69 protein-coding genes, 1 pseudogene and 1 other annotated feature (1 of these 71 running past the window's edge) are annotated in these 57,671 nt (G+C 39.0%); of the genes and pseudogenes, 9 read left to right on the plus strand and 61 right to left on the minus strand.

Annotated features, from left to right (window positions below):
- Positions 1-639: 639 nt before the first annotated feature.
- Positions 640-1,653, minus strand: coding sequence for an NADP-dependent oxidoreductase (locus RVS70_RS08815; RefSeq protein WP_026680297.1), 1,014 nt, complete (start codon positions 1,651-1,653; stop codon positions 640-642).
- 440 nt (positions 1,654-2,093) lie between these two features.
- Between RVS70_RS08815 and RVS70_RS08820 the strand changes: the two genes are divergently transcribed.
- The gene (locus tag RVS70_RS08820) at positions 2,094-7,250 is read left to right on the plus strand and encodes a SpaA isopeptide-forming pilin-related protein (RefSeq protein ID WP_321132904.1); all 5,157 of its coding nucleotides are present in this window, start codon (positions 2,094-2,096) and stop codon (positions 7,248-7,250) included.
- A gap of 305 nt (positions 7,251-7,555) precedes the next feature.
- Complete coding sequence (locus RVS70_RS08825) at positions 7,556-8,137, plus strand: class D sortase (protein ID WP_205389413.1); 582 nt, start codon at positions 7,556-7,558, stop codon at positions 8,135-8,137.
- Between the two features lie 209 nt (positions 8,138-8,346).
- On the opposite strand, the gene RVS70_RS08830 is transcribed toward RVS70_RS08825, so the two are convergent.
- Positions 8,347-8,904, minus strand: coding sequence for a TetR/AcrR family transcriptional regulator (locus RVS70_RS08830; RefSeq protein ID WP_026680294.1), 558 nt, complete (start codon positions 8,902-8,904; stop codon positions 8,347-8,349).
- 11 nt (positions 8,905-8,915) lie between these two features.
- Positions 8,916-9,782: an SDR family oxidoreductase gene (locus RVS70_RS08835; RefSeq protein ID WP_321132908.1), complete on the minus strand. Its 867-nt coding sequence runs from the start codon at positions 9,780-9,782 to the stop codon at positions 8,916-8,918.
- Between the two features lie 572 nt (positions 9,783-10,354).
- Here RVS70_RS08835 and RVS70_RS08840 point away from each other — a divergent pair.
- The 7 genes and pseudogenes from RVS70_RS08840 to RVS70_RS08870 all read left to right on the plus strand — a co-directional run bounded on the left by RVS70_RS08840 (position 10,355) and on the right by RVS70_RS08870 (position 16,172).
- On the plus strand, positions 10,355-11,695 hold the full coding sequence (locus RVS70_RS08840; RefSeq protein ID WP_414617171.1) for an alpha/beta hydrolase family protein: 1,341 nt from the start codon (positions 10,355-10,357) through the stop codon (positions 11,693-11,695).
- Positions 11,696-11,765: 70 nt separating this feature from the next.
- Positions 11,766-12,470: a response regulator transcription factor gene (locus RVS70_RS08845; protein ID WP_034678593.1), complete on the plus strand. Its 705-nt coding sequence runs from the start codon at positions 11,766-11,768 to the stop codon at positions 12,468-12,470.
- Positions 12,471-13,411: pseudogene (locus tag RVS70_RS08850) on the plus strand (sensor histidine kinase). It abuts the gene before it with no gap.
- A 2-nt stretch (positions 13,412-13,413) separates the two neighbouring features.
- Complete coding sequence (locus tag RVS70_RS08855) at positions 13,414-14,334, plus strand: ATP-binding cassette domain-containing protein (RefSeq protein WP_026680289.1); 921 nt, start codon at positions 13,414-13,416, stop codon at positions 14,332-14,334.
- Positions 14,331-15,023 (plus strand): ABC transporter permease, encoded by a 693-nt coding sequence (locus tag RVS70_RS08860; protein WP_121604306.1) that lies wholly within the window; start codon positions 14,331-14,333, stop codon positions 15,021-15,023. Before RVS70_RS08855 ends, RVS70_RS08860 begins: the two co-directional genes overlap by 4 nt.
- A gap of 518 nt (positions 15,024-15,541) precedes the next feature.
- Positions 15,542-15,814 carry a hypothetical protein gene (locus RVS70_RS08865; RefSeq protein ID WP_026680287.1) on the plus strand — a complete coding sequence of 91 codons (273 nt, stop codon included), beginning with the start codon at positions 15,542-15,544 and terminating at the stop codon, positions 15,812-15,814.
- 61 nt (positions 15,815-15,875) lie between these two features.
- On the plus strand, positions 15,876-16,172 hold the full coding sequence (locus RVS70_RS08870; RefSeq protein ID WP_321132910.1) for a hypothetical protein: 297 nt from the start codon (positions 15,876-15,878) through the stop codon (positions 16,170-16,172).
- Positions 16,173-16,354: 182 nt separating this feature from the next.
- Here the strand turns inward: RVS70_RS08870 and RVS70_RS08875 are convergent, their stop codons facing one another.
- The 58 genes from RVS70_RS08875 to cysE all read right to left on the minus strand — a co-directional run.
- On the minus strand, positions 16,355-16,783 hold the full coding sequence (locus RVS70_RS08875) for a hypothetical protein (RefSeq protein WP_321132912.1): 429 nt from the start codon (positions 16,781-16,783) through the stop codon (positions 16,355-16,357).
- Between the two features lie 235 nt (positions 16,784-17,018).
- The gene (gene rpsI / locus RVS70_RS08880; protein WP_026680264.1) at positions 17,019-17,411 is read right to left on the minus strand and encodes a 30S ribosomal protein S9; all 393 of its coding nucleotides are present in this window, start codon (positions 17,409-17,411) and stop codon (positions 17,019-17,021) included.
- 19 nt (positions 17,412-17,430) lie between these two features.
- Positions 17,431-17,868, minus strand: a complete 438-nt coding sequence (gene rplM, locus RVS70_RS08885; protein WP_026680263.1) for a 50S ribosomal protein L13 — start codon at positions 17,866-17,868, stop codon at positions 17,431-17,433.
- Positions 17,869-18,048: 180 nt separating this feature from the next.
- Positions 18,049-18,801 carry a tRNA pseudouridine(38-40) synthase TruA gene (gene truA, locus RVS70_RS08890; RefSeq protein ID WP_026680262.1) on the minus strand — a complete coding sequence of 251 codons (753 nt, stop codon included), beginning with the start codon at positions 18,799-18,801 and terminating at the stop codon, positions 18,049-18,051.
- Between the two features lie 72 nt (positions 18,802-18,873).
- Positions 18,874-19,671 carry an energy-coupling factor transporter transmembrane component T family protein gene (locus RVS70_RS08895; protein ID WP_026680261.1) on the minus strand — a complete coding sequence of 266 codons (798 nt, stop codon included), beginning with the start codon at positions 19,669-19,671 and terminating at the stop codon, positions 18,874-18,876.
- On the minus strand, positions 19,664-20,536 hold the full coding sequence (locus RVS70_RS08900) for an energy-coupling factor ABC transporter ATP-binding protein (RefSeq protein ID WP_026680260.1): 873 nt from the start codon (positions 20,534-20,536) through the stop codon (positions 19,664-19,666). Before RVS70_RS08900 ends, RVS70_RS08895 begins: the two co-directional genes overlap by 8 nt.
- Entirely contained in the window at positions 20,512-21,351 is an 840-nt protein-coding gene (locus tag RVS70_RS08905) for an energy-coupling factor ABC transporter ATP-binding protein (protein WP_026680259.1), read from the minus strand. Before RVS70_RS08905 ends, RVS70_RS08900 begins: the two co-directional genes overlap by 25 nt.
- A 211-nt stretch (positions 21,352-21,562) precedes the next feature.
- Positions 21,563-21,916, minus strand: coding sequence for a 50S ribosomal protein L17 (gene rplQ / locus RVS70_RS08910; RefSeq protein ID WP_026680258.1), 354 nt, complete (start codon positions 21,914-21,916; stop codon positions 21,563-21,565).
- Positions 21,917-22,011: 95 nt separating this feature from the next.
- Positions 22,012-22,956 (minus strand): DNA-directed RNA polymerase subunit alpha, encoded by a 945-nt coding sequence (locus RVS70_RS08915; RefSeq protein WP_026680257.1) that lies wholly within the window; start codon positions 22,954-22,956, stop codon positions 22,012-22,014.
- A 213-nt stretch (positions 22,957-23,169) separates the two neighbouring features.
- Positions 23,170-23,559 carry a 30S ribosomal protein S11 gene (rpsK, locus tag RVS70_RS08920; RefSeq protein WP_026680256.1) on the minus strand — a complete coding sequence of 130 codons (390 nt, stop codon included), beginning with the start codon at positions 23,557-23,559 and terminating at the stop codon, positions 23,170-23,172.
- A 19-nt stretch (positions 23,560-23,578) separates the two neighbouring features.
- On the minus strand, positions 23,579-23,944 hold the full coding sequence (gene rpsM / locus RVS70_RS08925) for a 30S ribosomal protein S13 (RefSeq protein ID WP_026680255.1): 366 nt from the start codon (positions 23,942-23,944) through the stop codon (positions 23,579-23,581).
- Between the two features lie 23 nt (positions 23,945-23,967).
- A complete protein-coding gene (gene rpmJ / locus RVS70_RS08930) occupies positions 23,968-24,081 on the minus strand; it encodes a 50S ribosomal protein L36 (protein WP_005999442.1) in 114 nt (37 codons plus the stop codon).
- Between the two features lie 29 nt (positions 24,082-24,110).
- Positions 24,111-24,329: a translation initiation factor IF-1 gene (infA, locus tag RVS70_RS08935; RefSeq protein ID WP_010095735.1), complete on the minus strand. Its 219-nt coding sequence runs from the start codon at positions 24,327-24,329 to the stop codon at positions 24,111-24,113.
- Positions 24,307-24,642 carry a KOW domain-containing RNA-binding protein gene (locus tag RVS70_RS08940; RefSeq protein WP_026680254.1) on the minus strand — a complete coding sequence of 112 codons (336 nt, stop codon included), beginning with the start codon at positions 24,640-24,642 and terminating at the stop codon, positions 24,307-24,309. The genes infA and RVS70_RS08940 overlap by 23 nt, the downstream gene beginning before the upstream one ends.
- 267 nt (positions 24,643-24,909) lie before the next feature.
- Positions 24,910-25,554 (minus strand): adenylate kinase, encoded by a 645-nt coding sequence (locus RVS70_RS08945; protein ID WP_026680253.1) that lies wholly within the window; start codon positions 25,552-25,554, stop codon positions 24,910-24,912.
- Between the two features lie 33 nt (positions 25,555-25,587).
- The gene (gene secY, locus RVS70_RS08950; RefSeq protein ID WP_026680252.1) at positions 25,588-26,883 is read right to left on the minus strand and encodes a preprotein translocase subunit SecY; all 1,296 of its coding nucleotides are present in this window, start codon (positions 26,881-26,883) and stop codon (positions 25,588-25,590) included.
- Positions 26,883-27,323 carry a 50S ribosomal protein L15 gene (gene rplO / locus RVS70_RS08955; RefSeq protein WP_026680251.1) on the minus strand — a complete coding sequence of 147 codons (441 nt, stop codon included), beginning with the start codon at positions 27,321-27,323 and terminating at the stop codon, positions 26,883-26,885. Before rplO ends, secY begins: the two co-directional genes overlap by 1 nt.
- 32 nt (positions 27,324-27,355) lie before the next feature.
- Positions 27,356-27,538, minus strand: coding sequence for a 50S ribosomal protein L30 (gene rpmD / locus RVS70_RS08960; protein WP_026680250.1), 183 nt, complete (start codon positions 27,536-27,538; stop codon positions 27,356-27,358).
- Between the two features lie 13 nt (positions 27,539-27,551).
- The gene (gene rpsE / locus RVS70_RS08965; RefSeq protein WP_026680249.1) at positions 27,552-28,055 is read right to left on the minus strand and encodes a 30S ribosomal protein S5; all 504 of its coding nucleotides are present in this window, start codon (positions 28,053-28,055) and stop codon (positions 27,552-27,554) included.
- Between the two features lie 20 nt (positions 28,056-28,075).
- Positions 28,076-28,438 (minus strand): 50S ribosomal protein L18, encoded by a 363-nt coding sequence (gene rplR / locus RVS70_RS08970; protein WP_026680248.1) that lies wholly within the window; start codon positions 28,436-28,438, stop codon positions 28,076-28,078.
- Positions 28,439-28,470: 32 nt separating this feature from the next.
- Positions 28,471-29,007, minus strand: a complete 537-nt coding sequence (gene rplF / locus RVS70_RS08975) for a 50S ribosomal protein L6 (RefSeq protein ID WP_321132927.1) — start codon at positions 29,005-29,007, stop codon at positions 28,471-28,473.
- A 31-nt stretch (positions 29,008-29,038) separates the two neighbouring features.
- Positions 29,039-29,437, minus strand: coding sequence for a 30S ribosomal protein S8 (rpsH, locus tag RVS70_RS08980; protein ID WP_026680246.1), 399 nt, complete (start codon positions 29,435-29,437; stop codon positions 29,039-29,041).
- A gap of 29 nt (positions 29,438-29,466) precedes the next feature.
- Positions 29,467-29,652 (minus strand): type Z 30S ribosomal protein S14, encoded by a 186-nt coding sequence (locus tag RVS70_RS08985; RefSeq protein ID WP_019375521.1) that lies wholly within the window; start codon positions 29,650-29,652, stop codon positions 29,467-29,469.
- Between the two features lie 30 nt (positions 29,653-29,682).
- Positions 29,683-30,222 carry a 50S ribosomal protein L5 gene (gene rplE, locus RVS70_RS08990; protein ID WP_026680245.1) on the minus strand — a complete coding sequence of 180 codons (540 nt, stop codon included), beginning with the start codon at positions 30,220-30,222 and terminating at the stop codon, positions 29,683-29,685.
- 24 nt (positions 30,223-30,246) lie between these two features.
- Complete coding sequence (rplX, locus tag RVS70_RS08995) at positions 30,247-30,558, minus strand: 50S ribosomal protein L24 (protein WP_026680244.1); 312 nt, start codon at positions 30,556-30,558, stop codon at positions 30,247-30,249.
- A gap of 35 nt (positions 30,559-30,593) precedes the next feature.
- Complete coding sequence (gene rplN, locus RVS70_RS09000) at positions 30,594-30,962, minus strand: 50S ribosomal protein L14 (RefSeq protein WP_026680243.1); 369 nt, start codon at positions 30,960-30,962, stop codon at positions 30,594-30,596.
- A 41-nt stretch (positions 30,963-31,003) separates the two neighbouring features.
- Positions 31,004-31,267, minus strand: coding sequence for a 30S ribosomal protein S17 (rpsQ, locus tag RVS70_RS09005; RefSeq protein ID WP_121604289.1), 264 nt, complete (start codon positions 31,265-31,267; stop codon positions 31,004-31,006).
- Between the two features lie 27 nt (positions 31,268-31,294).
- On the minus strand, positions 31,295-31,495 hold the full coding sequence (gene rpmC / locus RVS70_RS09010; RefSeq protein WP_026680241.1) for a 50S ribosomal protein L29: 201 nt from the start codon (positions 31,493-31,495) through the stop codon (positions 31,295-31,297).
- Positions 31,485-31,919: a 50S ribosomal protein L16 gene (gene rplP / locus RVS70_RS09015; protein ID WP_026680240.1), complete on the minus strand. Its 435-nt coding sequence runs from the start codon at positions 31,917-31,919 to the stop codon at positions 31,485-31,487. Before rplP ends, rpmC begins: the two co-directional genes overlap by 11 nt.
- 18 nt (positions 31,920-31,937) lie before the next feature.
- Positions 31,938-32,579: a 30S ribosomal protein S3 gene (rpsC, locus tag RVS70_RS09020; RefSeq protein WP_026680239.1), complete on the minus strand. Its 642-nt coding sequence runs from the start codon at positions 32,577-32,579 to the stop codon at positions 31,938-31,940.
- 3 nt (positions 32,580-32,582) lie between these two features.
- Positions 32,583-32,924 carry a 50S ribosomal protein L22 gene (rplV, locus tag RVS70_RS09025; RefSeq protein WP_321132933.1) on the minus strand — a complete coding sequence of 114 codons (342 nt, stop codon included), beginning with the start codon at positions 32,922-32,924 and terminating at the stop codon, positions 32,583-32,585.
- Between the two features lie 18 nt (positions 32,925-32,942).
- Positions 32,943-33,221 carry a 30S ribosomal protein S19 gene (gene rpsS, locus RVS70_RS09030; protein ID WP_026680237.1) on the minus strand — a complete coding sequence of 93 codons (279 nt, stop codon included), beginning with the start codon at positions 33,219-33,221 and terminating at the stop codon, positions 32,943-32,945.
- Positions 33,222-33,278: 57 nt separating this feature from the next.
- Positions 33,279-34,109: a 50S ribosomal protein L2 gene (gene rplB / locus RVS70_RS09035; protein ID WP_026680236.1), complete on the minus strand. Its 831-nt coding sequence runs from the start codon at positions 34,107-34,109 to the stop codon at positions 33,279-33,281.
- A 31-nt stretch (positions 34,110-34,140) separates the two neighbouring features.
- A complete protein-coding gene (gene rplW, locus RVS70_RS09040; RefSeq protein ID WP_026680235.1) occupies positions 34,141-34,428 on the minus strand; it encodes a 50S ribosomal protein L23 in 288 nt (95 codons plus the stop codon).
- Positions 34,428-35,051: a 50S ribosomal protein L4 gene (gene rplD, locus RVS70_RS09045; protein ID WP_026680234.1), complete on the minus strand. Its 624-nt coding sequence runs from the start codon at positions 35,049-35,051 to the stop codon at positions 34,428-34,430. Before rplD ends, rplW begins: the two co-directional genes overlap by 1 nt.
- 26 nt (positions 35,052-35,077) lie before the next feature.
- The gene (gene rplC, locus RVS70_RS09050) at positions 35,078-35,707 is read right to left on the minus strand and encodes a 50S ribosomal protein L3 (protein WP_026680233.1); all 630 of its coding nucleotides are present in this window, start codon (positions 35,705-35,707) and stop codon (positions 35,078-35,080) included.
- A 28-nt stretch (positions 35,708-35,735) separates the two neighbouring features.
- Positions 35,736-36,044 (minus strand): 30S ribosomal protein S10, encoded by a 309-nt coding sequence (rpsJ, locus tag RVS70_RS09055; protein ID WP_021292712.1) that lies wholly within the window; start codon positions 36,042-36,044, stop codon positions 35,736-35,738.
- A gap of 405 nt (positions 36,045-36,449) precedes the next feature.
- Positions 36,450-37,640, minus strand: a complete 1,191-nt coding sequence (tuf, locus tag RVS70_RS09060) for an elongation factor Tu (protein ID WP_026680232.1) — start codon at positions 37,638-37,640, stop codon at positions 36,450-36,452.
- Between the two features lie 125 nt (positions 37,641-37,765).
- Positions 37,766-39,844 carry an elongation factor G gene (gene fusA, locus RVS70_RS09065; protein WP_026680231.1) on the minus strand — a complete coding sequence of 693 codons (2,079 nt, stop codon included), beginning with the start codon at positions 39,842-39,844 and terminating at the stop codon, positions 37,766-37,768.
- Between the two features lie 36 nt (positions 39,845-39,880).
- Positions 39,881-40,351, minus strand: coding sequence for a 30S ribosomal protein S7 (rpsG, locus tag RVS70_RS09070; protein ID WP_026680230.1), 471 nt, complete (start codon positions 40,349-40,351; stop codon positions 39,881-39,883).
- 44 nt (positions 40,352-40,395) lie between these two features.
- The gene (gene rpsL, locus RVS70_RS09075; RefSeq protein WP_026680229.1) at positions 40,396-40,809 is read right to left on the minus strand and encodes a 30S ribosomal protein S12; all 414 of its coding nucleotides are present in this window, start codon (positions 40,807-40,809) and stop codon (positions 40,396-40,398) included.
- A gap of 129 nt (positions 40,810-40,938) precedes the next feature.
- Positions 40,939-41,193: a 50S ribosomal protein L7ae-like protein gene (locus RVS70_RS09080; protein ID WP_026680228.1), complete on the minus strand. Its 255-nt coding sequence runs from the start codon at positions 41,191-41,193 to the stop codon at positions 40,939-40,941.
- 190 nt (positions 41,194-41,383) lie between these two features.
- A complete protein-coding gene (gene rpoC, locus RVS70_RS09085) occupies positions 41,384-44,992 on the minus strand; it encodes a DNA-directed RNA polymerase subunit beta' (RefSeq protein WP_026680227.1) in 3,609 nt (1,202 codons plus the stop codon).
- Positions 44,993-45,097: 105 nt separating this feature from the next.
- Positions 45,098-48,634 (minus strand): DNA-directed RNA polymerase subunit beta, encoded by a 3,537-nt coding sequence (gene rpoB, locus RVS70_RS09090; RefSeq protein WP_026680226.1) that lies wholly within the window; start codon positions 48,632-48,634, stop codon positions 45,098-45,100.
- A 402-nt stretch (positions 48,635-49,036) separates the two neighbouring features.
- On the minus strand, positions 49,037-49,639 hold the full coding sequence (locus tag RVS70_RS09095; RefSeq protein ID WP_026680225.1) for a class I SAM-dependent methyltransferase: 603 nt from the start codon (positions 49,637-49,639) through the stop codon (positions 49,037-49,039).
- Between the two features lie 144 nt (positions 49,640-49,783).
- Positions 49,784-50,149 carry a 50S ribosomal protein L7/L12 gene (gene rplL / locus RVS70_RS09100; RefSeq protein ID WP_026680224.1) on the minus strand — a complete coding sequence of 122 codons (366 nt, stop codon included), beginning with the start codon at positions 50,147-50,149 and terminating at the stop codon, positions 49,784-49,786.
- Positions 50,150-50,205: 56 nt separating this feature from the next.
- Entirely contained in the window at positions 50,206-50,706 is a 501-nt protein-coding gene (gene rplJ, locus RVS70_RS09105; RefSeq protein WP_026680223.1) for a 50S ribosomal protein L10, read from the minus strand.
- Between the two features lie 50 nt (positions 50,707-50,756).
- Positions 50,757-50,905: a sequence feature (ribosomal protein L10 leader region), on the minus strand.
- A gap of 47 nt (positions 50,906-50,952) precedes the next feature.
- Positions 50,953-51,651, minus strand: a complete 699-nt coding sequence (rplA, locus tag RVS70_RS09110) for a 50S ribosomal protein L1 (protein ID WP_026680222.1) — start codon at positions 51,649-51,651, stop codon at positions 50,953-50,955.
- 267 nt (positions 51,652-51,918) lie between these two features.
- On the minus strand, positions 51,919-52,344 hold the full coding sequence (gene rplK / locus RVS70_RS09115) for a 50S ribosomal protein L11 (protein WP_026680221.1): 426 nt from the start codon (positions 52,342-52,344) through the stop codon (positions 51,919-51,921).
- 163 nt (positions 52,345-52,507) lie between these two features.
- On the minus strand, positions 52,508-53,044 hold the full coding sequence (gene nusG / locus RVS70_RS09120) for a transcription termination/antitermination protein NusG (protein ID WP_026680220.1): 537 nt from the start codon (positions 53,042-53,044) through the stop codon (positions 52,508-52,510).
- Between the two features lie 227 nt (positions 53,045-53,271).
- Entirely contained in the window at positions 53,272-53,439 is a 168-nt protein-coding gene (gene secE / locus RVS70_RS09125; RefSeq protein WP_026680219.1) for a preprotein translocase subunit SecE, read from the minus strand.
- A gap of 104 nt (positions 53,440-53,543) precedes the next feature.
- Positions 53,544-53,693 (minus strand): 50S ribosomal protein L33, encoded by a 150-nt coding sequence (gene rpmG / locus RVS70_RS09130; protein ID WP_321132938.1) that lies wholly within the window; start codon positions 53,691-53,693, stop codon positions 53,544-53,546.
- A gap of 69 nt (positions 53,694-53,762) precedes the next feature.
- Positions 53,763-54,413, minus strand: coding sequence for an RNA polymerase sporulation sigma factor SigH (gene sigH, locus RVS70_RS09135; RefSeq protein WP_318279744.1), 651 nt, complete (start codon positions 54,411-54,413; stop codon positions 53,763-53,765).
- A 111-nt stretch (positions 54,414-54,524) separates the two neighbouring features.
- Positions 54,525-55,034, minus strand: coding sequence for an NYN domain-containing protein (locus tag RVS70_RS09140; protein WP_321132940.1), 510 nt, complete (start codon positions 55,032-55,034; stop codon positions 54,525-54,527).
- A 2-nt stretch (positions 55,035-55,036) separates the two neighbouring features.
- Complete coding sequence (gene rlmB / locus RVS70_RS09145; RefSeq protein WP_166530053.1) at positions 55,037-55,780, minus strand: 23S rRNA (guanosine(2251)-2'-O)-methyltransferase RlmB; 744 nt, start codon at positions 55,778-55,780, stop codon at positions 55,037-55,039.
- On the minus strand, positions 55,765-56,178 hold the full coding sequence (locus tag RVS70_RS09150) for a Mini-ribonuclease 3 (protein WP_321132942.1): 414 nt from the start codon (positions 56,176-56,178) through the stop codon (positions 55,765-55,767). The genes rlmB and RVS70_RS09150 overlap by 16 nt, the downstream gene beginning before the upstream one ends.
- Before the next feature lie 2 nt (positions 56,179-56,180).
- Positions 56,181-57,581, minus strand: coding sequence for a cysteine--tRNA ligase (gene cysS, locus RVS70_RS09155; protein WP_321132944.1), 1,401 nt, complete (start codon positions 57,579-57,581; stop codon positions 56,181-56,183).
- 1 nt (position 57,582) lies between these two features.
- Positions 57,583-57,671, minus strand: the end of a protein-coding gene (gene cysE, locus RVS70_RS09160) for a serine O-acetyltransferase (protein WP_034678611.1). Its footprint extends 553 nt past the window's final position; the window shows 89 of its 642 coding nt (coding positions 554-642); its start codon lies off the right edge, out of view — the gene reads right to left on this strand; its stop codon occupies positions 57,583-57,585.

Consider the following 57,671-nt stretch of genomic DNA (forward strand, 5'->3'; position numbering starts at 1 on the left):
TAGTTGAGGCCGTGCCCGCGGAAAGCGAAGTAATTAGTCGGAGCATTGCCAATATACATCAAACATTTCAAAATAACTACTTGGCTTAACGCAGTCATTGCACTGATTTTATACTTTCTTAACTTATAAAAAAGGCATTCACCAATCAACTAGTGAGTGCCTTCTCTATCTCTGTACGCAAAATGGATACCTTCTAAACAAGGTAAAGTAACCACAGCAAAACAAAATCGACATGAACCAAATGATTCTGTCACTATATGTAGAAATCAAAAACTTTATTAAGATGAAAATACAGCTTTCACTATTCATAAAGCTTAGAGCGTATTCCAGATGAATGAAGTGTTGAAGTGTTTACTTGATGCTTACGAGAAACAGGTTGTTCTACTTATCATCCACGATGAAAGTGGTTTTAATGTAGGCCCACCTTCGAATTTTTTAGCGATAATTTAAGCTTCACTTGTATGTCTGTGAGAGCTAGGAAAATGAGCTAAGGTTTGCATTTATGGCGGTGAACTTAAGAAAGTACACCGCCAATTCAATTAATAGACAAGGGAATAAGCTAATCACATTGGCTTAATATTTTTAGATTGTCTATTTAACAGAAGGAAAACCACAAACAGTCCTCTTTTATATGCTTCTCTACTCACTATCTGCAACCTTTACAAGCTGCTTGCCAATGTTTTCTCCAGAAAACAAGCCTAGAAAAGCATCTGGAATAGCATAAAATCCATCAACAATTGTTTCCTCAAATTTTAATTCACCATTAGCAATAGCTTTACCGAGTACCTCATATGCCTCTTTATAATCCGCTTGAAAATCACCAACAATAAACCCTTGTAGCTTCGCTCTTGATTTTATAAGGTACTGCTGTACACGTAAACCTATATCATACTCTCCTTCTTCCAAGTTATAAGAAGAAATTGCACCACATACCGGTACACGCGCAAATGTATTTAGTAATGGCCAAACAGCATCAGAAATCTCTCCTCCAACATTTTCATAATACACATCAATGCCATCGGGGCAAGCTTCTGCTAATTGCTTAGCCACATTTCCTTCTTTGTATTCAACCACATCGTCAAAGCCAAGTATTTCAGTAATATACCTCGCTTTTTCCTTAGAACCAACAATACCGACGACTTTAGCACCCGCTCTTTTAGCAAGTTGCCCGGCAATTTGCCCAACAGCCCCTGCTGCACCAGAAACTACTACGGTCTCACCTGCTTTTGGCTCACCAATATGCATCATACCAAAATAGGCTGTTAATCCAGGCATTCCCAGTGGCCCTAGAGCAACACTTGGACGCAGACCAAACGTTTGAACCTTCCGTACATGGTTATCACTAACTACATGGTATTCTTGAAATGCCAAATGTCCAGTTACAATATCTCCTTTGTCAAACTGATCGCTTTTTGATTCAATTACTTGAGAAACGACGCCACCATTTAATGGCTTACCTACCTCAAATGGTTCAATATATGACGGACCATCTGACATTCTCCCCCTCATATACGGATCAACAGAAACAAATAATGTTTTTAATAAAAGCTCACCCGCTTCTGGGTTGCCTACTTCTACGTCTTCAAATTGGAAAGTGCGTTCATCTGGTAGCCCATTTGGTCTTTCATTTAAAATAAGCTGTTTCTGCTTCATATAAAAAACCTCCTACAGTATTATATTGCGTAATTTACTTAGTGCATCTGCCATCTATTAATGGATGGCATCTATAAAATATGTAGGTTCATTGTATCAATGGAAATCAACGATGAAAAGCTGAGTGCTTAAGCGGCTAGAGCTCAAAGACAAATATCTTGAAGAATACCTAACGGAAAACGAACAACATTTGGTATCTATGAACTGCTACTACACAAAACAAAGAGACCATTTCACAAATTCAAAAACTCATCCGTATTCATGCCATAAGATTACATTTTTCATACTCTTTATCATAACAAATAGTTACAAAGTATTAGTAAATTCGACACTAATTTTTATAACATTGTAAAATGATTGAAATATTAAACAAATATCTGTAAAACTGTGTTACGCTTGGTGAAATATTTGTAATAAAATTTATGATTGGAGGATTCAGGATGAAAAAAATGTTTTCCATAGTGGTTATTCTTTCTATGATATTCACACAATTTAGTCAATCAATTGCTATGGCTGCTGGTAGTGTTGGGGCTGGAGAGGATATAGCAGTATCTCTTGAAAAAGAGGGGACAACCGAAAACTCCATTTTCAAAGTAGTAATAAGTGAAGAAATAGATGAATTAAACGTTACGTATCCGAAGAACTCGAATTATAGTGATTATTTTGTCGGAAACGACCAAGCTACAATCACCAACAATAAAGAATCACATAGCTTAAACATAAATTCTTTAGAAAACACCAAAGAAATACGGTTTGCACTTAAAGATTTAACAGAGGGCGAAAACCTTATTAAAATTGAAGGATTTAAGGAAAAAAAATTAATAGCAACGAAGGATTTTACGTTCCAATTACCTTCAAACGATAAAGAACAGAAAAATGCAAGTCCAAGTGATGAAGAAAAGGTCGAGCCGATAGAAGAGGAGAAAACGCAGAATACTGAAAGCGGGAATACTGAAAAAGAAAAAGCAGAAAAAGAGAATACTGCTGAGGAACAGAATCTAGTTCAAAAGGAAGCAAAAACTGACTCCTCTGATAAGAGCAAATCAGAATCAAAGGTTAATAGTGAGCAACCAGCCATTTCCCCCTTTTCAGGCAATCTAAATGTAGATATCGATATTTCTCCACGAAATGCTAATGTACTTTCGGGAAATGATGCGGCATATAAACTTGTCTTTAAAACTACGGGATCAATAACTGAATACACAAATGCTACTATTTTTATTGACTTGCCAACTTTAGAAACAATTACATTTAACCAAGAACTATCAGAATTAGAAATTGCCGGTGTCCAACCAATCTATGATTCTGAAAACAATCGATTGGTCTACGAATTTGATACGCTAAAAACAGGCCAGACTTATGAAAAGATTATTAAATTACAAACTAGCAATGGTTTTACTCCCGATGGGACTGAACTGGAGATAAGTGCTTCTTTTGAAGCGGACGAACAAAAGAAAGTTGATGATAATGCCTTAGTTGTAGTAGATGCGTCCAATCCTATAAATATCACGAAGCGATTTACGGACGTTCAAGGTAATGAAAGAAACTTACCTACCCCGAACTCCCAAACTGTATGGGAAATAAATGTAGACATTCCTAAAAACAGTACTGGACAGCTTTATATTGACGAAAATTCTCAAATAACGGTTGTAGATACATTACCTGATGGGTTATCTTATGACTCAACAATCAACGGCCCTGAACCTGAGCAAAATGGAAATCAACTGATTTGGACTTTCGATGCTCCTTCATTTGATGACCAGGAAACTGCTAAAGATTCATTATTTAATGCCGATATGGAGATGGTTCTCTCTGTAGGAAATAACACTGTAAATCAAACGCTTACTAATAATGTAGCTCTTAATACTTTATTTATTGGTGATAACGAGAGCAACGTTAATACGAATGATAGTATAACTATTGTTGATTCTGATACCGCAAATGGCGATATTGAAGGAAATTGGTATGTTCCGGTACATGTTGGTCCATTAGACGGTGAAGGAAACATAGCTCCAAATAGCAACAGGAACCCTAACCCAATTGTTTATGATGATGCTCTTCTTGGCTTTTCTCACGGAATTGCTCCTTTACCAGAAAGTGCCCAAGGTGATTTTGAAGAATATACTACTAGTTATCATATAGATTCAAATCTAATTTTTAAAGAAATAGAAACACCTAGGGGATTTATTTATAGACCGAATGCAGACTATCCAAATGGAGTGCCTTTAAAGAATGATCCTATTTTCAATATCGAAGCAATTGTAAACGGTGAACGGGAATTACTAGTTGAAAATGCTGATTTAGATACTGTTTATAATAGAGCGGACTTAGGAATCAGTGAAAATGATGAAGTTAGCGATATTATTCTAGATTTTACTTATGCTCCAAGTGGTATGTTAAATGTAGGCAGACCTAATTACTTTTTTGAAGTCAAACCTGGCTATACAGGACCTGTAACCAACGAATGGGATGTTTATGGAGTAGATGGAGATGGTAATGCATTCAGTAACCAATATAATTCTGATCCTCTAGCAGGTCCGAGATCTGCACAGATTGCTCCAAAACCAACCGATCAGCCTCCGATAGCTACTGTTGGGGTTAAGCTAATAGATCAGCTAGGCTCATATGTGGCTCCTGGAGATAATCGAATGCGGGTAAATTTAAACACTGAAGACAGTTCAACTTTAGCTATGAATGAACCATTAGAAACTGTAGTACTATTGCCACCAGGAATAAACATTGCTAATAATCCTGAAGTGGAATTTACAGATGCTGACGGCAGGTCATCCATAGATACTACTTCTGCAGCAGGTGGTGACTATACCGTAATAAGCAACAACTATAATGATAGTGGTAGACAACTTGTAAAATTTAATTGGAATGACCGCCTGCTTCGACCAGGTAGTTCGTTATACGCAGAAATTAATGTTCAAATAGATGAAAGCGCACCAAATACACTCTCTTTTAGTGTTTACGGCTTTTCTGGAGATCAGGAACTAACCGTACCGTCAGTTGAAAGCCCTGGGTTAACGGATACGGTTTTACAAACGGATGTAGAGGACCTTAATGAGAATGGTAATTCAGATCAACCTCGTTTAAAGTCTGGCAATGAATATTATATTAGTGGACAGTATAATATCCAAACAGAGAAATTGGTTAAGGGGCAACTAGATGAAGATTTTACTCACTTTGGAAGCACTGTCCCAGGTGGTTCTATTGATTACCAATTAACATTAACCAATACTTCAGGAAAAGACATCTCAAGTATGACACTCATAGATGTTATGCCATCTATTAATGATTTAGGGATAACTGATAACATTGATCGCGGGAGCCAATTTACTCCAGAATTAACGGAAGCAATTCAACTTCCTGCTTCGTGGGTCGATAAAGTAGATGTTTATTATAGTTCTGCTATGACACCAGAGCGTGATGATTTAATCAGAAATACGAACTACCCAGAATCTACAGAGAAATTATCGAACCCAGATTCGGCTGAAGAGCCTAATTGGACTTTGGCAACGGAGGTTGAAGATTGGTCCTCTATTCATTCCTTTAAGTTAGAACTGAAAGATGGGGTTGAATGGATTGAGGGTGAAAATATCACTATTAACTTTTCAATGGAAGCTCCTAACGCTTCGGAAGTAGATCAAGGTGTATTAGACAAAACCATTAACCCAACAGAACGGGCTGCTTGGAACTCATTCGCAATTGCTACTGATCAAGGTCAGCCGGTAGAACCAGCGCGTGTTGGTGTATACATGGATCTAGATAATTCTGTTCAATTAACAAAGCTTGGAGAAGGAGGAGAACATTTACAAGGGGCAGAATTCTCTTTATTCAATGAGGATGGACAAGAAATTGAAACAGGTTTAACCACAAATGAAGATGGAATTATTGTTGTTGAAGACTTATTGCCAGGAAGCTATAAATTTGTAGAAACTCTAGCTCCAGAAGGATATCAATTAGATGATACACCTATTCCGTTTGATATCGAATTAGCACAGCAAGCCCAAATTGAAGTAAGTAAAGAAAATGCATATGCTCTCGGTTCAGTCGAACTAACTAAAGAAGGAGAAGATGGCGAACTACTAGAAGGCGTAGAATTTGAACTACAGGATGCCGATGGGAGGACTTTACAAGAGAAGCTCCTTACTGATGAGAATGGCAAATTAGTGATTGACCATTTGAAACCAGGTAACTATCAGCTAGTAGAAACAGCAACCATTCCAGGATACGACATAGATGCTACACCAATTCCATTTGAAATTGAAATTGGTCAATCAGAAGCAAAGCAGGTAAGCTTTGAAAACCCATTAAGTACAGGGACTGTAGAGTTAACAAAAATTGGTGAAGAGGGCGATACTCTAGAAGGTGCTGTCTTCACGTTAGTGAATGAAAAGGACGAAGAGCTTAAAACAGGATTGACTACGAATGAAGAGGGTATCTTAACGGTTGAGAACCTAAAACCAGGAAATTATGCATTTATTGAAACAGAAGCTCCATTTGGCTATCAGTTAGATGACACCCCAATCGAATTTGAAATTGCATTCAATCAACTAGAAACGCTGGAACTAGAGGCGGAAAACAGTTATATTCCAAGTACATTAGAGTTAACCAAAGAAGGAGAAGATGGAAAACTGTTAGAAGGTGTCGTGTTTGAATTGCAGGATGCCGACGGAACAACACTACAAGAAAACCTTGTTACAGATGAAAAAGGTAAACTTATCATTGACAATTTAATTCCAGGCTCTTATCAGCTTGTAGAAACAGAAACACTCCCAGGGTATGAATTAGATACCACACCGATTCCATTTGATATTGGATTGGGACAAGGAATAGCAAAAGTCAATTTTGAGAATCCCCTACGTACTGGTTCAGTCGAACTTACGAAAGTCGGTGAAACGGGAGATACGCTCGAAGGAGCTGTATTCTCGTTGGTGGATGCAAAAGGCGAAGTGCTAAAAACGGAACTTACTACGGATAAAAACGGCGTCTTAGTTGTAGATGATCTGAAGCCAGGAAATTATGCGTTTATTGAAACAAAAGCTCCTTTTGGTTATCAGTTGGATAAAACTCCTATTGAATTTGAAATCGTCTTTGACCAACAAGAGCCTCTATACTTGGAATTTAGCAACAATTTATTAAAAACGGACATACAAATCACCAAAGTTGATGCGATCACAGACACAACTTTAGAAGGTGCAGTCTTTGACGTGTTAGACGGTGAGGGTGAACGAATTACAACGATAACAACAAATGAAAATGGCATCGTGATCGTAAAGGGATTAACACCAGGAGACTATCAATTAGTGGAAATCAAAGCTCCTACTGGTTATGTGCAATTAGATAAGCCAATTCATATCACCATTGAATTAGGAGATAAAAACAAAGAAGTGATTGTAGAAAACACCCCTATGGAAAAAGGAGATACACCACCGACGCCACCTAGCCAAGATTTCGGAGATAAGCTACCACAAACTGGGGAAGAATGGTTACGATATCTAGCTATAATCGGTATGATATTTCTTGGATCAGGTAGTTTCCTTTTGTATACGCATATCAGACGAATGAGAAGCGGAACTTTAATAGAATAGTAAATAAGTAAATTACAAAGAGGCTGAGATACACGAACATTCTAGAGTGGAACAATGTACGACTCTATCTCCTCCTTGAAAAAGAAGAGCGATTTTTTTCTACGTGCGATGTATTGCTGCCGAAGCCTTCCCTATCTAAAAGAAAAGGCATCGGTTAGGTACCTCAGCACGAAGAAGCTCACCAGTCGCCAACGGAAAGTGACGGATGGAGAAGCTTCGTTGCACGAGCCATCCTTTCTAGTTGTTCATTTTTCTCTTAGATGATTCGGCCTCTTTGTAACATTATTCCTTTAGGTTGAAGTGAAATGAGGCGAATCATGATGAAAAAAGGCAGACTATGGATGGGGCTAGGATTACTTGTTTTAGGAGCTATACTCATTGCCGTGCCATTATCTTATGATTGGTATACTTCAAAACAAAATGCAGAACTTGTACAAGCAATGGATTTATTGAAAACAGATGGATTAAATAATGAAACGGCGCCTGACATAAACTTTTCGAAAGAAGAATTAAAAAGTATTTATGAATTAGAAATTCCGTCGATCCATTTAAAGGAGTTTGTATTACCATCAACCACGGAAGAGAACTTAGCAATTAGTTTAACTCAGATTGTTGAAGATCAAGATCCAAATACAGATAATATATCAATAGCTGGCCATCGGGGGTATCGCGGAGACCGACATTTCCGTAACCTTCCAGATGTCAAAAAAGGTGATGAAATCATTTTAACAACAGACAATGATCGTTATTCTTACAAAGTAACAGAAATTAAGACCGTCGAAGAAGATGCAGTGGAAGTATTGGAGAATAACGGAGCTGAGATAACCCTATTGACATGTACATTATCTGGTGATAAAAGGGTTGTGGTAAAAGGTAAATTGAGTTGAAAATCTGCTGGAAATTGGATGAGCGTAAAAATGTAGCCCCACAAATGTGAGGGCTTTTAATTTACTATACTTACACAAAACTCACTACTACTTGCTGACGTATAATAAACGTAAGGCTATGGTTCTCAAAAGTGACTTTAAAAAGACCCCACCTAGACTTGATTAAGGGTCTTTGAGAAGCGTTGTTCGATGATGACAATTGTTCATACTTAAACTCTAGAAGCATAGACGATAGGATTGGTTAGCTGTTTCCAGATGGAAAGTAGTATGTCTTCATCATCATGAAGGAGGCAATGAACAAGAAACCCTATAATAACAACATCAATAAAGTATAACCATTCTACATCCACTTGAAATACCTTCTGAAAATCCTTAGAAACAGAATTTTCTTCGATAATTTGTTTGCGCATCTCCTGAAATTGTCTTCGATAGCTTTCATCTTGATAGGATTTGGAGATCCACAAAAACATAATCGCATGTTCAGGTGATTTTTCCGTAGACATTTTAATTAAATAGCGCCCAAACGAAAGGATATTTTCTTTAAAAGGTTTATCTGGATTGTAAGAAAAATCAATTAGACTATGTTCTAAGGCATATAAAAATGTTTCCTTCATTAAATCGTCTATGTTAGAAAAATAGTAATAAAATGAGCCTTTACTACTTTCCGCCTTTTTTATTACTTTGTTAATCGTAAGCCTTTCCAGTCCATTCTCCATAATCAAATCAATGGTAGCTTGGATAAGACTCTGTTTTGTTTTATGAGACATTGTTGCTCTCCTTATGCGTTCATATTTTCAAAATAAGTTTGTAAATCAGTATTTCCATAGGTATCAGCAATAACATCGTGTGTCATTACATAAAAGAAAAACTGCAATAATTCATATTGTCTTTTATTACTAATTCTTAGAAATGGGAAGATACTTTTAACAAGCCACAGTGGAACGCTTGTAATTTTACTGTTTGGGTTAGCGGCCATTATAGATAGTTCAGCCATTTGACGATATGTATAAACATGAGGACCTCCTACATCGAGTGATATTTCTTCTTTAGAAAAGGATGCTACACAATATTCCGCAAGATCAGCCCCATGTATGGGATTCATTTTACTTTCTCCTTTGCCAAACAAGAATACCCTTCCTTTTTGGGCCATAGTGAAAAGCTCCGTCATATCAGAAAAATAACCCGTTGGATTGATGATGATATGTGGAACATAGCTTCTGTTTAATTTGTCTACAAATAGCTGTTTTGCTTTAATTAATGCAGAAGGACAATTTTCAGTCGCGTGCGCATTTATATACATAAACCGTTGTACCTTACTGTGCTCTGCTTCTTTCAGCAAATGCAGATTCCCCTGATAATCTACATCCATGAACGTTAAATGACCTTTTTGTCTTGTAATACCTACTGAGGAAAAAACGTAATCAATATCTGCGCAAATACCTTGAATGGTTTCTGCCTTGGAAACATCCCCCACAGCAATATCATCAATGAATTCATAGATAACTGGGGAAGAGAAAGCCCCCTCTTGCTTTAACTTTGCTGGTGATCGGACCAATACCTTTACATAATATCCCGCCTGTTTAAGTTCCTTTACAACATATCGCCCTAGGTAACCTGTTGCCCCAGCTACTAATACGCGTTTCATCTTCATCTCACTCCAGTAATATAATTTAGCTTACTTTCATTTTAGACTGATCGGTCTAAAATTACAATAAAAAGGTACCGTCATTTCGAAAATTTTATACGCTTAGCAAATTTCGACATTATGAAAGCCAAATTCTTGTACGTTAAGGAATTTGGCTTGTTATTGGTTTAAGTTTTATTTAAGGGTCTAAGAGAATTAGCTAGTAATCTATTAGCATCAAACCTATATTCTCCAAGAAAATTAATACGCTCCCATCCCAGATGGTGATATATGGCGGTACTCCGCAAAGAAAGCAAGATTTGAGGTTGTTGGTGAGTACCAAATTATCGGGGTAAATTTATCGTATGAAAGAAATATGTAAGAATGAAGAAAGAAAAACGACATGTATTACTTTTACAATAGAAATTGAATCAGTTGCAAGATTTAAATCAGAAAGGAGTAATAATAATATGAGATTTTTAGAGATAATACTTGTCGTTGTTAATTTTGGATTATTGTATTGGGTGTTTATAAGGAGGAAAAAAGCCTCCACAAACATAGTATCTCTTTGGCCTTTGGCCGTGGGATATTTTATGGTAATTGTACAGATGGTTGCAGAGGGCGTAAGCTGGCGAATGATTCCGGCTTATTTAACACCTGTTTTGTTAACGGCGTATCTGTATGTCAAACGAAAGAATATAAAACCCAGAAAGTGGTATGTATTGACTATTCAAACTGTACTACTCACTGTTTATCTAGCAATCACAATCATTCCACCTATTGTCATGCCTGTATTCTCATTTGAGAAACCAACAGGAAATCACTCGGTAGGAACAGTATCCTATCATTGGACGGACGAAAAACGCAAAGAAACGTTTGGGATAGATCCGGAAGCTAAGCGCGAGTTGATGGTACAAGTTTGGTATCCAGCAAACGAAGAGAGCGAGAAGAGGACTAATCAATATATGAGAGATGTGCCGGAAAAAGAGGAGGGAATGGCGCAACTAATGGGGCTACCTGATTTTATGATGAGCCATTTAGGTCTTGTCCGTGTGCATTCGTTTTCTGAGGGTATTTTGTCTGATAGGCAGGAACGTTATCCTGTGCTAATTTTCTCGCACGGTAATGCCGGCAACCGTAATCAGAATACGTTTCAAGTTGAAGAACTAGCAAGTCGTGGATATATTGTCGTTGGCATTGATCATACTTATAATGCGGGAGCAACGGTTTTTCCAGATGGTAGAACAGTGAAATATTCGACTGAAGATGAACCGAACACTCTTGCTGAGTTCGATGAGAGGATGTCCATTTGGTCAGAAGATGTTACTTTCGTACTTGATCAGCTTGAAGAGTTGGATAAGGGCGGAGAGGACGATCAATTCAAGGGAAGGCTTGATCTCGAGAAAATTGGCATGTTCGGGCATTCCTATGGAGGTGCCACGGCGTATCGAATGCTATTGCAAGATGATCGCGTAAAAGCTGCCATAAATATGGACGGATCACTGTTTGGAGGACCAGTTCCTGAGAAGAGTGTTCAAAAGCCACTTTTCTTGATGTACTCCGCGTCCTCACTAGATGTGGATCGATTCGAGGCAGATCTGGATGAAATTACTCCGGAAGAGATTTTAAAACAGACAGGAAGAAATCGTGAAGCGCTTGAGAAAGACTTTTACGACCTTATGTCAAGATATGAAAAAGTTGTCGCAAGTGGTGCATTATCTTTGGTCATTCCGAATTCAAACCATACTAGCTTTACTGATCTTAACTTGTACAGCCCACTGATGCGTGCAAAAGGTGAAGATACTGTGCAAATTCATCTTCTAGTTAATGAATTCACGCTTGCATTCTTCGATCAGTATTTGAGAGGAACAGATGATAATGTGTTAAAACAATTAGGGGCTAAATATCCGGAGGTTCATTTTCAAAGTAAATAAGTGATTTAATGACCGATACGGAGAATTCCCTTTCATTTACTATTTTTTTGACTTTTGATACAATTCGGGTATGAAAACACAAATATTGTTAGTAGAAGATGATTACTCTATCAGTGACATGGTTGCAAATTATCTACGTAAGGAAGGATTCGATGTTGTCTGTACATACGATGGTGAGCAAGGGATACAGGCTGTCATGAGTCAACAATATGATTTGGTTCTGCTCGATCTAATGCTCCCAAAGCTAGACGGGTTGGAGTTTTTGAAGCTAGTCAGAGTATATAACACCACCCCGGTTCTAATTATATCGGCCAAAGATGATGATGTGGACAAAGTAGTAGGTCTCGAATTCGGAGCAGACGATTATATCGTTAAACCTTTCTCGTTAATCGAGCTTACGGCCAGAGTAAAGGCGATGATCCGTCGTACGACAAAATATTCACCCACTGTTGTCGAAAAAAAATCTGTGTCACGAGTATTGAAGGTTGGAGAATTAACAATTAATGTAGACGACTTCACTGTCACTAAGAATGGCCAGGACATTATGTTAACATCCAAAGAATTTCAAATTTTATATTTACTCGCCAGCAATCCGAATAAAGTATTCACAAAAGAACATATTTATCGTGCAGTATGGAACGAAGAATACTACAGCGACGAGAATAGTATTAACGTACAAATCAGCCGTCTACGAGACAAAATCGAGGATCGTTCCTCGAAACCTCAATATATTAAGACGCTGTGGGGTATCGGATATAAGCTAGGGGAGTTTTGAATGACTGGTATTCTAATTGGCATTATCTTAGCTCTAATTATGTTCAACATTTCACAATACCGGTTAGCTAGGGGGCGAGACGCCCATCTCTTTTACATCCGTGACAAGCTTCGGACAATTATAGAGAAAAATCAAACCGAAAAAGTACTTCTGTTCACGAATGATCCAGCATTAAAAAACCTTCTAGTCGAACTGAACCGACTGCTTGAGAAGAAAAACGAGGAGTTCCTCAAACATGCAAAGAAGGAAGTTGGAATCCGTAAAATGCTGGCCAATATTTCACATGATTTAAAAACGCCACTCACAGTCGTGATTGGTTTAATTGAGACAATCGTGTGCGACAAAGAGATGACGAAGGAAGCAAGGAAACAGACTCTTCTGAAAGTGCAGACCAAAACTTCGGAGATTTTGCAACTGATTAATAAGTTCTTCGACTTGGCCCGCTTGGAATCCGGGGACAAAGCTTTGCCACTAACCTATGTAAATATAAATGAAATTTGCAAAAATAATCTACTTTTTCATTATAATGATATTGAATCTGCTGGATTGGAAGCCATCATTGATATACCAGATCAACCAATGTACGCATTGGGCAACGAGGAAGCTTTGGATCGTATATTGCAAAACCTCATTTCTAATGCTGTTCGGTATGGAAAAGAGGGTCTAACCGTCGGCCTAACATTGCGCGGCGATGATTCCCATGTCTATATAGATGTGTGGGATCGTGGCAAAGGAATTGGTGAATCACACAGCGACAAAGTATTTGAGCGCATGTACACGCTCGAAGATTCCAGAACCGACTCTATCAAGGAAGCGGACTGGGCTTAACAATAACGAAACGTCTTGTCGAACATTCACATGGCGAAATAACGCTCAAGAGTCATCCATTCGTGCGAACGACATTTACAATTCGATTAAAATCGTTAAAAGGAGAGGACTAACCATGACATACGTCGTTAGCACGAGTAGACTTAGCAAGAACCTGAGTGGGAACAACATCTTGTCCGATGTGAACCTTCACATTAAGAAAGGAGAAATCTACGGACTCTTAGGTCTGAATGGAGCTGGCAAAACATCGGTCATGAAGCTGCTTACGGGCTTATGGAAGCCAACTGAAGGAGTGATTGAACTTTTCGGAGAGAGACTTATAACTGGTGACTGCAAATCTAAGAAGCGAATAGGTAGCTTGATTGATTATCCAATATTTTATGAAAAGCTAACTGCTCGGGAAAATCTGGAGCTACACTGTGCATACATGGGTTATCACGATCACCGGTCTATCGATGAAGCACTTGCATTGGTCGGCTTAACCGTTGAAGGAGCCAAAACTGTAAAAAGCTATTCACTTGGCATGAAGCAACGCCTTGGATTAGCCCGGGCAATATCGACCCGACCGGAGCTGTTACTTTTGGATGAGCCAATCAATGGTCTTGATCCGGTTGGATTGAAGAACATGCGAAACCTGATTTCCGCATTGAGTAAAGAATATGGAATGACGGTGTTTCTAACTAGCCACTTACTTCGGGAGTTAGAGCTAATCGCAAATACGATTGGTGTCATTCGTGAAGGCAAGCTTATCCGAGAAGTGGCAATGGAGAACATCCAAAGGGACTGGACGGAGTATATTGAATTGGTGACAAAGGATGTCGTGAAAGCAGTTAGCATATTGTCTAATAAGCTAGAAATGTGCAATTTTAAATTGATAAATGAATCGACAATTCGTATCTATGATTTAAGTTTACCTCAACCTGAAATTGTACGAACGCTAATTCTGAATGGAGTTGACATTGGAGAAATCAGACGCAAGAATCAAACGCTGGAGGACTATTTTTTAAATCTTCTGCAAGGCAGTGGGGATACATGATTTCGCTAATAAAGTTGGAATTAAAAAAATTTAAACTGAATGGATATTTCTTGTGTGTTATAGTGTCAAACTTGGTGATGACGGTTTTGGTCTGGATGATGATGTTACAGTGGTCAGTGGAAAACACCTACATACACCCAACCTACAACGTTGCATTTGATTTAACTCGTTCCATGGTGAATTTTACGTTCGTAATATTTGCTGCAATACTAATGGCTCGAATAATTGTCGGTGAGTACGTGAATAAGACAACCTCAGTGCTATTCACCTATCCAATTAGGAGACAGAAGCTGCTTATATCCAAGCTGGCATTAATCTCGCTTGTTACCTTTGTTATTATTATCATCTCCAATCTGTTCATTAATCTTGTCTTAATCGGGTTAAACGTCAAATATGATTTCGTCAAGGAACCTCTTACTTCCCCAATCATATCCAATCAAATGATGGAAATTCTTATTCATGCCGTTTTAAAGACGATGAGTAGCTGGATTCCACTTGTTTTGGGAATGCTTCGGAAATCACCAACGACGACAATTGTTTCTGTTTTCATTATCGAGTTTACCTCCATTTCCATGAATAACGGGCCTACATATACTGTAACTCCTGCTGTCGAAATGACGCTGGCAGTGATTGGAGCTGTGGGTGCATACTGGATGATCTACAAAGCCGAGAGAGAAGATATATTGTAATGGAGGTAGAATTCTCAGAGGATATTTACTAGTAAATTAAAGGTGAGGTACCCCTAAAAAGTTAGATTTAAAATCTAACTTTTTGAAATAGGAACTAGCTATATAAATGCTGATCCTTAGTTATTGCGCACTATATAATGTAGTTACCCACAGTGTCACACCAACACAACCTAAAAAGCTCCTCTTATGAGGGGCTTTTTTAATCAATCCACACATAAATAGTACTTTCTATTTGTAGCTTGAAATTTATATCTTGATTAATTGCTATCATGATTGATTTAATAAAGTAGCCTACACAAATTACGGCTAATTGAATACTTTATTATAGACCTGTTAAGGGTCTTTCCACATGTTATTTCCTGGCCCTTCATTTCATATGGAGGGCTCAATTTATGATATTGTTAGTGGTTATTTTTATTTAAAAATAAAACAAGCAATTGACTTAAGATAACTGCCAACTCAATTAAGGGTAACATTGAATATATTATATTAAATCGAAAATAAAGGAGGGAAATTGTATGTGGAGGCCAAAGAGAAAATTTGATAAAGATGGTAATCAAGAGTTTTTCTCTACCGCAAAAGCAGATGCAGATGCAAAAGCTAAAGCCGATGTAGATTTCGACAGTGATATTCATGTTGATAACGATAATGATAATGATAACGACAATGACTTAAAAAACAAAAACCGCAATTTCAACATTGCGAAGATCACTAAAAGTGGCAACTCTTATGTTAATGTTATTTCCGATGATGAAGACGACGATGACAGGAAACGTAAGAAATACTATTAATAAGTACTAGTGGGGTAATATAATTTATCCCACTCTTTTTCTATGAAAGTGGGGAATAAATTTGCAAAATTCATTAAAAAATGGTCGCTCAATAGACTTCAATAATGAAAGTCTATCTACAATTGGATACAGCGGTAATTCAGATGTGGATGTAGAGGTTATAGTTGATACAACTCCAATTGCATATGCAATGTTATGTACTCTTTTAACTACAAAACAAATCTCCGACAATGAATTTAGCGCTGCAGTTAGAAAATTAGAGGATTTAACCCATAGAAACAAACATCACTCTACAAGAGAATTGAACGATTTATCACAAGTAAAATTAAATAAAAAACGGTTAAGAAGGTACAATTAGCCTTCTTTCTGTACATAATTCACTCAATAAAATTGGATTGTCATCATTACCTGAACCAAACGTATCACTAACTTTACTAATTCATCCAGTTCACGAACAAATATATTTTCAGGGCTGCATATAAGACGATAGGAGCCGAATACTACCTAACGTCTTATATCAGCTCTAAATCACCTATTTATTTAATATCTTACTTCAATTGTGCTTGTACCAGAGAATACATTCATCGCGTAATCTACATCTACATAATATACACCTGGTAAAACGTCAGTAATTGTTCTGGAAGGTTGAGTACCTACTGAAAGGGGTCCCCATAGTGTACATCTACCAGAGTCCCTATTACATATCCGCACTCGCCCTATCTCCCAATATAAATCCTCCCCCGAGAGTCTAATTGTAACATCGCCTAGCGAAGGAACAGAAAATTGACCGTCCCATTTACCATCTCTTGTTGTAAAAGGAAATGGACCGAAATACTTTACTGCATTAATTTCATTTTTAGGACTTTCATTTCCAGTAGTTTCAGCTGCGATTGGTTCTGAGGGGAAGGTCTGAGAAGCTAAAATAATCATGACGGGAAAAATTATTAGTGCAAGAATCTTTTTCAACATATCTCACCTCCTTTAACTACATTTAACTATTTCTACAAATATTCACATCTTCATTCATTTTTTTGTAAATTTTCCATTAAATTCATTTTATAATCATAATAGTAATTACCTTAATAAAAAATGGAACCATTCATGGAATCTGAATAAATATAGTCAAAATATAGTCACAAGCTGAAAATGATTATAAAAAAGACCCTTATCCAAGTTGGATAAGAGTCTTTGAAACGTTGATATTTTAACGTTTTGAGAACTGAGGTGCACGACGTGCTTTTTTAAGACCGTATTTCTTACGCTCTTTCATACGAGCATCACGAGTTAGGTAGCCTTCTGTTTTAAGAGATCCACGATATTCTGGATCAGCTTCAAGAAGCGCACGTGCGATTCCGTGACGGATAGCACCAGCTTGACCAGTAAAACCTCCACCATGAACGTTAACAATAACGTCATAAGTACCTTGAGTTTCAGTAGCCACTAGCGGCTGATTTAAAATTAAAATTTGTGTTTCGTATGGGAAATAATCTGATGCGTTACGTCCGTTAATTGTAACATTACCTGTACCAGGTACTAAACGTACGCGTGCAGTTGATTTTTTACGACGACCTGTGCCATAGTATTGTACTTGTGCCAAAATGTTTACCTCCTTTTAGTTACCCACGAAGCTCGTAAACTTCCGGTTTTTGTGCTTGATGAGTGTGTTCAGATCCTCTGAATACGTGTAATTTTTTACCCATTTTACGTCCTAGAGAGCCTTTAGGAAGCATTCCTTTAACAGCAAGCTCTAGCATTTGCTCAGGATATTTCGTACGCATTTCGTATGCAGTACGCTCTTTAAGTCCACCAGGGTGGTTTGTATGGCGATAGTAAATTTTATCTGTAATTTTCTTACCACTTAATTCTACTTTTTCTGCGTTAATGATAATCACATGGTCACCAGTGTCTGCATGTGGTGTGTAAGTTGGCTTATGCTTTCCACGAAGGATCGCAGCAACTTCACTCGCTAAGCGTCCTAAACGCTTGCCTTCTGCATCAACAACTAGCCATTTGCGTTCAATATTATTTTCATTTGCCATGAAAGTTGTGCGCATGAGTGTTTCCCTCCATATTTAAAAAAAATCAATTTCAATATTCATTCGTCTATTTCAACATAATTAGTTTCCGGGGCTAATCATGGTTTAGAAATAAAATGCCATAGATCATAATACACCAAATGATAGGATTTTGTCAAGAGCTGATGCATATGATTTGCATTTTCTCCGACAATCCGCTTACCTTTTTTCATCATACCTAACATTCCATAAATAGAGGCCTTCTGAGGGCACGGTTTCTCCAACAAGCCTTCTATCCCTCTTCGCCAATAAATCCATGATATCAGCCGGCTGACGCCTTCCTTGACCTATATCTAAAAGGACACCTACGATAATTCGGACCATATTATATAAAAAACCACTCCCGCGAAAGATAAACTCAATTTCCGAGCCTTTCTTTTCACAACTCACCTGATAAAGCGTCCGCTCTTTTGTTCCTTTGGTAGTAGCTTTAGCAGAGGAAAAAGTTGTAAAATCATGGGTCCCCTCTAGATAATCACAAGCCGCTTGAATGGACCTAATATCTAATTCATAAGGAAAATAATATGCATAATTCCGTTTAAATACATCCGGTTCACTTTCATGCCAAACATAATATCGATATTCTTTTTCAATTACATCATAGCGTGCATGAAATGAATCATCTGCATATTCGACTTCTTTAACATATAGATCATTCGGAAGTAAGGTATTTAAGGCCTGCTTCCAGTTATATAGAGGAATATCATAAGCTGAGTCAAAATGAATGGTTTGACCCTTCGCATGAACACCTGTATCTGTTCTTCCAGAAGCTTGAATACGAATGTACTCCCCTTTATGCATTTTAGTTAAAGCTGTCTCTAACGCCCCTTGTACGGTTCGTTTCTTAGGCTGTATCTGAAAGCCTGAAAACTGTGATCCGTCATAATTAATAATGCACTTAAGTCTTACCATACTGTAGCAGCCTTCCTTTGAAAGATAGATATTATCGTAGTAACGGAAATTCTATCCTTCCAATTATAATAATTAATTTCGTGTAATAAATAATCCGATTATAATACAAAGAAATAAGATATAGATGAACACATCACGTTTCGCAATTTTTAATTCACGAAGCTTTGTGCGCCCCTCTCCACCTTGATATCCTCTTGCTTCCATAGCCATTGCCAGTTCTTCTGCGCGCTTGAAAGCACTGACAAATAATGGAACAAGCAAAGGTACGACAGCTTTTATCCTTTCTTTTACAGGTCCTGTTTTAAAATCAACACCTCTTGAAGCCTGCGCCTTCGATATCTTTTCTGTTTCCTGTAGTAGAGTGGGGATGAATCGTAGTGAAATAGACATCATTAATGCTAATTCATGCACAGGAAACTTCACTTTCTTTAAAGGACGTAGCATATCCTCAATCGCGTCCGTGATCTCAATTGGTGTCGTGGTTAGGGTTAATAGAGAGGTTACTAAAATAAGTAAAAAGAACCTCATCGATATCGCAAATCCTTGAATTAACCCACCAGTATAAATAGTAAGCGTAAATATTTCCAATACAGGCTTGCCCTCTTTCGTGACAATCATATGGAGAATAAACGTAAAGATAATAAGAAACCATACGGGCGTTAACCCTTTTAATATAAACTTAATCGGGACTTTGGATGAAATTAAACTAGCTAAGGCAAAAGCTGTTAATATCCCATAACTCCAAACATTATTGGCAAAAAACACAATGAAAACATAAATAAATATTATCGAAATCTTTGTCCGTGGATCTAACTTATGAATGATAGAATTTCCCGGGACATACTGACCAATAACCAAAGCATTATTCATGTAGGGTTCCCCCTTTTAACGAACGCTTCATTTGCAAACCAAGTTGTTGCACAGTTTGCCTAGTATAGGGGATATGGATACCAAATTTCTTTTCATAGTTATCAAGAAATTGTACCATTTCTGGAACGTCTAACTGTACATTCTGTAATGCCTCTTTTTGGACAAATACTTCCTCAGGCTTCCCTTCCATATATTTGGTTCCCTTATTAAGAATAATGACATGATCAGCGTATTTTACTGCATCCTCCATACTATGTGTTACTAAAATTGTCGTAAGTGCTTGCTCATGATGCCTGGTATAGAACATTTCCATGATTTCCTTCTGTCCACGTGGATCTAATCCAGCAGTAGGCTCGTCCAATACAAGTACTTCAGGCTTTGTTGCTAATACACCAGCTATTGCCACCCGCCTCATTTGGCCACCGCTTAAGTCAAACGGAGAACGGTTCAAGAAATCTTCCGTTAAGCCAACAGCTGATAGAACTTCTGGAATTCTGTCTTGTATTTCTCTATCCCCAACACCAAAATTTCGCGGACCAAAGCCAATATCCTTCGCTACCGTTTCCTCAAATAGTTGATGCTCCGGATATTGAAATACAACACCTACACGACTTCTAAGCTCTTTCATTAATTTAGGTTTTTCTTCTGCGCTTAAATGATAATCTCCTATCCATACGTCACCTTCAGTTGGTCTGATTAGTCCATTTAAATGTTGGATTAATGTTGATTTTCCAGAACCAGTATGTCCGATAATTGCTACAAAAGAACCAGAAGGGATATGAAAATCTAAATGGTCAATTGCTTTATGTGCGAACGGTGTATGCTGTTGATATACGTAGCTTACGTTCTTGAATGTAATATCCATAAGTCCTCCAGCAGTTCTTCATGATTTAGTGGCTCCTGTGTAACGGGAATGGCCTCTGCTTTTAATACATCAGCTAACCTAGATACAAACGGAACATCCAATCCAATCTTACGCAATGCTTCCTTCTTTGAAAAAATTTCTCTCGGCACACCCTCCGCCCAAATCTGTCCATCATTCATTACAATGGCACGATCAGCTTGAATGACTTCTTGTAAGTCATGGGTGATCGTAAGTAATGTGACCTCTTTTACCTTCTGTACGCCAGCTATTGTCTTCATAATTTCGTTTCGCCCTTTTGGATCAAGCATTGCTGTCGCTTCATCTAAAATTATAACCTTTGGGGAAATGGCTAGAACACTTGCAATCGCTACACGCTGTTTTTGTCCACCAGATAATCGATGTGGTTCTGTAATTCGATAATCCTCCATACCTACAGCGCTTAAGACATCATCCAAGCGCTTAAGCATTTCTTCTCGAGGTAATCCTCTATTTTCCATGCCAAAGGCTACATCGTCCTGAACCGTCGTTCCCACAAACTGGTTATCTGGATTTTGAAAAACCATTCCAACATCTTTCCGTACATCCCATACAGATTCCGAATTTACCTGCTTGTCATCTATGAAAATTTCACCCTCTTGCGGAAACAATAAACCATTCATTAATTTAGCGATCGTGGATTTACCTGAACCATTATGACCAATTATGGCAACCCACTCATTTTCATAGATTGTAAACGAACAATTCTTTAGTACCCAAGGCTGCTCATCTCCATATCGAAAAGATACATTTCTAAACTCGATTAACTTCTTACTCATCATTGTTCCTCCATCTAAACTCACCCGGGGTGTATTCTTTCTTCTAATGAACATGTCTCAGCTTCGTTCTTTAGCTGATTGATTAAGGCTTTACGATGCAATTCGTATGTTAGACGAATGATCTTTCCTTTCCTTTTTCCTTCTACAAAAAAAGGGCTTGGATGCACCTCGTAGAAGAGATTCAGTCCTGCCCTTGTCGGATGTGGTTACATTAAACTAGTTCAATAATTGCCATTTCTGCTCCGTCACCTTGACGAGCACCCAATTTAAGAACACGAGTGTATCCACCTTGACGGTCTTCGTAACGTGGAGCCACATCATCGAAAAGTTTTTGAATCACATTTTCGTTTTCGTTAGCTTCCTTGTTATATAGAAATGATGCTGCTTGACGGCGAGCATGAAGATCCCCACGCTTACCTAAAGTAATCATTTTTTCTACGATGGATCTTAGCTCCTTCGCTTTTGCTTCTGTTGTTTCAATCCGTTCATGAATAATTAAGTCAGAAGCAAGGTTACGAAGCAACGCCATACGATGATCGGTTGTACGACCTAATTTTCTAGCCATGGACTATCCCTCCCTTTCATGATGACTAATGACTTATTTAAAATACGATCAACTGAAAAAAGCTATGTCCAGATCATACTGCACTTTTGATTTTATCAGTCATCATCTCGTAAGCCTAGGCCAAGGTCATTAAGTTTTACTTTTACCTCTTCTAATGACTTGCGACCAAGATTACGTACTTTCATCATATCTTCTTCAGATTTATTTGAAAGCTCTTGAACTGTATTGATACCAGCACGTTTTAAGCAGTTATAAGATCGAACAGATAGATCAAGTTCTTCGATGGTCATTTCCATCACTTTTTCTTTTTGATCTTCTTCTTTTTCGACCATAATCTCTGCGTTCTGCGCTTCATCTGTTAAGCCTACAAAAATGTTTAGATGCTCCGTAAAGACTTTCGCGCCTAAAGAAACAGCTTCTTCAGGTCGAATACTTCCGTCAGTCCATACATCCATTGTTAATTTATCAAAATTAGCTACTTGCCCTACACGTGTATTCTCTACTTGATACGTAACACGTGACACTGGAGTAAAAATTGAATCAATTGGTATGATACCAATTGGTTGGTCATCTCTTTTGTTAGCATCAGCGGGACGATAGCCACGTCCACGTTCTGCTGTAATCTTCATATGCAAGCTGCCTTTGCTATTTAACGTTGCAATTGGCAAATCCGGATTTAATACTTCTACATCACTATCGAATGTTAGGTCTGCAGCCGTAACTTTTCCTTCTCCCTGCACATCAATCTCTAATGTTTTCTCTTCATCAGAGTAAATCTTTAGAGCTAGTTTCTTCAGATTCAAAATAATCGTTGTCACATCTTCAACAACACCTTCGATTGTTGAAAATTCATGTAGCGCTCCATCAATTTGAACTGATGTAACAGCAGCACCTGGAAGTGAGGATAGTAGGATACGACGCAAGGAGTTTCCTAGAGTGGTACCATATCCACGTTCGAGCGGTTCGACTACGAATTTTCCAAATGTAGCATCATCGCTGATTTCTACCGTTTCAATTTTTGGTTTTTCAATTTCGATCATTCAATAAAACCCTCCTTTAAAACGTCGAAACCCCGGTTAGACCAGCTGTCTAACCGAAATTCCTCAAATAGGCAGTTGGCGTTTCTGCACTACCTGTAGTTCTTTCGTACGTTCTTGTCTCTCGGATGCTGTTCGCTAAAGGAGATATACTCCTTTACACTTTTAGCTATCATAACCCATTATAGACAGGGTGACAAATTATATACGGTATAATTATACACGACGACGTTTTGGTGGGCGACAACCGTTGTGAGGAACTGGAGTTACGTCCTTAATTGCAGTAACTTCCAATCCTGCTGCTTGAAGTGAACGGATAGCTGCTTCACGGCCAGCTCCAGGTCCTTTAACCGTTACTTCAAGTGTTTTCATGCCATTGTCAATTGCAGACTTAGCAGCAGTTTCAGCTGCCATTTGTGCAGCAAAAGGTGTAGATTTACGTGAGCCTTTAAAGCCAAGTGCACCAGCTGAACTCCATCCAAGAGAGTTACCTTGTGTGTCCGTAATCGTTACAATTGTGTTGTTGAACGTTGAACGGATATGTGCAATACCTGACTCAATATTCTTTTTCACACGACGTTTACGTGTATTAGTTTTACGTGCCATAGATTATACCTCCTTTTCGTTATTTCTTCTTATTAGCGATCGTACGACGTGGTCCTTTACGTGTACGTGAATTATTTTTTGTTTTCTGTCCACGAACAGGAAGCCCACGACGATGACGGATACCGCGATAAGAGCCGATTTCGATTAGGCGTTTAATATTAAGGGATACTTCACGACGAAGGTCACCTTCAATTGTATATTCGTCCGTTGCTTTACGGATTCTTCCTAATTCATCCTCTGTAAGGTCGCGTACGCGTGTGTCTTCGGAAACGCCTGCTTCTTTAAGGATATTTTGTGCAGTGTTTTTTCCAATACCATAAATATAGGTTAGTGAAATAACTACACGTTTATCACGTGGAATATCAATACCTGCAATACGTGCCATAGCTTTCAAACACCTCCAATTTCTTAACCTTGTTTTTGCTTATGCTTCGGATTTTCACAAATTACCATTACTTTACCATTTCGTTTAATAACTTTACATTTTTCACAAATGGGTTTTACTGATGCTCTTACTTTCATCATCTTTACCTCCTTTAATGGAGCAGAGCTTATTTATAACGATACGTAATTCGTCCTCTAGTTAAATCATACGGAGAAAGTTCAACCGTTACTTTATCGCCAGGAAGAATGCGAATAAAATGCATACGAATTTTACCAGATACATGGGCTAATACTGTATGACCATTTTCCAATTCTACATTAAACATCGCATTTGGCAACGTTTCTGTTACGGTTCCTTCCACTTCAATTACATCGTCTTTCGCCATCGTGTTGATCTCCCTTCTTCAAATCAGTCACAACTTCATTGACAAATTTAGCTATGGCAAATCGTAATTTACCATTTGTGACACGACCAGTTTCTAGAAGGCTGTTTTGGACTTCTGGAGAAATATAATCCATTCTTTCAATATGATGCAGATTCTTTTTCTTTGGTCGATCATATTTACGTTTTTCCCCATCTGCAAGCAAGACATACTTTTCATCGATAATTTTAATTACTAATGCGTATTGACCCGCTTCACGTCCTTGCATAATACGAACAACTTGACCTATTAGCGGAATCGAATCATCTTCGTTCAACAACGATCACCTTCACTTAGGCTATAGTTTATATGGCTACCTTTTAGATGATGTCCCAAAGGTCCGGTAAAGACGTATTATCGAACTTCTTCGTACTCTTTATCCACCCTTAGAACAACTAAAAATAGGAAAAAGGTTTACTCACTTTTCATCCTGTGTCACTTTATTATGAAGTAATACACGTTTATGCGTATGTTACTCTCGACTAATTATAACTTTTAACAATTAGAATTGCATCCCTCGTGCGCTTAATTACAGTTAAGATGCTTATTTTTCAATTTTTGACTGAATATCTTGAAATACTTCATCAATATCCTTATCTCCATTGACAGTTACAAGATATCCTCTATCCTCGTAAAAATCCAATAACGGTTTGGTTTGCTCCATATTTACAGATAAACGAGTTTTCACCGTATCGGCTTTATCATCATCACGTTGGATTAATTGTGAACCATCCTTATCACAGACCCCATCTTCCTTAGGCGGGTTATAAACTACATGATAAGTTGCTCCGCATGTCGGACAAATTCTACGACCAGTTAGACGCTCCACTAATTTTTCTTCCGGTACATCTACATGAAGTACGTAATCAATGGATTGATCCATATCTTGCAATAAGTCCTGTAAGGCTTCTGCTTGAGCGATTGTCCTTGGAAAACCATCTAATAGGAAGCCATTCTTACAATCATCCTTACCCAAGCGTTCTCTGACAATCCCAATCGTAACTTCATCTGGAACAAGTTCGCCTTGATCCATATATTCTTTTGCTTTCTTTCCTAGGTCTGTTCCCTCTTTAATAGCTAAACGGAACATATCTCCTGTTGAAATATGAGGGATGTTATATTTTTCATTTATTTTCTCAGCCTGCGTACCTTTACCAGCACCTGGCAGACCCATTAAAATCAAGTTCAACAATTTTCCCCTCGCTCTCATTGTCAGCAAAAATTACTTTATAAACCCTTTGTAGTGACGCTTTACCAACTGACTTTCCAATTGTTTCATCGTTTGCAGGGCAACACCTACAACGATAAGTAAGCTTGTGCCGCCAATTTGTATAGACGCAGGTAGATCGGCTATTCCACCTAGGGCGATTGGTAGTACAGATACAGCTGCTAAAAACAGCGCGCCTACGAATGTTAAACGATATAAGACTCTTGTCAAATACGTTTCCGTATTCTTACCAGGACGAATGCCCGGAATGTAGCCACCTTGTTTTTGTAAATTCTCAGCCATTTGTTCAGGATTCACTTGAACAAATGTATAGAAATAAGTGAAAGCAATAATTAATGCTACATAAATAACCATACCTGTTGGCTGCGTATAATCGAATATACGTTGAATTGTTGCTGCAATCTGATTACCTTCAAAGAAACTGGCAACCGTACTAGGTGCCATGATAAATGCAATCGCGAAAATGACTGGAATTACCCCAGCAGCATTTACTTTTAACGGTAAATGTGTAGAGTGCCCGCCAACTGGAGAGCGATTTACAAGTTTTTTGGCATATTGTATAGGTATTTTTCGCAATGCCTGTTGAATGAAAATTACTCCAACTGTCACTGCTACAACTACCAAAGCAATTAAGGCAACAATAACAATGTTAATAAACAAATCATCACCAGGATTTATAAAATACTGGCTGTATAATTGTTTAATTCCATTCGGTACTGCTGCTACGATACCTGCAAAAATAATGATGGAAATTCCGTTACCTACTCCATTAGCAGTGATTTGTTCACCTAACCACATCAGGAATGCAGTTCCACTTGTTAACACAATAGCAATAACAAGAAACTTCATTATTCCAGGGTCAGCAATTAGCAAACCACCTGCCATCGCATTAAAGCCAATAGACATTGCAATTGCTTGGATAAACGCAAGGACAATCGTACCGTAACGCGTAACCTGCGCTAATTTCTTTCGGCCTGCATCCCCTTGCTTTTTCCATTCAGCAAATTTGGGTACAACATCCATCTGCAATAATTGCATAATAATTGATGCCGTAATATAAGGCATAATTCCCATGGCAAAAATGGAGAAGTTTTGTAAGGCTCCCCCACCAAATGTATTCAGAAATCCAAATACGTTTTGCTGGTTCATCAATTGATCGATTGCTAGCTTATCTGTAAATGGCACAGGAATAAATGTGCCTAGACGGAAGACAACCAACATCAATAATGTGAAAATTATTTTCCGCCTAATGTCACCTACGCGCATAAAATTGGAGATTGTACGGAACATTAAATCACCTCTGTTTTACCGCCCGCTGCCTCTATTGCTTCTTTCGCTGAAGCAGAGAACTTGTGAGCTTTTACTGTTAGTTTCTTTTCGATAGCACCATTGCCAAGTACTTTAATACCGGCTTTAAGTTTGCTTACGACACCTTCTTCCAGTAATAGCTCAGGTGTAATTTCTGTGCCGTCTTCAAAACGATTTAAAGTATCCAGGTTTACAATTGCAAATTCTTTACGGTGAATGTTTGTAAATCCTCGTTTTGGCAGACGTTGAAATAGTGGCATTTGACCACCTTCAAAGCCCGGACGAGTTCCACCGCCAGAACGTGCTTTTTGACCTTTATGTCCACGACCGGATGTTTTACCGTTACCTGATGACATACCACGACCTACACGATTACGATTTTTACGTGTACCTTCTGCAGCCTTCAATTCATGAAGTTTCATGCGAGCACCTCCTCTTTACGCTAATTTCGTATTTAAACTTCTTTAACCGCTATTAAATGAGATACTTTATTAACCATACCACGAAGAGCTGGCGTATCTTCATGAACAACAGATTGACGAATTTTTTTAAGTCCTAGTGCTTGAACAGTTTTCTTTTGACCTTCTGTTCCACCAATAACACTGCGCGTGAGGGTGATTTCTAGTTTTTTAGACATAACAGTTCCCTCCTTATCCTAACAGTTCTTCTACAGACTTCCCGCGTAGTTTTGCTACGTCTTCTGCACGCTTCAAGTTTGTTAGTCCATTCAATGTTGCACGAATCATATTAATTGGTGTATTTGAACCTAGTGATTTAGTTAGTATATCACCTACACCAGCAAGTTCCAAGATGGCACGAACTGGGCCACCAGAGATAACTCCTGTACCTTCTGCAGCTGGTTTTAATAATACATTACCAGAACCAAATTGACCATGAATTTCATGCGGAATTGTGGTTCCAACGATCGGTACTGTAATTAAATTTTTCTTAGCATCGTCAACTGCTTTTTTAATTGCTTCTGGTACCTCTTGCGCTTTTCCTGTACCAAAACCTACATGACCATTCTTATCTCCGACTACAACTAGAGCTGCGAAACGGAAACGACGTCCACCCTTTACAACTTTTGCAACACGGTTGACCGTAACAACGCGTTCTTCTAGATCTAATTTGTTCGGATCAATGTTTTTACTCATGTATGTCCCTCCTTTATCGATTAAAATTCAAGACCTGCTTCTCTTGCAGCGTCTGCTAAAGCCTTCACACGACCATGATAAAGGTAGCCTCCGCGATCAAATACAACCGATTTGTAACCTTTATCCTGAGCGCGTTTAGCGATCATTTCTCCGACCTGCTTTGCTGCTTCTACATTACTTGTAGATTCAACATTAATTTCGTTGTCTTTCGTTGAAGCACTTGCAACAGTAGATCCATTGAGATCATCAATTAATTGTACATAGATGTGTTTATTTGAACGATATACGTTTAAACGAGGACGCTCCTGTGTACCAAAAAGACTCTTACGTACACGTGCATGTCTTCTTTTACGTATAACATTTTTGTCAGGTTTTGTAATCATTTAGGTCACTCCTTTCTGCTCCCTAACTATTCTTACTTAGCAGTTTTACCTTCTTTACGACGTACGTATTCACCTTCGTAACGAATACCTTTACCTTTATACGGTTCTGGCGGACGAATTGCTCTAATATTAGAAGCAACCGCTCCAACCAACTCTTTATCAATACCTTTAACAATAACTTGTGTGTTTTTTGGTACATCAATTTCGATACCGTCAACAGGGTCTAATTCAACAGGATGTGAGTAACCAGCGTTAATCACTACTTTGTTACCTTGTTTTTGCGCACGGTAACCAACCCCGATAATTTCAAGAGACTTCTCAAATCCTTTACTTACTCCTTCAACCATGTTGTTGATAAGGCTTCGAGTAGTACCGTGTAATGCGCGGTGGTCTTTGTGATCACTTGGACGCTCTAGCGTAATCACATTATCCTCCATATTAACTTTAATATCTGGATGTAGATTTCGTGTTAACTCACCTTTAGGTCCTTTAACTGAAACAGCATTACCTTCCAGTTTAACTTCTACACCTTGGGGAATTTCAATCGGTTTAAGTCCTATACGAGACATTCCATGCACCTCCTCATCATTAAATAATCAATTACCAGACATATGCAAGTACTTCGCCACCAACTGCTTGAGAACGCGCTTCTTTGTCTGAAAGCACTCCTTTAGAAGTTGAAACGATAGCAATACCTAATCCGTTAAGTACACGTGGTACCTCATTAGCTTTTGCGTAAACACGTAAACCTGGTTTACTAATTCGTTTTATACCTGTAATAACTCGCTCTTCGTTTGTACCGTATTTAAGGAAAATACGCAGAACGCCTTGCTTGTTATCTTCAACAAGCTCATAGTCAGAAACAAAACCTTCACGTTTCAAGATATCAGCGATCTCTTTTTTGATTGTAGAAGCCGGAAGCTCTAACTTTTCATGTTTTACCATGTTAGCATTACGAATACGAGTTAGCATATCTGCGATTGGATCTGTCATAACCATTAATCATTACCTCCTTCCCGAATCGGGGTTTACCAGCTTGCTTTTTTGACACCAGGAATTTGACCTTTATAGGCAAGTTCACGGAAACAAATACGGCAAAGTTTAAATTTACGGATTACAGAATGTGGACGGCCACAACGTTCACAACGTGTATATTCACGTACTTGGTACTTTTGTGGACGTTTTTGTTTTGCAATCATTGATTTTTTAGCCACTATTTTCCCTCCTTGTATTAGCTCTTTCGTTTACTTTTGGAAAGGCATGCCTAGCTGAGCCAGAAGTTCACGAGCTTCTTCGTCAGTATTGGAGCTTGTTACGATAACAATATCCATACCACGTACTTTGTTAACTTTATCATAGTTAATTTCTGGGAAAATTAGTTGTTCTTTAACACCTAATGTGTAGTTTCCACGACCATCAAAAGCTTTTTTAGAAATACCACGGAAGTCACGTACACGTGGAAGTGATACTGCAATTAGCTTTTGAAGAAATTCGTACATACGCTCACCGCGAAGGGTTACTTTAGCACCGATTGGCATTCCTTCACGGAGACGGAAACCAGCGATAGATTTCTTTGCACGAGTTATCATTGGCTTTTGACCAGAAATTAATGAAAGCTCTTCGACAGCGTTATCCAAAGCTTTTGAGTTCTGTACTGCATCACCAACACCCATGTTGATGACAATCTTCTCGATTGCTGGTACTTGCATCACAGATTCATAGTTAAATTTATTCATCAAAGATGGTACTATTTCATCTTGGTATTTATTTTTAAGTTGATTCATCATGTCGCCCTCCTTTCGCTGAACCTATTTATCTAATGCTTCACCGGATTTTTTAGCGATGCGGACTTTCTTTCCATCACGTACTTCATGCCCAACACGAGTTGGTTCACCGGATTTAGGATCTATCGGCATTACGTTAGAAACATGGATTGGTGCTTCTTGATTAAGAATACCGCCCTGCGGGTTTTCTTGAGAAGGTTTGGCATGTTTTTTAATCATATTAATTCCTTCAACTAGCACACGATCCTTTTTCGGGTATGCTTCTAAGATAGTACCTTCTTTTCCACGGTCTTTGCCGGAAATTACTTTAACTTTATCACCTTTTTTTACATGCATGCTTAACGCACCTCCTAACAAGGCTAATTTTTAGCTTATAATACTTCTGGAGCAAGAGATACGATTTTCATGAATTTTGCATCACGTAATTCACGTGCGACTGGTCCGAAGATACGAGTTCCTCTTGGACTTTTATCATCACGGATGATTACCGCTGCATTTTCATCAAAACGAATATATGACCCATCTTTACGGCGTGCACCAGACTTCGAACGAACAATAACAGCTTTAACAACGTCACCTTTTTTGACAACGCCTCCTGGTGTTGCTTCTTTTACAGTACATACAATAACATCACCGATATTAGCTGTTTTACGTCCTGATCCACCCAATACTTTAATGGTTAGCAATTCACGAGCACCAGAGTTATCTGCGACTTTCAAACGAGTTTCTTGTTGAATCATATCGCTGTGACCTCCCTTCGGATCTTCCTTAGCGAACTATATTATATAATTACCGCTTCTTCAACAACTTCAACTAGACGAAAACGCTTAGTAGCTGATAGCGGACGAGTTTCCATGATACTTACAATGTCACCAGTTTTAGCCTGGTTATTTTCATCATGTGCTTTTAACTTTTTAGAGTATTTTACACGTTTGCCGTATAGCTTGTGGAACTTATACGTTTCAACTAAAACAGTAATTGTTTTATCCATTTTATCGGAAACAACACGGCCTGTGTATACTTTACGATTATTACGTTCAGTCATATCGAGGCTAACCTCCTCTTCAATTTTCTAGTTATTTACGCTTAATTCACGTTGACGTACTACAGTTTTCATACGTGCAATTGACTTTCTAACTTCACGAATGCGTGCAGTGTTTTCCAATTGGCCTGTTGCAAGTTGGAAGCGTAAATTAAATAGTTCTTCTTTTAACGATTTAACTTTTTGTTCAATTTCGGCAGTGGTTAGTTCTCTAATTTCATTAGCCTTCATTGCTTTCACCACCAATTTCTTCACGTTTTACAAACTTAGTTTTGATCGGAAGTTTATGAGAAGCAAGACGCAACGCTTCGCGAGCAACCTCTTCTGATACACCTGCGATTTCAAACATAATTTTCCCTGGCTTAACTACTGCTACCCATCCTTCAGGAGCACCTTTACCGGAACCCATTCGAACCTCTAGGGGTTTTGCAGTGTATGGTTTGTCTGGGAAGATTTTAATCCAAACCTTACCGCCACGTTTCATGTAACGAGTCATTGCAATACGAGCAGCCTCGATTTGACGGCTAGTAATCCATGAAGCTTCTGTTGCTTGCAGACCAAATTCACCGAAAGCTACTGTTGTGCCGCCTTTAGCTTGGCCTCTCATTTTACCACGATGTTGTCTACGATATTTCACACGTTTAGGCATTAACATAATGCATTGCCCCCTTCCTTATTTTTCTGATTTAGTTGGAAGGACTTCTCCACGGTAAATCCACACTTTTACACCTAATTTACCATAGGTTGTATCAGCTTCTGCTGTACCATAGTCTATATCAGCACGTAAAGTGTGTAGTGGTACTGTTCCTTCACTATAATGTTCCGCACGAGCGATATCTGCTCCGCCAAGACGTCCAGATACTTGTGTTTTAATCCCTTTTGCTCCAGCGCGCATTGCACGTTGAATGGTTTGTTTTTGAGCACGACGGAATGAAATACGGTTTTCTAATTGACGAGCAATATTTTCAGCAACTAATGTTGCATCGATATCGACTTTTTTGATTTCTACGATATTGATATGAACTCGTTTGCCTGTAAGGCTGTTCAATGATTTACGTAGTGCTTCTACTTCTGACCCGCCTTTACCAATTACCATACCTGGTTTACCAGTATGAATCGTAATGTTCACGCGGTTTGCTGCACGTTCTATTTCGATCGAAGAAACAGCAGCAATTTTTAAGCGGTTTTCAAGATATTCTCTAATTTTAATATCTTCGTGTAGTAAGTCTGCATAGTCCTTGCCTGCGTACCATTTAGACTCCCAGTCTTTAATAATACCGACGCGAAGACCTGTTGGATTTACTTTTTGACCCACTGACTATCCCTCCTTCTTTTCTGTTACCACAACTGTGATGTGGCTTGTGCGCTTGTTAATTCTGCTTGCACGTCCTTGTGCACGTGGACGGAAACGTTTCAATGTAGCACCTTCGTTTACGAATGCTTCCGAAACTACTAGATTGTCTGTATCCATTTCGTAGTTATGCTCTGCATTAGCGATCGCAGAGTTTAAAACTTTTTCTACGACTGGAGAAGCACCGCGCTGTGTATGGCGTAAAATCGCAATTGCTTCACCAATATTTTTTCCTCGAATAAGATCAACGACTAAACGTACTTTACGAGGAGCAATACGAACCGATTTCGCAACGGCTTTAGCTTGCATGTTGTGTGCCTCCTCTCATTAGCGTTTTGTTTTCTTATCATCGCCGGCATGCCCTTTGTAAGTGCGTGTTGGCGCGAATTCTCCTAATTTGTGTCCGACCATGTCTTCTGTAATATATACTGGAACATGTTTACGTCCGTCATAAACAGCAATCGTATGTCCGACAAAAGTAGGGAATATAGTAGAGCGACGAGACCAAGTCTTTACTACTTGTTTTTTATCGCCTTCATTTAAAACTTCAATCTTTTTCATCAGATGGTCATCTGCAAAAGGTCCTTTTTTCAAACTGCGACCCATGGATAAACCTCCTTTCGCACTTGAGAGACGGGTAATTTTTCCCGCCACAGTTTTCGTTTATTTTTTACGCTTACGAACGATATATTTATCAGACGGCTTGTTGCGTTTACGTGTTTTATATCCAAGGGTTGGTTTACCCCAAGGTGACATTGGTGATTTACGTCCGATTGGCGCACGTCCTTCACCACCACCGTGTGGGTGATCATTCGGGTTCATAACAGATCCACGTACAGTTGGGCGCTTGCCTAACCAACGAGAACGTCCTGCTTTACCAACACGAACAAGCTCATGTTCGATGTTACCAACTTGACCTACAGTAGCACGACAAGTAGATAATACTAAACGAACTTCTCCTGATGCTAAACGAACCAATGTGTACTTCTCTTCACGTCCAAGGATTTGAGCTTCAGCACCAGCTGAACGAGCAAGCTGTCCGCCGCGTCCTGGCTTTAATTCAACATTGTGAATGATCGTACCAACTGGAATATTTGCTAGTGGTAGAGCATTTCCTAATTTAATATCAGCACCTTCGCCAGATTCAATTTCCTGACCTACTTTGATTCCTTTTGGTGCTAGAATATAACGTTTTTCACCATCAGCATAATGAATTAATGCAATATTAGCTGAACGGTTCGGATCATATTCAACAGTAGCAACGCGTCCTGGTATACCATCTTTATCACGTTTGAAATCGATGATACGGTATTGACGCTTATGGCCGCCACCTTGATGACGAACAGTTAATTTCCCTTGATTATTACGACCACCACGTTTGTAAAGCGGGCTTAAAAGGGATTTTTCTGGCGTATCTGTGGTGATTTCTGCAAAATCAGATACGGACATATTACGTCTACCATTTGACGTCGGTTTGAACTTTTTAATCGCCATCTTGTTTTCCCTCCTTCACAAAATTCTTTTGTTATGCTTCAAAGAAGTCTAGTTCTTTACTATCTTCTGAAAGCTGTACGATAGCTTTTTTGCGGTCTGAACGATACCCACCGTAACGTCCCATTCGCTTGAATTTACCTTTTAAGTTCATTGTGTTTACTTTTTCTACTTTCACTCCAAAAACTAGTTCAACAGCGTTTTTAATTTCTGTTTTGTTAGCTTTAGGGCTTACTTCAAACGTGTATTTCTTTTCTGCCATTAAATCAGCTGAGTTCTCAGTGATGACAGGGCGCTTAATAATATCACGTGGATCTTTCATTATGCAAGCACCTCCCCTGCTTTTTCAGCTGCATCCTTCGTTAGGATCAGCTTGTCATGTCCAAGCAAGTCTAGAATATTTAGCTCTTCTACAGTTAGAACATTAACAGATTGCAAGTTGTTTGCTGAGCGGATAACTGACTCATCTTTTTCAGAAACTACAATCAATGCTTTTGTATCAACATTCAATGCATCTAGCATCTTAACTATTTCTTTCGTTTTTGGAGTATCCATTACGATACTTTCCAAAACTACAAGGTTATCTTCGTTTACCTTTGAAGATAGTGCAGATTTTAGCGCTAGACGACGGACTTTCTTTGGTAATTTGTAGCTATAGCTGCGCGGTGTTGGTCCGAATACAGTTCCACCGCCAACCCATTGTGGAGAACGAATAGAACCTTGACGTGCACGACCAGTTCCTTTTTGACGCCATGGTTTACGACCACCACCACGTACTTCAGAACGGTTTTTTACCGCATGCGTACCTTGACGTAAAGACGCACGTTGCATTACTACTGCTTCATGTAAAACATGTGTGTTTGGTTCAATGCCGAATACAGAATCATTTAATTCCATATCACCAGCTTTTGTACCGTCTTGTTTTAATAGTGCTACTTTAGGCATGACATATCCTCCCTTCGTGTGTATGATTAGTTAGCCTTAATTGCACTCGTGATTTTTACGAATGATTTTTTTGCACCTGGAACATTACCTTTGACTAAAAGTAGATTGCGTTCTTCATCTACATTGACAATTTCTAGGTTTTGAATCGTTACTTGATCGCCACCCATACGCCCTGGAAGTGGTCTTCCTTTAAATACACGCATTGGGTCAACAGCACCTAGAGAACCCGGGCTTCTGTGGTAATGAGATCCATGGGACATTGGGCCACGTTGTTGGTTGTGACGCTTAATGGAACCTTGGAATCCTTTCCCTTTTGTTGTACCAGTTACATCGATTTTATCTCCAGCTTCAAAAACATTAACGCTGATTTCTTGACCTACTTCATATTCATCAAGATTTGCGTTACGGATTTCACGAACGTAGCGCTTAGGGGTTGTGTTTGCTTTTTCAGCATGACCTTTTTCCGCTTTGTTAGTACGTGATTCCTTCGCATCAGCAAAACCGAGTTGTAGCGCTTCGTAACCATCATTCTCTAACGTTCTTTTTTGCAATACCACATTTGGCTCAGCTTGAATAACTGTAACAGGGATTAACTCTCCAGTTTCAGAAAATAGCTGAGTCATGCCGATTTTACGACCTAAGATTCCTTTCGTCATCCGTTACACCTCCTATTTAAAACAAAAATTATAGTTTGATTTCGATATCTACACCAGATGGTAAGTCAAGACGCATTAGTGAATCAACTGTTTGTGGTGTAGGATTAACAATGTCGATTAGACGCTTATGTGTACGCATTTCGAATTGTTCACGTGAATCCTTATATTTATGAACCGCACGTAGTACAGTGTAAACTGATTTTTCTGTAGGTAGCGGAATTGGACCAGACACATTTGCACCTGAACGCTTCGCAGTATCTACAATTTTCTCAGCTGATTGATCTAGAATACGGTGATCATAAGCTTTTAAACGGATTCTGATTTTTTCTTTTGCCATTATTTTCCCTCCTTTTTCGCCCATATTTGTATAGACATACTCCACGGAAATTTCTTAACAACCAGCCATGGCAAAGGGGCCGGGTGTGCCAACAACCTTCCGTTTCATCGCCTCTGATGACCAACATTATTATTATATAGAAAAAAACTGGTCAATGCAACCCTTTATACATAAATTCTAGGGAATTGCACATCTATGTATTATACGTGTTCTAGCTAGTGATTTCAAGGGATTATACTAAAATAAAACTGGAAAATCGCAGAAATTCTAGCTATTACAGTTTAAAATATTATAAGATTCATCTATTTCATTATTATTAGATTTACTATTTAACGGTTCATCATATAAAAAAACAAAGCACAGATAGCGTCGTCACGCCAGCTGTGCTTTATATTATAGCATTAATTATTTTTCAATTGAAGTTACAACACCAGATCCAACAGTACGTCCGCCTTCACGGATAGAGAAGCGAGTACCATCTTCAATAGCGATTGGTGAAATAAGCTCAACACTCATTTCGATGTTATCTCCAGGCATAACCATTTCAGTACCCTCTGGAAGTGTAATAACACCTGTTACGTCAGTAGTACGGAAATAGAATTGTGGACGATAGTTTGCGAAGAATGGCGTATGACGTCCACCTTCTTCTTTAGATAGAACATAAACTTCTGATTTAAATTTAGTGTGTGGAGTAATAGAGCCTGGTTTAGCAAGCACCTGTCCACGATTGATTTCTTCACGAGCAACACCACGTAGAAGTGCACCAATGTTGTCTCCAGCTTCAGCATAGTCAAGAAGCTTACGGAACATTTCCACACCAGTTACAGTAGTTTTCTCAGCTTTTTCGTTTAGACCGATGATTTCAACCTCATCACCAACACGTACTTCACCACGTTCAACACGACCAGTGGCAACTGTACCGCGTCCAGTGATAGAGAATACGTCCTCAACAGGCATCATGAATGGTTTGTCTTTGTCACGATCTGGAGTTGGGATATACTCGTCAACAGCATTCATTAGTTCAACGATTTTTTCTTCGTATTCTGCATCTCCTTCAATTGCTTTAAGAGCAGAACCTTTGATTACTGGTACATCATCACCAGGAAAATCGTATTCTGTTAATAGATCACGAACTTCCATTTCTACAAGTTCTAGTAATTCTTCATCGTCTACCATATCTGTTTTGTTAAGGAATACAACGATTGAAGGTACTCCAACGTTTTTAGAAAGTAAGATATGCTCACGAGTTTGTGGCATTGGACCATCTGCAGCAGATACTACTAGGATAGCTCCGTCCATTTGAGCAGCACCAGTGATCATGTTTTTAACATAGTCAGCGTGACCTGGGCAGTCAACGTGTGCGTAGTGACGAGTATCTGTTTCATATTCTACGTGGGAAGTTGCAATTGTGATTCCACGTTCTTTTTCTTCTGGTGCGTTATCGATTTGGTCATAAGCCATTTCCGTACCTTTACCAGATTTTTTATGCATTACAATTGTAATTGCAGCAGTTAATGTAGTTTTACCATGGTCAACGTGTCCAATTGTACCAACGTTTACGTGACTTTTAGAGCGATCGAACTTTTCTTTAGCCATTTATAGTTCCTCCTTTAAATAAGTAAAAGTGTTTTTTGTAATTTTATGATGTGCAAAGAAACAATGATAGACATCATTTCTTTGCCTTCAATACAAGTTATACTTTAGATTTATCAAAAAATCAATTATTCACCAGCATTTTTCTTAATAATTTCTTCAGAAATACTCTTCGGTACTTCTTCATAATGGTCAAAATGCATAGTGAATGTTCCGCGTCCTTGTGTGTTCGAACGTAACGCAGTTGCGTAACCGAACATTTCAGATAGAGGCACAAATCCTCTCACAACTTGAAGAGGTCCACGTGCTTCCATTCCTTCCACACGACCACGACGAGAGGTAACATCTCCCATAATATCTCCCATGTATTCTTCTGGGATAACAATTTCAACCTTAGCAATTGGCTCTAGTAAAACAGGGTTACATTTGTTCTTAGCTGCTTTCAAAGCCATGGATGCCGCAATCTTAAATGCCATTTCGTTAGAGTCAACGTCATGGTAGCTTCCATCATATAATGTAGCTTTTATATCAATTAGTGGGTAACCGGCTAATACACCATTTTCCATTGATTCTTCAATTCCAGCTTCAACAGAAGGGATGTATTCACGTGGTACAACACCACCAACAATTTTGTTTTCAAATTCGAATCCAGCGCCTTCTTCGTTTGGTTCGAATTTAACCCATACGTGACCATATTGACCGCGTCCACCAGACTGACGTACGAATTTACCTTCGACTTCAGCAGATGCACGGAACGTTTCACGGTAAGCAACTTGAGGGGCACCAACATTTGCTTCTACTTTAAACTCACGCTTTAATCGGTCAACAATGATATCTAGGTGAAGCTCACCCATACCTGAAATAATTGTTTGGCCGGTTTCTTCGTTTGTTTCCGTTTTAAACGTTGGATCCTCTTCAGCAAGCTTAGCTAAAGCAATACCCATTTTATCTTGGTCTGCTTTTGTCTTCGGTTCAATAGCTACGCCAATTACTGGTGTTGGGAAGTCCATTGACTCAAGAATGACTAAATCCTTTTCATCACATAGAGTGTCACCAGTAGTTGTGTCTTTCAAACCAACAGCTGCTGCGATCTCACCAGAGTATACGCGAGAAATCTCTTCACGGGAATTTGCGTGCATTTGCAGGATACGTCCTACACGTTCACGCTTATCCTTTACAGAGTTTTTCACATAGGAACCTGAATCTAATGTTCCAGAATATACGCGGAAGAAAGTAAGCTTACCAACATAAGGGTCTGTCATTACTTTAAATGCTAAAGCAGAGAACGGTGCATTATCATCAGAAGGACGAGTTACCTTCTCTTCTGTTCGAGGAACGATACCCTCAATTGCAGCAACGTCTGTTGGAGCAGGTAGATAATCAAGTACACCATCAAGCATTAACTGAACACCTTTGTTTTTGAAAGCTGAACCAGCATATACTGGGTAAAATTCTACATTCAATGTAGCTTGACGAATTGCTGCTTTCAGTTCATCGTTAGAGATTTCTTCTCCTTCTAGATACTTCATCATCAATTCTTCATCAAGCTCAGATACAGCTTCGATCAAGCTGCCGCGTAGCTCTTCTGCTTTTTCTTTATACTCATCAGGAATGTCACGAGCCTCAGCACGAGTTCCCAAATCATCCTCATAAAAGAATGCTTCCATCGTGATTAGGTCAATGATTCCTTCAAAGTTATCTTCAGCACCGATTGGTAACTGAACAGGATGTGCATTTGCACCTAAACGCTCTTTTAGCGTACCTGTTGAGTAAAGGAAATCTGCACCAATTTTATCCATTTTATTAATGAATACGATTCTTGGTACACCATAGGTTGTTGCTTGACGCCATACTGTTTCAGTTTGTGGCTCAACACCAGATTGAGCATCAAGTACTGTTACTGCTCCGTCAAGCACGCGTAGGGAACGTTCAACCTCTACAGTGAAGTCTACGTGACCCGGTGTATCAATAATATTGATACGATGTTCTTTCCATGCAGCAGTTGTTGCAGCGGAAGTAATTGTAATTCCACGCTCTTGCTCCTGCTCCATCCAGTCCATTTGCGAAGCACCTTCGTGTGTTTCACCAATTTTATGAATACGTCCTGTATAGAAAAGAATACGCTCAGTAGTAGTGGTCTTACCTGCATCAATGTGTGCCATAATACCAATATTACGCGTCTTTTCCAAGGAGAACTCTCTAGCCATGTATTCTTCTCCTTCCTAGCTTGGGTTTGTTTTATCTTACCAGCGATAGTGAGCGAATGCTTTGTTCGCTTCTGCCATTTTGTGCATTTCTTCGCGTTTTTTAACGGAAGCACCTGTATTATTAGAAGCATCTAAGATTTCATTTGCTAGTCGTTCTTCCATTGTTTTCTCTCCGCGTAGACGAGAGTAGTTTACAATATAACGAAGTCCTAATGCTTGACGACGTTCTGGGCGTACTTCCATCGGTACTTGGTAGTTTGAACCACCAACACGACGAGCACGTACTTCTAGCACCGGCATTACATTCTTCATTGCCTGTTCAAAAACTTCCATTGCATTTTGTCCGCTTCTTTCAGAAACTAATTCAAATGCATTGTAAAGTATTTTTTGCGCTTTACCTCTTTTTCCGTCAATCATGATCTGGTTGATTAAACGAGTCACTAGTTTGGATTTATAAAGTGGATCTGGCAAGACATCGCGTTTAGGTACTGGTCCTTTACGTGGCATATGTCCTTCCTCCTTTCTTCTATTTGAATGAGTTAATCAGTTACTTATTGCTTCGGTTTTTTGGTACCGTATTTAGAACGACCTTGTTGACGTCCTTCAACACCCGCAGTGTCTAGCGCACCACGAACAATGTGATAGCGAACACCAGGTAAGTCTTTAACACGACCTCCACGTAGAAGTACAACACTGTGCTCCTGAAGGTTGTGACCAATTCCAGGGATATATGCAGTTACTTCCATATTGTTAGATAGACGTACACGAGCATATTTACGAAGTGCTGAATTCGGCTTCTTAGGTGTTAGTGTACCAACACGAGTACATACCCCACGTTTTTGTGGTGAGTTTTGGTCCGTTAGTTTCTTCTTAAAACTATTGTACCCTTTGTTAAGTGCTGGAGAGTCAGACTTCTTTGGTTTGCTTACGCGTCCTTTGCGTACAAGCTGGTTAATAGTAGGCATTGTATTTTCCTCCCTTCATAATCTATATCATCTGTTTAGCTAATGTTTTGCGCGGGGTTTGTAATCCCACACATCCAGGTGGTTCATCTTTTGGCAAAAAACAAAGCTTCAACGAAAGATTCGCTAAAACTATTCATGCTTTACTGCTGCGGTTGATGCACCTACCTCTATGCCACATGCAACTCCAAGTTTTTTCTTGGAATCTACATACTGACAAGGGATGCCAAGCTCCTTAGCCAAACTTACGACTTTTTGTGTCATATGTTGATCAGCATCATCAGCAATAAACACTTCACTTATTTCACCATTTTTCATGGCTTTAAGTGTCTGCTTTGTTCCGATAATTATTCGTGATTGAACTTGCATTACTTTTTCATAAGACATTTCATATCCTCCAAAGTAACAAGTATAATCGGAAGCACCTTGAATATTCTATCACTCACATTTTTTAATGTCAATATCAAATAGATATTTTTGCACTTCCGATTTAAGATCACTTGTCCTATTGAATACTGTATAAGCTTGGCTTTCACATCAAAACAACAGTTCAGTTAAAATGTGAAAGCCTGTTTATTTATTGTACAGTTTCTGTTTCTTCTACTTCTTCCACTTCAATTGGCTCATCTAAGCCAGGCTTTACTCTTCGGTAGCGTTGCATTCCTGTACCAGCAGGAACAAGCTTACCGATAATGACATTCTCTTTCAGACCCAATAACTCATCACGCTTACCTTTGATTGCTGCATCTGTAAGTACCCTAGTGGTTTCTTGGAAAGATGCTGCAGATAAGAACGAATCTGTTTCAAGAGAGGCTTTTGTAATACCAAGTAATACAGGTTTACCAATAGCTGGCTGGTAGCCCTCTTTAAGCACTGTATGGTTGGCGTCTCTGAACTGATGGATTTCTAATAAAGAACCTGGTAACACATCGGTGTCTCCGGAATCCACCACTCGGATTTTGCGAAGCATTTGACGTACCATAACTTCCACGTGCTTGTCACCGATTTCTACCCCTTGCATTCGGTATACTCGTTGAACTTCACGTAGCAAGTAATCTTGTACGCCTTCCACTCCTCGAATGCGCAATAAATCTTTCGGATCAATAGAACCCTCTGTAAGCTCTTGACCAGCGGCAATTTCGTCCCCAACCGTTACCTTCATTCGAGCATTATAAGGAACAGCGTAGGAACGTTGTTCTACATCACCTTGAATAACGATCTCTTGCTTATCTTTCACTTCTTTAACTTCTAGAACGGTTCCGAATATCTCACTGATGACCGCTTGCCCTTTCGGATTACGCGCTTCAAATAATTCTTGAATACGTGGTAAACCTTGTGTAATATCGTCTCCGGCAACCCCACCCGTATGGAATGTACGCATCGTTAACTGGGTTCCTGGCTCACCAATAGACTGGGCAGCAATAATTCCAACAGCTTCTCCGACTTCTACATCGGCACCTGTTGCTAGGTTACGTCCATAACATTTTTGACAGACACCATGTTTCGTGTTACATGTAAACGCACTGCGAATCGTTACTTCTTCGATTCCAGCTTCCGTTATTTGTTTTGCTTGATCCTCTGAAATTAAATGATCAGCTTCAACAATTACTTCGTTGGTTTCAGGATGTTTTACTGAATAGAAAGCTGTACGTCCGATTAATCGATCAATTAATGGCTCGATCATTTCGGTTCCATCTGTTAAAGCAGCTACTTTTAAGCCGCGATCTGTACCACAGTCTGCCTCACGTACAATAACATCCTGCGCCACATCCACAAGACGACGAGTTAGGTAACCAGAGTCAGCTGTTTTCAGCGCTGTATCCGCTAGACCTTTACGTGCACCGTGTGTAGAAATAAAGTATTCTAGAACGGTTAAGCCTTCACGGAAGCTTGACTTGATCGGTAATTCAATAATCTTACCAGCTGGGTTGGCCATTAGTCCACGCATACCCGCCAGCTGCGTAAAGTTAGAAGCATTACCCCTTGCACCAGAATCACTCATCATAAAGATAGGGTTTCTGTTACTTAGTGAGTGCATCAGCTTATCCTGAATGGTGTCTTTTGCTTGTGACCAAACGGCAATGACGCGATCATATCTTTCATCTTCCGTAATAAGACCTCTGCGGAATTGTTTCAAGACATTATCAACTTTTTTCTGTGCCTCATCTAAGATTTCCTCTTTTTCTGGAAGTACAACAATATCTGAAATACCAACTGTCATACCAGCTTTCGTTGAATAACTAAAACCAAGATCCTTCATTCGATCTAACATCTTTGAAGTTTCACTAATCTTAAACCGTTTAAAGACTTCTGCGATAATATCGCCAAGGAAGCCTTTCTTAAATGGCTTAATGATATCTCGAGATTGAATTACTTCCTTTACATTAGTTCCACGTTCTACAAAGTACATTTCCGGGGTGCGATCCTCTAGATTCACCTTTGTAGGTTCATTAATATACGGGAACGAATCAGGTAAAATTTCATTAAAGATTAATTTACCAACGGTTGTAATTAATAACTGTGACTTCTGTTCTTCAGAGAATGTTACGTTATTTAAATTGGATGCGTGTACCGCAACTCTTGTATGCAAATGTACATACCCGTTTTGGTAAGATAATAAAGCTTCATTCAGATCATTAAATATCGTACCTTCTCCGACTGCATTTTCACGTTCCAGCGTAAGATAATAGTTTCCTAATACCATATCTTGTGATGGTGTAACTACCGGTTTTCCATCTTTAGGGTTTAAAATATTTTGCGCTGCAAGCATCAAAATACGAGCCTCTGCTTGCGCTTCAGCAGATAATGGTACGTGAACAGCCATTTGGTCCCCATCAAAGTCGGCGTTATAAGCTGTACATACTAATGGATGTAATCGGATCGCACGACCTTCAACCAGTGTTGGTTCAAATGCTTGAATACCTAATCTGTGGAGCGTAGGTGCACGGTTTAGAAGTACAGGGTGTTCCTTGATTACTTCTTCTAAGACATCCCAAACTTCAGGGTGTACACGCTCAATTTTGCGTTTTGCAGATTTAATATTATGCGCAATTCCTTTTGCTACAAGCTCTTTCATAATAAATGGCTTGAACAATTCCAATGCCATTTCTTTCGGAAGTCCACATTGATACATTTTCAAATGTGGTCCAACAACGATTACAGAACGTCCGGAATAGTCCACACGTTTTCCTAATAGATTTTGACGGAAACGACCTTGCTTCCCTTTCAACATATGAGAAAGAGATTTTAGTGGTCTGTTACCTGGTCCTGTAACAGGACGACCGCGTCGACCATTATCGATCAATGCATCAACTGCTTCCTGCAACATGCGCTTTTCATTTTGCACAATGATACTTGGAGCGCCAAGATCCAGCAAGCGTTTAAGACGATTGTTTCGATTAATAACGCGTCGATAAAGATCGTTTAAATCTGATGTCGCAAAACGTCCACCATCTAACTGAACCATCGGGCGAATTTCCGGTGGAATGACTGGTAAAACATCTAAAATCATCCAAGATGCTTCATTGCCAGAATGACGGAAAGACTCTAGTACCTCTAATCGTTTAATAGCACGAGTTCTACGTTGTCCCTGTGCTGTCTTAAGCTCTTCTTTTAACGCATCTACTTCTTTCTCTAAATCAATATCCTGCAATAATTTACGGATTGCTTCGGCGCCCATCTGAGCTTTGAATGACTTTCCGTATTTATCGTAATAAGCCCGGTATTCTTTCTCAGACAGTAATTGTTTCTTTTCTAAAGGTGTATTACCTGTTTCTGTCACAATATATGCAGCAAAGTAAATAACTTCTTCTAACGCACGTGGTGACATATCTAAAACAAGACCCATTCTACTTGGAATTCCTTTAAAATACCAAATATGGGATACAGGTGCTGCGAGTTCGATGTGACCCATGCGCTCACGACGAACCTTAGCTTTTGTAACTTCTACGCCACAGCGGTCACAAACTACGCCCTTATAGCGAACACGTTTATACTTTCCGCAATGACATTCCCAATCTTTTTGTGGCCCGAAAATACGTTCACAAAACAATCCATCTTTTTCAGGCTTTAGTGTACGGTAATTAATCGTTTCCGGCTTCTTCACTTCACCATATGACCATGAACGAATTTTTTCTGGTGAAGCTAAACCAATTTTCATATACTCAAAATTATTTACATCTAGCAAGGGGCCAACCTCCCTTTTAGTGTCCGATTTTACCAAGCTACCTATGAATATATTTAATCTAAAGCTAGGGGCTGGCTCTATTGAGAGCCAACCTTACCTTTTGCTTTAGTTCTCTTCTACTTCTATATTGAGCTTACTTGCTTGCTGTGTTTCTTCTTCTTCCAATTCACGCATGTCGATTTCTTCTTCGTCACTTGAAAGCATTTTGACATCCATACCAAGACTTTGCAATTCTTTAATCAATACCTTGAAGGATTCTGGTACACCAGGTTCTGGTACATTATCACCTTTTACAATCGCTTCATATGTTTTAACACGACCGACAATATCATCTGATTTCACTGTTAAAATCTCCTGCAAGGTGTATGCCGCACCATAAGCTTCCAATGCCCAAACCTCCATCTCACCAAAGCGCTGACCACCAAATTGTGCTTTACCACCAAGTGGTTGCTGTGTAACAAGTGAATAAGGGCCTGTTGAACGAGCATGCAGCTTATCATCAACCATGTGCGCAAGCTTAATCATGTACATAACACCTACAGATACACGGTTGTCAAATGGTTCTCCTGATCTTCCATCATAAAGGATAGTCTTAGCATCTCTTGGCATACCTGCTTCTTCAAGCGTTTCCCACACATCTTCTTCTGTCGCACCATCAAATACCGGAGAAGCAACATGAATTCCTAGCTGTCTTGCAGCCATACCTAAATGTAATTCAAAAACCTGTCCGATATTCATTCGTGATGGTACCCCTAGTGGGTTAAGCATGATATCAATTGGTGTACCGTCTGGCAAGAATGGCATATCTTCTTCAGGTAAAATTTTGGATATAACACCTTTGTTACCGTGACGCCCGGCCATTTTATCTCCTTCGTGTATTTTACGTTTTTGAACGATATATACACGAACTAATTCGTTCACCCCAGGAGGTAACTCATCGCCATCTTCCCGATTAAAGATTTTAACATCCAACACAATTCCGCCAGCTCCATGTGGAACTCGTAAGGATGTATCACGAACTTCACGAGCTTTTTCACCAAAAATAGCGTGAAGTAAACGCTCTTCAGCGGATAATTCAGTAACCCCTTTAGGCGTCACTTTACCCACAAGTATATCACCGTCAGAAACTTCTGCACCGATACGAATAATTCCATATTCGTTAAGGTTCTTTAACGCTTCTTCCCCTACATTAGGAATATCACGTGTAATTTCTTCCGGTCCGAGCTTCGTATCACGTGCTTCCGATTCATACTCTTCAATATGAATAGATGTATACACGTCATCTTTTACGAGTCTTTCGCTCATGATAATCGCATCTTCATAGTTATAACCTTCCCAAGTCATAAATCCAACTAGAACATTACGGCCAAGCGCAAGCTCTCCGTCTTCCATGGAAGGACCGTCAGCAAGAATTTCACCTTTAGTTACGCGATTTCCTTCACTTACGATTGGGCGTTGGTTATAACATGTACCTTGGTTAGAGCGAATATATTTTTGTAGTTTGTAACGATCTAAATCGCCTTCTACTTCTTTTCCGTCCACAATAGAAATTCGACGAACATGAACTTCCTTCGCTTCAACACGTTCTACAATTCCTTCATGGCGGCAGATAATAGCGGCTCCAGAATCTTTTCCGTTTACATATTCCATACCAGTACCAACAATTGGCGCTTCAGGCTGCATTAATGGTACAGCTTGACGTTGCATGTTCGCACCCATTAACGCTCGGTTCGAGTCATCATTTTCTAAGAATGGAATACAAGCTGTTGCAGCTGAAACCACCTGTTTCGGAGAAACGTCCATGTAATCAATTTGATCACGAGGTACGATTGTGTTTTCACCACGGAAACGAGCAATAACTTCCTCATCCACAAAATGCCCCTCATCTGTTAACTTTGCATTTGCTTGGGCAACAACATAGTTATCCTCTTCATCTGCTGTTAGATAATCAATATGAGCTGTGACTCTACCCGTATCTGGATCCACACGACGGTACGGCGTTTCAATAAATCCAAATTTATTTACTTTAGCGAAACTCGATAATGAGTTAATTAAGCCGATATTCGGACCCTCAGGCGTCTCAATCGGGCACATTCGACCGTAGTGTGAATAGTGAACGTCTCGTACTTCGAAACCAGCTCGTTCACGAGTTAAACCACCAGGTCCTAACGCAGATAAACGACGTTTATGTGTTAGTTCTGCTAATGGGTTTGTTTGATCCATAAATTGAGACAACTGTGAGCTTCCAAAAAATTCTTTAATCGAAGCGATCACAGGACGAATATTAATCAGCTGTTGCGGCGTAATACTTGATGTGTCTTGAATAGACATTCGTTCACGCACAACACGCTCCATCCGAGATAACCCGATTCGGAACTGATTCTGTAATAACTCTCCAACAGAACGAAGACGACGGTTACCTAAATGGTCAATATCATCTGTATCGCCTACTTGATGAAGCAAGTTAAAGAAATAGCTAATTGCTGATAAAATATCCGCAGGCGTAATATTTTTAACACTTGTTTCAATTCCAGCATTTCCAATTACGTTAAGCTCTTTCTCACCACTTGGGTCAGTAGGATCAACTATTTTAATCGATTGAAGCAAAATTTGGTCGTCAAGCACACCGTCTTTAGGCTCAAGTGTTTTTTCACCAAGCTTCTCTTCTTCACGTTCCAAGTATGGAATTAATTTATTTAGTAGTTTTCTCTCTAGCTTATCGCCTTTCTCTGCTAGCACTTCGCCAGTCTCCTGATCAACAATTGTTTCGGCTAGTACTTGATTAAATAAACGATTTTTTATATGCAGCTTTTTGTTCATCTTGTAACGACCTACATGAGCAAGATCGTAACGTTTTGGATCAAAAAAGCGAGAGATTAATAAACTTTTTGCATTTTCAACAGTAGGTGGTTCTCCAGGACGTAACCGCTCATAGATTTCTAGCAACGCCTTTTCCGTTGTTTCTGTGTTATCCTTTTCAAGCGTATTTTTCAGGTACTCATTGTCTCCCAATAAGTCGATAATCTCCTGATCTGTACCAAAACCAAGTGCTCGTAGCAATACAGTTATCGGTAATTTACGCGTACGATCAATACGAACATGGACAACATCTTTTGCATCTGTTTCAAACTCCAACCATGCACCACGGTTCGGAATGACAGTTGCAGCTACGCCACGCTTTCCGTTTTTATCAATCTTTTCATTGTAGTAAACACTAGGTGATCGCACAAGCTGAGAAACGATTACACGTTCTGCGCCATTAATAACAAATGTTCCAGTGTCAGTCATTAATGGAAAATCACCCATAAATACTTCCTGCTCTTTCACTTCTCCGGTTTCATTATTAATTAATCGAACCTTCACACGAAGTGGAGCATTATACGTAACATCTCTTTCCTTTGATTCTCCTACAGGATATTTAGGCTCGCCTAAACTGTAGTCAACAAATTCCAGTGATAGATTGCCTGTAAAGTCCTCGATCGGCGAAATGTCTTGAAACATTTCTCGGAGACCCTCTTCTAAAAACCAATCATAAGAAGCGGTTTGGATCTCGATTAAATTCGGCAACTCTAATACTTCGCTGATACGTGCATAGCTTCTGCGCTGGCGGTGCCGTCCATACTGAACTAGTTGTCCTGTCAACTGCTTCACCCCTTAAATCATACATTTTTTCGTAGATTGTAATTCTACTCCAAATTTAATATAATTAGAAAAACCAATACAGAAGCAATTACTTCTTTTCGGCTTTTCGAATATTGGCTAACTGTGATTGTGCGAATAGCGTACAAAACATGCCTAACAAACTTGTAACAGATAATTACAAGTATATTATTTGGATCCTCTCAGCAATAGAATTCCAAAACAAACCACATGAAGCATATTTCAAAAATAAACGAAAAGCACATTGTATATACCAAATCTTTCCGATTTTACCAGTGTTTCCGAACTTTTATGAAATATACCTTATTATGTTATGAAATATCCTCTTGACATAAGAATCGCCATGTTAGCATTTTCCTATCTTATCATAAGTGAAGATACGGGTCAAACATTAATTGCCCGCATAATATAGTACCCTTTATTTTTAGCTACCACTTCCACTTCACGGAATAAAGCTTCTAATTTTTCTTTAGCGGAAGGAGCCCCTTGTTTCTTTTGAATAACCACCCATAGTTCTCCTTGCTTTAACAGCGCTCGCTGTGCTTCTTCAAACATTTGGTGTACAATCTTTTTTCCCGCACGAATCGGCGGATTAGTAAGAATCCCGGCAAATTGACGACTTGTGAATGCAGACATCCGATCACTCTGTACACACTCGATATTAGTAACCTCATTTTTTAAAGCATTTTCCTTCGCTAATGCAACAGCTCTTTCATTTATATCAGCCATTACAATTTTTCGATCCTTATATCGATCTGCTATTGCGATCCCAATTGGTCCATAGCCACAACCCAGATCCAAAAAATCCCCCGCAATTACCGGTTCATTAAATTGTTCAATTAATAGCCGACTTCCAAAATCAACTTCATTTTTAGAAAATACACCTACGTCACTTGTAAATGTATAGGATTTTCCATTCAATTGATAATTCCATGTCTTTGGTGAACTTTTAGTTTGGGGTTTTGGTGAAAAGTAATGCTCTGTCATATGGCACCTACTTTTATTAAAATATTGAAGGTAGTTATAGCAAGGTGCTTGAAGTAGAAGCATCTGCTCAAGTCTTAGCTTAAATGATATGATATATAGAGAGCCCGCCGTAATGGTTACGACGAGCTCCGTTGATGAAATTAATTACTTAACCTCTACACTTGCGCCTGCTTCTTCTAGCTTACCTTTAACTTCTTCAGCATCTTCTTTAGATACTGCTTCTTTAACTGCTTTCGGAGCGTTATCAACTAAGTCTTTTGCATCTTTTAGTCCAAGACCTGTGATTTCGCGTACAGCTTTAACAACTTTGATCTTAGAAGCACCAGCATCTGTAAGCACTACATCAAATTCAGTTTTCTCTTCAGCAGCATCTCCGCCGCCAGCTCCACCTGCTACTGCCACAGGTGCTGCAGCTGTTACTCCAAATTCTTCTTCAATTGCTTTAACTAAATCATTAAGTTCTAATACTGACATTTCTTTAACCGCTTCAATGATTTGTTCTTTAGTCATGATTAATTTCCTCCTAATTAAAATTAAATTTTGTTTTTATACCGTTAAAGCACAGATTATGCGCCTTGTTCTTCTTTTTGATCCGCAATTGCTTTTGTAGCATATGCAAGGTTGCGAATTGGTGCTTGAAGTACGCTAAGAAGCATAGAAACCATACCTTCGTAGTTTGGAAGATCTGCAAGTTCCTTAATTTGCTCAAGAGAAGCAACGCTTCCTTGAATTACTCCACCTTTGATTTCAAGCGCTTCATGTTGTTTAGCAAAATCATTGATAATTCTTGCTGGCGCTACTACATCATCATTACTGAATGCGATCGCAGACGGACCAACAAGCGTCTCACTAAGATCATTCAACTCAGCAGCTTCTACCGCACGACGAGTCATCGTGTTTTTGTAAACCTTGAATTCAATTCCTGCTTCACGTAATTGTTTACGTAATTCAGTAACCTCTGCTACATCAAGCCCACGATAGTCAACTACAACAGCTGTTTCGCTCGCTAGAAATTTATCTTTAATTTCTTCAACAAGTTGTTTCTTTTGCTCGATAATATTAGACATTCTTCCACCTCCTAAAAAATGATCATTATACCGTATACCCCACTCTGTTCGGAGCCATTAAAAAAAGCTCCCACGTAGACATGGGAGCTTATTATTACATTGGAATTCAATCGCTAATTACCAATTTTTATAAACACCTCGGCAGGATGATTAAGCAAATGCATGCCCCTGCTGTCTACGGTACAACGTATTCTTTTATCAACGTGAATCATTATAACTAATGTCGACAAAAACGTCAACTATTAATTATCGACGGACAAAGCCAGAAACGTCAACGCGGATTCCAGGTCCCATTGTAGAGGCCACAGAAGCATTCTTCATATACGTTCCTTTTGAAGCCTGAGGCTTAGCTTTAACTAAAGTGTCTGTAATTGCTTTGAAGTTTTCAATTAACTTTTCATTATCGAAAGAAATCTTACCAATCGGAACATGAATGTTAGCAGATTTATCAACGCGGTATTCTACTTTACCAGCTTTAATATCTTGAACTGCTTTCTCAACTTCAAACGTAACTGTTCCCGTTTTAGGATTCGGCATTAAGCCTTTTGGTCCTAACACACGTCCAAGTTTACCAACTTCAGCCATCATATCTGGAGTTGCAACAATGACATCAAACTCAAACCAACCTTGGTTGATTTTGTTAATGTAATCACTTTCTCCAACATAATCAGCGCCAGCAGCTTCTGCTTCTTTAGCTTTGTCACCTTTAGCAAAAACTAAAACACGCTGTGTTTTACCAGTTCCATGTGGAAGCACCATCGCTCCACGAATTTGTTGATCTGCTTTTTTAGGATCTACACCTAAACGAAAAGCAGCCTCTACTGTTTCGTCGAAGTTTGCTTTAGCTGTTTCTTTAACTAATGCAATCGCTTCGGCTACTTCATATGATTTCGTACGATCAACAAGCTTCAAAGCTTCTTGATGTTTTTTTCCTTTTTTAGCCATTTTATTTCCTCCTCAAATGTGGTTATAACGGTAATACCTCCCACTTATAAAAGCACGGCGGCTTTTATAAAGCTCAAGAGGATAATTTGGTTCGAAATACCGAATTATCATCTTCACGAAAAAGGTTGCGAGAGGTAATCCAACCGCAACCTATACCGTATCAAGTAAAACAACCCAATCTGCATCGATTGGCTTCACAACCAAAAGACACTTCACCGCAAACGATATACCCCGCACATAGCAACGCTATGTCTAAGGAATCGATTACTAGTCCTCGATTGTGATACCCATGCTGCGCGCAGTTCCTTCAACCATGCGCATCGCTGCTTCTACATTAGCAGCATTTAAATCAGGCATTTTTGTTTCTGCGATTTCTTTTACTTTGTCGCGTTTTAATGTTGCGACTTTATTACGATTAGGCTCACCTGACGCAGTTTCAATACCAGCTGCTTTTTTCAACAGCACAGCTGCCGGTGGAGTTTTTGTAATAAATGTAAATGAACGGTCTTCAAACACCGTAATTTCAACAGGGATAATCATACCCGCTTGATCTTGCGTACGTGCGTTGAATTCTTTACAGAACCCCATGATATTAACACCTGCTTGACCTAATGCTGGTCCAACCGGCGGTGCTGGATTTGCTTTACCAGCTGGGATTTGTAATTTTACAAGCTTAATTACTTTTTTAGCCACGAGACACACCTCCTTAAAGTCCGTGATGTGGTAATAGGGTTCCAGTCGGTCCCCTCCCACTCCAATTTGCTCTATCCATCAGTAGGATAGATGCATGAATAACAAAAGAATTTTAGCATGAATAACAAAAAAATGCAAGGTATTGTCTAATATTCTCTATGAACTACGATAGTTTTTCAATTTGAGAGAAATCTAATTCTACCGGAGTCTCCCTACCAAACATATTTACATGAACCTTCACCTTCTGCTTATCCATATCGATATGCTCAATAGATCCTGTGAAATCTGTAAACGGTCCATCCGTTACACGAACATTTTCTTTTAATTCGAATTCAAACTGTACAACTGCCTCTGTAACACCCATACGCTTTAATACACTTTCCACTTCTTCAGGTAAAAGCGGGGTAGGCTTTGTCCCCCCACCACTAGATCCTATGAAACCAGTAACACCCGGTGTGTTTCTAACAACGTACCACGAATCATCCGTCATGATCATTTCAGTTAATACATAACCAGGGAAAAACTTCTTTTTGGATACTTTTTTCTTCCCATTCTTTATTTCCGTCTCTTCATCTTCTGGTACAATTACGCGGAAAATTTTATCTTCCATTCCCATTGATTGAACTCGCTTCTCTAAGTTCATTTTGACTTTATTCTCATAGCCAGAATACGTATGTACCACATACCAATTTTTCTCCATGTTTATCAGGACAACTTTATTTGTCCTTCCCTCCCTTTATTTGTAATTAGGTTTATATATGGACACAGGAGCATGGGCACCCCTATTAATACAACTCTGAGTTGAATTTTTCTAACAAACAGGTACCAATTCTTTTCCAATTTAAAAAACCCGACGTTGACCGGGTTTTCAAATGACTCATATTATTTATCATTATAGCATATTTGTAAAATAAATATTCAAGTATATTATAGCAAATTCAAAATTTGTGTGATTCCAAGATCAATTAAAAAGAAAAACAACGCTACAAACGCTACTGTAGTAATTACAGTAATGGTATAACTAGTTAACTCTTTGCCTTTTGGCCAGCTAACTTTTTTCATTTCTCTTGAAACGTTTTTAAAAAAACGAAACATGTTCGTACCCCCTAGACCTGAAAATCTTGGCTTTTTCGTGTTTATTTATTAGTAAAGCCATAAATTTATATAAAACCCCATTTACTATATCGTTCCATCGGAGTCTATTTCGTCTCACGGTGCAACGTGTGTCTGCCACAAGTTTTACAATATTTTTTCACTTCTAGCCGCGCAGGCTGAGTGGATACATTTTTATGCGTTGTATAGTTTCTGCTTAAACATTCTGCACATGCCAAAGTTATTTTTTTATTCATTATATCACCTCTATTGAGGGATTTTTCTATATTAACTCTAGCATGGTTACAAAAATGTGTCAATGCATCCTATTGTGATACCTCGCTACCTTCCATGAGCTGCTCCAACTTCCGCTTGACACGTTGGAGTGCATTATCAATAGATTTGACATGCCGCTTAAGCTCGACAGATATCTCCTGATATGTCCTCCCATCTAAATACAGATGTAGAACCTTCTTTTCTAATTCGCTCAATAATTCAGATAATTTTATTTCCATATCACCATATTTCTCTCTATTAACCAAAAGTTCTTGTGGATCTATGGCTTTTGAACCTGCAATGACATCTAATAATGTACGGTCAGTTTCTTCATCATAAATTGGCTTGTCCAAAGATACATAGGAGTTGAGTGGAATATGCTTTTGTCGAGTAGCAGTTTTGATTGCGGTTATAATTTGCCTTGTCACACACAATTCTGCAAAGGCTTTAAACGATGATAGCTTGTCCCCATCATAATCGCGAACAGCTTTATAAAGGCCAATCATCCCCTCTTGGATAATATCTTCTTTATCCGCACCAATTAAGAAATACGTGCGAGCCTTAGCTCGGACGAAATTTCTGTACTTATGTATTAAGTAATCAAGCGCTTGGCTATTTCCTCGATGAATAAGCTCTACAATCCCCTCATCATCCAGCATACTTAAGCTCTTATTGTCAAAATCTAATTGGTTGGCACTCACCAAGTATGACCCCCTGACTACACCGCAGTCACTTTAAAGCTTATTATACAGGAAGCGCTTTACAATAGTCAACAGAGCATAGACCCAGACAGGCGCGGTTTAATCTGAGTTTTACATTTCTCCCCTGCGCCATCTTTCAAATTTTTCCAGAACATCTCGATTAAGTTTTATTTTAGACGATGCTTGTTTTTTATGGTGCGTTTCTATTGTTTCTTCAATTTCTCTTTCTATATTTTGAGACTCAATTAATAATTCTCGTGCCGATTTACGTAAAGCTCCGCTGCCAAATATCGTCCTTTGTTCTGCATAATCAGATGTTGCAACATAAACCTGTGTCTGGATATTCATTAATTCTTTAACTAGCTTTTCAATACATTCGTCGGCCGTTTCTTTTTCCTTTGTAAATATAATCTCTATATTATATAAATTTGTTTTATTAGCAATACCTCGAACATAATAAGCATCAAACACAATAATGACTCTATATCCCGAATAAGCCTGGTATTCAGCCAATAATTCAATAAGTCGATCACGTGCTTGTCCAATATCATGTTCTTTCAATTTTTGCAATTCTTCCCAAGTGCCAATTATATTATAACCATCAACTACCACAACAATCATCGCTATTCACCAACAGGGTACCTTTTGCGATAAACCTCATATAGCAATAAACTACAAGCCACAGAAGCATTCAACGAAGAAACCTGCCCTATCATGGGAAGACCTACCGTCCAATCACATTTTTTTCGCACAAGACGGCTCATCCCTTTCCCTTCATTACCAATTACAAGGGCGATAGGTAATGCACCCTCAAGCTTACGATAATCTTCTGTAGCATTCGCTTCTGTGCCAACCACCCAAACATTACGCTCCTTTAGTTCATCGATGGTACTGGCGATATTGGTAACTCTAGCTACTGGCACATGCTCTATTGCTCCCGCAGCCGTTTTCGCCACCGTAGCAGTTAAACCTACAGAACGCCGTTTCGGTATAATTACTCCATGAGCTCCCACCGCATCAGCAGTACGTAATATCGAGCCTAGGTTATGCGGATCTTCTAATTCATCTAAGATAATAAAAAAGGCAGCCTCCGCTTTTTGGTCTGCACGTAGAAATAAATCGTCCACCGTAGCATAAGGATAAGAGGCAACGTAAGCTATTATTCCTTGATGATTTCCATTCGATAATTGATCTAGTTTAGCCTTTGGGACCTTTTGTACGATTGTCCCAGCGGACTTGCCAAGTTGAAATAATTTTCCTTGTGCAGAAGCGTTTAAATGCTCTGAAATAAGTACTTTATTAACAGAACGTCCGGACTTCAATGCCTCTATCACTGGATTTTTCCCAATAATTATTTCTTGTTCCAAGGCTTTTCACTCCTTTCTGTAAATTCAACCGCTTCCCTCATGAGGTGCTTCAACCGCTCGTCGTTTTTTTGTAAATAATGGTATCCTATCAATGCCTCAAAAGCTGTGCTATATCGATAGGTTTGGACACTAATATTTTTAGGAATAGACCCTGACTTAGCATTACGACCTCTGGAGACAATTTTTACTTCCTCTTCCGTTAAATAATCTTGTTCCAGCCAATATAATACAACATTTGCTTGAGCCTTTCCTGACACAAAATTAACTGCTTTTTGATGTAATTGCTGTGGTTTCACCTGCCCAAGCTGCAGGAGATGCTCCCTTATATACACTTCGTAGACAGCATCCCCCATATAGGCAAGGGCAAGACTCTTCATTTGTTTAACATCCATATTCATAACTAGCCTCTTTTCCAACGAACCCCTTGAGGCGTATCTTCTAAAATAATATTTTTATCCTTTAGCATATCTCTAATTTCATCCGCTCGAGCAAAATCACGATGCTTCCTTGCTTCGTTTCTTTCTTCAATCAATGATTCAATGTCCTCATCGAGTAAATCCTCTTCTACTTTCAGCTCTATTCCCAATACATAAAGGAATGATCGGATTGTTTCCTGAAATTCTTCAATAACATCACTAGACGTTTGTTTAGCTTGCAAGTAAACATTAGCATCCTTGGCCACATCAAACAATACAGAAATAGCATTTGCTGTATTAAAATCATCATCCATGTCAGCCTCAAATTGTTGTTTCCACACCGTAATTTTCTGCATCCATTCGTCCTGGTGGTCCACTAAATTCACACTCGATGATTTCCGGTGTTCCAGATTAAAATAAGCCGTTTTAATTCGGTCTAGGCTATTCTTGGCACTTTCCAATAACTCCTCAGTGAAATTAATCGGATGACGATAATGTACACTTAACATAAAGAAACGAAGTACCTGCGGATCATGCTTATTAATTAAATCTCTTGTTAACACAAAATTCCCTAATGATTTAGACATCTTCTCATTGTCTATATTAATATACCCATTGTGCATCCAATAGTTCGCAAAGGTTTTTCCATTACTAGCCTCTGATTGAGCGATTTCGTTCTCATGGTGAGGGAAAGCTAGATCCTGCCCGCCAGCATGAATATCAATGGTATCACCTAAATATTTTTTGACCATTGCAGAGCATTCTATATGCCACCCCGGACGACCTCTACCCCATGGTGAATCCCAAGATATTTCCCCATCCTTCACATGTTTCCATAGCGCAAAATCTAAAGGATCCTGTTTCTTCTCTCCCACTTGAATACGCGCACCTGAGCGTAACTCATCAATGGATTGATGAGATAGTTTGCCGTATCCATCAAACGTACGCGGTTTAAAATAGACGTCTCCCGCCGCCTCATAAGCGAATCCTTTATCTATAAGCACTTGTATAAACGCGATAATATCATCCATTGTTTCTGTTACACGCGGATTATGGGTTGCTTCTTTCACACCTAGAGCATCAACATCTTCTAAATATGCGGTAATAAACTTACTGGCCACATCTGGCACTTCCTGGCCTAACTCATTCGCAGCCTTAATTAACTTGTCATCAACGTCTGTAAAGTTTAAAACATAATCTACTTTATACCCTTTGTATTCAAAGTATCGACGAACCGTATCAAAAACAATCGCTGGTCTAGCATTTCCGATATGAATGTAGTTATATACAGTAGGACCGCAAACATAGATACTTACGGCACCCTCTTTTAACGGGATAAAGGTTTCTTTCTGTCGAGTAAGTGTATTAAAAATCTGAATCGTCATTCTACTTCCCTTCCTTCAATTTAGCAATTTCGTCCTTTAATGCATCTATTTCATTTTGTAAATGCTCACAACGACTAGCAACTGGATCAG

The sequence above is a fragment of the Virgibacillus sp. M23 genome (assembly GCF_034190895.1).
Lineage (GTDB): Bacteria > Bacillota > Bacilli > Bacillales > Amphibacillaceae > Virgibacillus > Virgibacillus salarius.

Coding starts and splice junctions, on each gene's coding strand:
- RVS70_RS08815 (WP_026680297.1), bottom strand. CDS start 1,653: ATGAAGCAGAAACAGCTTATTTTAAATGAAAGACCAAATGGGCTACCA.
- RVS70_RS08820 (WP_321132904.1), top strand. CDS start 2,094: ATGAAAAAAATGTTTTCCATAGTGGTTATTCTTTCTATGATATTCACA.
- RVS70_RS08825 (WP_205389413.1), top strand. CDS start 7,556: ATGAGGCGAATCATGATGAAAAAAGGCAGACTATGGATGGGGCTAGGA.
- RVS70_RS08830 (WP_026680294.1), bottom strand. CDS start 8,904: ATGTCTCATAAAACAAAACAGAGTCTTATCCAAGCTACCATTGATTTG.
- RVS70_RS08835 (WP_321132908.1), bottom strand. CDS start 9,782: ATGAAACGCGTATTAGTAGCTGGGGCAACAGGTTACCTAGGGCGATAT.
- RVS70_RS08840 (WP_414617171.1), top strand. CDS start 10,355: ATGGTAATTGTACAGATGGTTGCAGAGGGCGTAAGCTGGCGAATGATT.
- RVS70_RS08845 (WP_034678593.1), top strand. CDS start 11,766: ATGAAAACACAAATATTGTTAGTAGAAGATGATTACTCTATCAGTGAC.
- RVS70_RS08855 (WP_026680289.1), top strand. CDS start 13,414: ATGACATACGTCGTTAGCACGAGTAGACTTAGCAAGAACCTGAGTGGG.
- RVS70_RS08860 (WP_121604306.1), top strand. CDS start 14,331: ATGATTTCGCTAATAAAGTTGGAATTAAAAAAATTTAAACTGAATGGA.
- RVS70_RS08865 (WP_026680287.1), top strand. CDS start 15,542: ATGTGGAGGCCAAAGAGAAAATTTGATAAAGATGGTAATCAAGAGTTT.
- RVS70_RS08875 (WP_321132912.1), bottom strand. CDS start 16,783: ATGTTGAAAAAGATTCTTGCACTAATAATTTTTCCCGTCATGATTATT.
- rplM (WP_026680263.1), bottom strand. CDS start 17,868: ATGCGCACAACTTTCATGGCAAATGAAAATAATATTGAACGCAAATGG.
- truA (WP_026680262.1), bottom strand. CDS start 18,801: ATGGTAAGACTTAAGTGCATTATTAATTATGACGGATCACAGTTTTCA.
- RVS70_RS08895 (WP_026680261.1), bottom strand. CDS start 19,671: ATGAATAATGCTTTGGTTATTGGTCAGTATGTCCCGGGAAATTCTATC.
- RVS70_RS08900 (WP_026680260.1), bottom strand. CDS start 20,536: ATGGATATTACATTCAAGAACGTAAGCTACGTATATCAACAGCATACA.
- RVS70_RS08905 (WP_026680259.1), bottom strand. CDS start 21,351: ATGAGTAAGAAGTTAATCGAGTTTAGAAATGTATCTTTTCGATATGGA.
- rplQ (WP_026680258.1), bottom strand. CDS start 21,916: ATGGCTAGAAAATTAGGTCGTACAACCGATCATCGTATGGCGTTGCTT.
- RVS70_RS08915 (WP_026680257.1), bottom strand. CDS start 22,956: ATGATCGAAATTGAAAAACCAAAAATTGAAACGGTAGAAATCAGCGAT.
- rpsK (WP_026680256.1), bottom strand. CDS start 23,559: ATGGCACGTAAAACTAATACACGTAAACGTCGTGTGAAAAAGAATATT.
- rpsM (WP_026680255.1), bottom strand. CDS start 23,944: ATGGCACGTATTGCAGGTATTGATATTCCACGTGATAAACGTGTAGTT.
- rpmJ (WP_005999442.1), bottom strand. CDS start 24,081: ATGAAAGTAAGAGCATCAGTAAAACCCATTTGTGAAAAATGTAAAGTT.
- infA (WP_010095735.1), bottom strand. CDS start 24,329: ATGGCGAAAGACGATGTAATTGAAGTGGAAGGAACCGTAACAGAAACG.
- secY (WP_026680252.1), bottom strand. CDS start 26,883: ATGTTCCGTACAATCTCCAATTTTATGCGCGTAGGTGACATTAGGCGG.
- rplO (WP_026680251.1), bottom strand. CDS start 27,323: ATGAAACTTCATGAATTGAAGGCTGCAGAAGGTACACGTAAAAATCGT.
- rpmD (WP_026680250.1), bottom strand. CDS start 27,538: ATGTCTAAAAAACTAGAAATCACCCTCACGCGCAGTGTTATTGGTGGA.
- rpsE (WP_026680249.1), bottom strand. CDS start 28,055: ATGAGTAAAAACATTGATCCGAACAAATTAGATCTAGAAGAACGCGTT.
- rplR (WP_026680248.1), bottom strand. CDS start 28,438: ATGATTACAAAACCTGACAAAAATGTTATACGTAAAAGAAGACATGCA.
- rplF (WP_321132927.1), bottom strand. CDS start 29,007: ATGTCTCGTATAGGACTTAAACCGATTGAAATTCCCCAAGGTGTAGAA.
- rpsH (WP_026680246.1), bottom strand. CDS start 29,437: ATGGTTATGACAGATCCAATCGCAGATATGCTAACTCGTATTCGTAAT.
- rplE (WP_026680245.1), bottom strand. CDS start 30,222: ATGAATCAACTTAAAAATAAATACCAAGATGAAATAGTACCATCTTTG.
- rplX (WP_026680244.1), bottom strand. CDS start 30,558: ATGCATGTAAAAAAAGGTGATAAAGTTAAAGTAATTTCCGGCAAAGAC.
- rplN (WP_026680243.1), bottom strand. CDS start 30,962: ATGATTCAACAAGAAACTCGTTTGAAAGTCGCAGATAACTCTGGTGCT.
- rpsQ (WP_121604289.1), bottom strand. CDS start 31,267: ATGACTGAACGTAATAATCGTAAAGTATACACAGGCCGTGTTGTTTCC.
- rpmC (WP_026680241.1), bottom strand. CDS start 31,495: ATGAAGGCTAATGAAATTAGAGAACTAACCACTGCCGAAATTGAACAA.
- rplP (WP_026680240.1), bottom strand. CDS start 31,919: ATGTTAATGCCTAAACGTGTGAAATATCGTAGACAACATCGTGGTAAA.
- rplV (WP_321132933.1), bottom strand. CDS start 32,924: ATGCAAGCTAAAGCCGTTGCGAAATCGGTTCGTATTGCTCCTCGTAAA.
- rpsS (WP_026680237.1), bottom strand. CDS start 33,221: ATGGGTCGCAGTTTGAAAAAAGGACCTTTTGCAGATGACCATCTGATG.
- rplB (WP_026680236.1), bottom strand. CDS start 34,109: ATGGCGATTAAAAAGTTCAAACCGACGTCAAATGGTAGACGTAATATG.
- rplW (WP_026680235.1), bottom strand. CDS start 34,428: ATGAAAGATCCACGTGATATTATTAAGCGCCCTGTCATCACTGAGAAC.
- rplD (WP_026680234.1), bottom strand. CDS start 35,051: ATGCCTAAAGTAGCACTATTAAAACAAGACGGTACAAAAGCTGGTGAT.
- rplC (WP_026680233.1), bottom strand. CDS start 35,707: ATGACGAAAGGAATCTTAGGTCGTAAAATCGGCATGACTCAGCTATTT.
- rpsJ (WP_021292712.1), bottom strand. CDS start 36,044: ATGGCAAAAGAAAAAATCAGAATCCGTTTAAAAGCTTATGATCACCGT.
- tuf (WP_026680232.1), bottom strand. CDS start 37,640: ATGGCTAAAGAAAAGTTCGATCGCTCTAAAAGTCACGTAAACGTTGGT.
- fusA (WP_026680231.1), bottom strand. CDS start 39,844: ATGGCTAGAGAGTTCTCCTTGGAAAAGACGCGTAATATTGGTATTATG.
- rpsG (WP_026680230.1), bottom strand. CDS start 40,351: ATGCCACGTAAAGGACCAGTACCTAAACGCGATGTCTTGCCAGATCCA.
- rpsL (WP_026680229.1), bottom strand. CDS start 40,809: ATGCCTACTATTAACCAGCTTGTACGCAAAGGACGCGTAAGCAAACCA.
- RVS70_RS09080 (WP_026680228.1), bottom strand. CDS start 41,193: ATGTCTTATGAAAAAGTAATGCAAGTTCAATCACGAATAATTATCGGA.
- RVS70_RS09095 (WP_026680225.1), bottom strand. CDS start 49,639: ATGACAGAGCATTACTTTTCACCAAAACCCCAAACTAAAAGTTCACCA.
- rplL (WP_026680224.1), bottom strand. CDS start 50,149: ATGACTAAAGAACAAATCATTGAAGCGGTTAAAGAAATGTCAGTATTA.
- rplJ (WP_026680223.1), bottom strand. CDS start 50,706: ATGTCTAATATTATCGAGCAAAAGAAACAACTTGTTGAAGAAATTAAA.
- rplA (WP_026680222.1), bottom strand. CDS start 51,651: ATGGCTAAAAAAGGAAAAAAACATCAAGAAGCTTTGAAGCTTGTTGAT.
- nusG (WP_026680220.1), bottom strand. CDS start 53,044: ATGGAGAAAAATTGGTATGTGGTACATACGTATTCTGGCTATGAGAAT.
- secE (WP_026680219.1), bottom strand. CDS start 53,439: ATGTTTCGTTTTTTTAAAAACGTTTCAAGAGAAATGAAAAAAGTTAGC.
- rpmG (WP_321132938.1), bottom strand. CDS start 53,693: ATGAATAAAAAAATAACTTTGGCATGTGCAGAATGTTTAAGCAGAAAC.
- RVS70_RS09140 (WP_321132940.1), bottom strand. CDS start 55,034: ATGATTGTTGTGGTAGTTGATGGTTATAATATAATTGGCACTTGGGAA.
- RVS70_RS09150 (WP_321132942.1), bottom strand. CDS start 56,178: ATGAATATGGATGTTAAACAAATGAAGAGTCTTGCCCTTGCCTATATG.
- cysS (WP_321132944.1), bottom strand. CDS start 57,581: ATGACGATTCAGATTTTTAATACACTTACTCGACAGAAAGAAACCTTT.